Annotated in this window: 47 protein-coding genes and 6 pseudogenes; 32 read left to right on the forward strand and 21 right to left on the reverse strand. The window is 59.9% G+C overall.

From position 1 onward, the window contains the following. Nucleotides 1–268 precede the first annotated feature (268 nt). The 4 genes from J1D76_RS24930 (at nt 269) to J1D76_RS24945 (ending at nt 3,867) form a co-directional block, all read left to right on the forward strand. Nucleotides 269–547 (forward strand): hypothetical protein, encoded by a 279-nt coding sequence (locus J1D76_RS24930; RefSeq protein ID WP_421141020.1) that lies wholly within the window; start codon nt 269–271, stop codon nt 545–547. 192 nt (nt 548–739) lie between these two features. Then, nucleotides 740–1,153: a MarR family winged helix-turn-helix transcriptional regulator gene (locus J1D76_RS24935; RefSeq protein WP_421141021.1), complete on the forward strand. Its 414-nt coding sequence runs from the start codon at nt 740–742 to the stop codon at nt 1,151–1,153. After that, nucleotides 1,146–2,336, forward strand: a complete 1,191-nt coding sequence (locus J1D76_RS24940; RefSeq protein ID WP_421141022.1) for an HlyD family secretion protein — start codon at nt 1,146–1,148, stop codon at nt 2,334–2,336. The genes J1D76_RS24935 and J1D76_RS24940 overlap by 8 nt, the downstream gene beginning before the upstream one ends. Then, nucleotides 2,329–3,867, forward strand: a complete 1,539-nt coding sequence (locus J1D76_RS24945; protein WP_421141023.1) for a DHA2 family efflux MFS transporter permease subunit — start codon at nt 2,329–2,331, stop codon at nt 3,865–3,867. The genes J1D76_RS24940 and J1D76_RS24945 overlap by 8 nt, the downstream gene beginning before the upstream one ends. Before the next feature lie 48 nt (nt 3,868–3,915). Here J1D76_RS24945 and J1D76_RS24950 read toward each other — a convergent pair whose 3' ends face one another. Further along, nucleotides 3,916–6,120: an OsmC domain/YcaO domain-containing protein gene (locus tag J1D76_RS24950; protein ID WP_421141074.1), complete on the reverse strand. Its 2,205-nt coding sequence runs from the start codon at nt 6,118–6,120 to the stop codon at nt 3,916–3,918. Nucleotides 6,121–6,502: 382 nt separating this feature from the next. On the opposite strand from J1D76_RS24950, the gene J1D76_RS24955 reads away from it, so the two are divergent. The 9 genes and pseudogenes from J1D76_RS24955 to J1D76_RS24995 all read left to right on the forward strand — a co-directional run. After that, a complete protein-coding gene (locus J1D76_RS24955) occupies nt 6,503–7,063 on the forward strand; it encodes a YSC84-related protein (RefSeq protein WP_421141024.1) in 561 nt (186 codons plus the stop codon). Nucleotides 7,064–7,293: 230 nt separating this feature from the next. After that, complete coding sequence (gene gltS / locus J1D76_RS24960) at nt 7,294–8,508, forward strand: sodium/glutamate symporter (protein ID WP_421141025.1); 1,215 nt, start codon at nt 7,294–7,296, stop codon at nt 8,506–8,508. A 148-nt stretch (nt 8,509–8,656) separates the two neighbouring features. Further along, on the forward strand, nt 8,657–8,956 hold the full coding sequence (locus J1D76_RS24965; protein WP_421141026.1) for a hypothetical protein: 300 nt from the start codon (nt 8,657–8,659) through the stop codon (nt 8,954–8,956). A 160-nt stretch (nt 8,957–9,116) separates the two neighbouring features. Further along, nucleotides 9,117–10,853, forward strand: a complete 1,737-nt coding sequence (locus J1D76_RS24970) for a dipeptidase (RefSeq protein ID WP_421141027.1) — start codon at nt 9,117–9,119, stop codon at nt 10,851–10,853. Nucleotides 10,854–11,074: 221 nt separating this feature from the next. Further along, complete coding sequence (locus tag J1D76_RS24975) at nt 11,075–11,350, forward strand: metal/formaldehyde-sensitive transcriptional repressor (RefSeq protein ID WP_421141028.1); 276 nt, start codon at nt 11,075–11,077, stop codon at nt 11,348–11,350. A gap of 20 nt (nt 11,351–11,370) precedes the next feature. Next, a complete protein-coding gene (gene dmeF / locus J1D76_RS24980) occupies nt 11,371–12,294 on the forward strand; it encodes a CDF family Co(II)/Ni(II) efflux transporter DmeF (protein WP_421141029.1) in 924 nt (307 codons plus the stop codon). A gap of 39 nt (nt 12,295–12,333) precedes the next feature. Further along, the gene (locus tag J1D76_RS24985) at nt 12,334–12,705 is read left to right on the forward strand and encodes a hypothetical protein (protein WP_421141031.1); all 372 of its coding nucleotides are present in this window, start codon (nt 12,334–12,336) and stop codon (nt 12,703–12,705) included. Nucleotides 12,706–12,707: 2 nt separating this feature from the next. Next, a complete protein-coding gene (locus tag J1D76_RS24990; protein ID WP_421141033.1) occupies nt 12,708–12,890 on the forward strand; it encodes a DUF1289 domain-containing protein in 183 nt (60 codons plus the stop codon). 55 nt (nt 12,891–12,945) lie between these two features. Further along, nucleotides 12,946–13,076, forward strand: a pseudogene (locus J1D76_RS24995) (AAA family ATPase); the annotation flags it as partial. Between the two features lie 16 nt (nt 13,077–13,092). Here the strand turns inward: J1D76_RS24995 and J1D76_RS25000 are convergent. Beyond that, a complete protein-coding gene (locus tag J1D76_RS25000) occupies nt 13,093–13,890 on the reverse strand; it encodes a DUF72 domain-containing protein (protein ID WP_421141034.1) in 798 nt (265 codons plus the stop codon). Between the two features lie 273 nt (nt 13,891–14,163). On the opposite strand from J1D76_RS25000, the gene J1D76_RS25005 reads away from it, so the two are divergent. Further along, nucleotides 14,164–15,081 carry an alkaline phosphatase family protein gene (locus J1D76_RS25005; protein WP_421141035.1) on the forward strand — a complete coding sequence of 306 codons (918 nt, stop codon included), beginning with the start codon at nt 14,164–14,166 and terminating at the stop codon, nt 15,079–15,081. A gap of 20 nt (nt 15,082–15,101) precedes the next feature. Here the strand turns inward: J1D76_RS25005 and J1D76_RS25010 are convergent, their stop codons facing one another. Next, on the reverse strand, nt 15,102–15,800 hold the full coding sequence (locus tag J1D76_RS25010) for a potassium channel family protein (protein ID WP_421141037.1): 699 nt from the start codon (nt 15,798–15,800) through the stop codon (nt 15,102–15,104). A gap of 257 nt (nt 15,801–16,057) precedes the next feature. Here J1D76_RS25010 and msrA point away from each other — a divergent pair, with 257 nt between their 5' ends. Continuing rightward, entirely contained in the window at nt 16,058–16,564 is a 507-nt protein-coding gene (gene msrA / locus J1D76_RS25015; protein WP_421141038.1) for a peptide-methionine (S)-S-oxide reductase MsrA, read from the forward strand. Nucleotides 16,565–16,702: 138 nt separating this feature from the next. On the opposite strand, the gene J1D76_RS25020 is transcribed toward msrA, so the two are convergent. From J1D76_RS25020 to J1D76_RS25040, 5 genes are all read right to left on the reverse strand, one after another. Beyond that, a complete protein-coding gene (locus J1D76_RS25020; RefSeq protein WP_421141039.1) occupies nt 16,703–17,530 on the reverse strand; it encodes a nitrilase-related carbon-nitrogen hydrolase in 828 nt (275 codons plus the stop codon). Nucleotides 17,531–17,609: 79 nt separating this feature from the next. Beyond that, a complete protein-coding gene (locus J1D76_RS25025) occupies nt 17,610–18,812 on the reverse strand; it encodes a M24 family metallopeptidase (protein WP_421141040.1) in 1,203 nt (400 codons plus the stop codon). A gap of 178 nt (nt 18,813–18,990) precedes the next feature. Next, nucleotides 18,991–19,893, reverse strand: a complete 903-nt coding sequence (locus J1D76_RS25030) for a polyprenyl synthetase family protein (RefSeq protein WP_421141041.1) — start codon at nt 19,891–19,893, stop codon at nt 18,991–18,993. 16 nt (nt 19,894–19,909) lie between these two features. After that, the gene (locus J1D76_RS25035; protein ID WP_421141042.1) at nt 19,910–21,370 is read right to left on the reverse strand and encodes an APC family permease; all 1,461 of its coding nucleotides are present in this window, start codon (nt 21,368–21,370) and stop codon (nt 19,910–19,912) included. A 169-nt stretch (nt 21,371–21,539) separates the two neighbouring features. Further along, nucleotides 21,540–22,568, reverse strand: a complete 1,029-nt coding sequence (locus J1D76_RS25040; RefSeq protein ID WP_421141043.1) for a helix-turn-helix transcriptional regulator — start codon at nt 22,566–22,568, stop codon at nt 21,540–21,542. A gap of 617 nt (nt 22,569–23,185) precedes the next feature. Here J1D76_RS25040 and J1D76_RS25045 point away from each other — a divergent pair. From J1D76_RS25045 to J1D76_RS25060, 4 genes and pseudogenes are all read left to right on the forward strand, one after another. After that, nucleotides 23,186–23,425 (forward strand): annotated as a pseudogene (locus J1D76_RS25045) (DJ-1/PfpI family protein); the annotation flags it as partial. Further along, nucleotides 23,344–23,523 (forward strand): DUF1330 domain-containing protein, encoded by a 180-nt coding sequence (locus J1D76_RS25050; protein ID WP_421141044.1) that lies wholly within the window; start codon nt 23,344–23,346, stop codon nt 23,521–23,523. The pseudogene J1D76_RS25045 and the gene J1D76_RS25050, both read left to right, overlap by 82 nt. An 86-nt stretch (nt 23,524–23,609) precedes the next feature. Further along, nucleotides 23,610–24,449 carry a glutathione-dependent disulfide-bond oxidoreductase gene (gene yghU, locus J1D76_RS25055; RefSeq protein ID WP_421141045.1) on the forward strand — a complete coding sequence of 280 codons (840 nt, stop codon included), beginning with the start codon at nt 23,610–23,612 and terminating at the stop codon, nt 24,447–24,449. A gap of 258 nt (nt 24,450–24,707) precedes the next feature. Further along, a complete protein-coding gene (locus J1D76_RS25060; protein WP_421141047.1) occupies nt 24,708–25,517 on the forward strand; it encodes a lytic transglycosylase domain-containing protein in 810 nt (269 codons plus the stop codon). A gap of 42 nt (nt 25,518–25,559) precedes the next feature. On the opposite strand, the pseudogene J1D76_RS25065 reads toward J1D76_RS25060, so the two are convergent. The 5 genes and pseudogenes from J1D76_RS25065 to J1D76_RS25085 form a co-directional block, all read right to left on the reverse strand. Next, nucleotides 25,560–25,655: pseudogene (locus tag J1D76_RS25065) on the reverse strand (VOC family protein); the annotation flags it as partial. A gap of 231 nt (nt 25,656–25,886) precedes the next feature. Further along, nucleotides 25,887–26,258, reverse strand: a complete 372-nt coding sequence (locus J1D76_RS25070) for a RidA family protein (RefSeq protein WP_421141048.1) — start codon at nt 26,256–26,258, stop codon at nt 25,887–25,889. A gap of 29 nt (nt 26,259–26,287) precedes the next feature. Further along, on the reverse strand, nt 26,288–26,941 hold the full coding sequence (locus J1D76_RS25075) for a DUF3726 domain-containing protein (protein ID WP_421141049.1): 654 nt from the start codon (nt 26,939–26,941) through the stop codon (nt 26,288–26,290). Further along, on the reverse strand, nt 26,922–28,616 hold the full coding sequence (locus J1D76_RS25080; protein ID WP_421141051.1) for a hypothetical protein: 1,695 nt from the start codon (nt 28,614–28,616) through the stop codon (nt 26,922–26,924). The genes J1D76_RS25075 and J1D76_RS25080 overlap by 20 nt, the downstream gene beginning before the upstream one ends. Continuing rightward, nucleotides 28,617–28,982, reverse strand: a pseudogene (locus J1D76_RS25085) (BCCT family transporter); the annotation flags it as partial. Nucleotide 28,983: 1 nt separating this feature from the next. Here J1D76_RS25085 and J1D76_RS25090 point away from each other — a divergent pair. From J1D76_RS25090 to J1D76_RS25100, 3 genes and pseudogenes are all read left to right on the forward strand, one after another. Next, nucleotides 28,984–29,616: pseudogene (locus tag J1D76_RS25090) on the forward strand (MFS transporter); the annotation flags it as partial. 146 nt (nt 29,617–29,762) lie between these two features. After that, entirely contained in the window at nt 29,763–30,308 is a 546-nt protein-coding gene (locus J1D76_RS25095) for a DinB family protein (RefSeq protein ID WP_421141052.1), read from the forward strand. A 151-nt stretch (nt 30,309–30,459) separates the two neighbouring features. Beyond that, entirely contained in the window at nt 30,460–32,586 is a 2,127-nt protein-coding gene (locus tag J1D76_RS25100) for a TonB-dependent receptor family protein (RefSeq protein WP_421141054.1), read from the forward strand. Nucleotides 32,587–32,604: 18 nt separating this feature from the next. Here J1D76_RS25100 and J1D76_RS25105 read toward each other — a convergent pair whose 3' ends face one another. From J1D76_RS25105 to J1D76_RS25125, 5 genes are read right to left on the reverse strand one after another with little or no spacing between them, the layout of a single operon-like run. Beyond that, nucleotides 32,605–33,438, reverse strand: coding sequence for a class I SAM-dependent methyltransferase (locus J1D76_RS25105; protein ID WP_421141055.1), 834 nt, complete (start codon nt 33,436–33,438; stop codon nt 32,605–32,607). Continuing rightward, nucleotides 33,432–34,589: an acyltransferase family protein gene (locus J1D76_RS25110; protein WP_421141057.1), complete on the reverse strand. Its 1,158-nt coding sequence runs from the start codon at nt 34,587–34,589 to the stop codon at nt 33,432–33,434. The genes J1D76_RS25105 and J1D76_RS25110 overlap by 7 nt, the downstream gene beginning before the upstream one ends. Next, nucleotides 34,586–35,470: a class I SAM-dependent methyltransferase gene (locus J1D76_RS25115; protein WP_421141058.1), complete on the reverse strand. Its 885-nt coding sequence runs from the start codon at nt 35,468–35,470 to the stop codon at nt 34,586–34,588. Before J1D76_RS25115 ends, J1D76_RS25110 begins: the two co-directional genes overlap by 4 nt. Continuing rightward, nucleotides 35,467–36,762 carry a glycosyltransferase gene (locus J1D76_RS25120; protein ID WP_421141059.1) on the reverse strand — a complete coding sequence of 432 codons (1,296 nt, stop codon included), beginning with the start codon at nt 36,760–36,762 and terminating at the stop codon, nt 35,467–35,469. The genes J1D76_RS25115 and J1D76_RS25120 overlap by 4 nt, the downstream gene beginning before the upstream one ends. Then, complete coding sequence (locus J1D76_RS25125; protein WP_421141060.1) at nt 36,756–38,333, reverse strand: glycosyltransferase; 1,578 nt, start codon at nt 38,331–38,333, stop codon at nt 36,756–36,758. Before J1D76_RS25125 ends, J1D76_RS25120 begins: the two co-directional genes overlap by 7 nt. A 424-nt stretch (nt 38,334–38,757) precedes the next feature. Here J1D76_RS25125 and J1D76_RS25130 point away from each other — a divergent pair, with 424 nt between their 5' ends. From J1D76_RS25130 to J1D76_RS25175, 10 genes and pseudogenes are all read left to right on the forward strand, one after another. Further along, nucleotides 38,758–39,672, forward strand: coding sequence for a GDP-mannose 4,6-dehydratase (locus tag J1D76_RS25130; RefSeq protein ID WP_421141061.1), 915 nt, complete (start codon nt 38,758–38,760; stop codon nt 39,670–39,672). Beyond that, complete coding sequence (gene gmd, locus J1D76_RS25135; protein ID WP_421141062.1) at nt 39,669–40,640, forward strand: GDP-mannose 4,6-dehydratase; 972 nt, start codon at nt 39,669–39,671, stop codon at nt 40,638–40,640. The genes J1D76_RS25130 and gmd overlap by 4 nt, the downstream gene beginning before the upstream one ends. 3 nt (nt 40,641–40,643) lie before the next feature. Further along, complete coding sequence (locus J1D76_RS25140; RefSeq protein WP_421141063.1) at nt 40,644–42,086, forward strand: mannose-1-phosphate guanylyltransferase/mannose-6-phosphate isomerase; 1,443 nt, start codon at nt 40,644–40,646, stop codon at nt 42,084–42,086. Beyond that, complete coding sequence (locus tag J1D76_RS25145) at nt 42,087–42,884, forward strand: ABC transporter permease (RefSeq protein WP_421141064.1); 798 nt, start codon at nt 42,087–42,089, stop codon at nt 42,882–42,884. Next, the gene (locus J1D76_RS25150; RefSeq protein ID WP_421141065.1) at nt 42,884–44,137 is read left to right on the forward strand and encodes an ABC transporter ATP-binding protein; all 1,254 of its coding nucleotides are present in this window, start codon (nt 42,884–42,886) and stop codon (nt 44,135–44,137) included. The genes J1D76_RS25145 and J1D76_RS25150 overlap by 1 nt, the downstream gene beginning before the upstream one ends. Next, entirely contained in the window at nt 44,134–45,501 is a 1,368-nt protein-coding gene (locus tag J1D76_RS25155; protein WP_421141066.1) for a glycosyltransferase family 4 protein, read from the forward strand. The genes J1D76_RS25150 and J1D76_RS25155 overlap by 4 nt, the downstream gene beginning before the upstream one ends. Further along, nucleotides 45,485–46,615 (forward strand): glycosyltransferase family 4 protein, encoded by a 1,131-nt coding sequence (locus tag J1D76_RS25160; RefSeq protein ID WP_421141068.1) that lies wholly within the window; start codon nt 45,485–45,487, stop codon nt 46,613–46,615. The genes J1D76_RS25155 and J1D76_RS25160 overlap by 17 nt, the downstream gene beginning before the upstream one ends. Next, the gene (locus J1D76_RS25165; protein ID WP_421141069.1) at nt 46,616–47,746 is read left to right on the forward strand and encodes a glycosyltransferase family 4 protein; all 1,131 of its coding nucleotides are present in this window, start codon (nt 46,616–46,618) and stop codon (nt 47,744–47,746) included. A 201-nt stretch (nt 47,747–47,947) separates the two neighbouring features. Then, on the forward strand, nt 47,948–48,694 hold the full coding sequence (locus J1D76_RS25170) for a hypothetical protein (RefSeq protein WP_421141070.1): 747 nt from the start codon (nt 47,948–47,950) through the stop codon (nt 48,692–48,694). A 322-nt stretch (nt 48,695–49,016) separates the two neighbouring features. Next, nucleotides 49,017–49,196 (forward strand): annotated as a pseudogene (locus J1D76_RS25175) (PaaI family thioesterase); the annotation flags it as partial. Nucleotides 49,197–49,282: 86 nt separating this feature from the next. Here J1D76_RS25175 and J1D76_RS25180 read toward each other — a convergent pair. The 3 genes from J1D76_RS25180 to J1D76_RS25190 all read right to left on the reverse strand — a co-directional run bounded on the left by J1D76_RS25180 (nt 49,283) and on the right by J1D76_RS25190 (nt 52,208). Next, on the reverse strand, nt 49,283–49,792 hold the full coding sequence (locus tag J1D76_RS25180; protein WP_421141071.1) for a DUF1993 domain-containing protein: 510 nt from the start codon (nt 49,790–49,792) through the stop codon (nt 49,283–49,285). Between the two features lie 248 nt (nt 49,793–50,040). Beyond that, complete coding sequence (locus J1D76_RS25185) at nt 50,041–50,916, reverse strand: SDR family oxidoreductase (RefSeq protein ID WP_421141072.1); 876 nt, start codon at nt 50,914–50,916, stop codon at nt 50,041–50,043. 143 nt (nt 50,917–51,059) lie between these two features. Further along, nucleotides 51,060–52,208: an acetyl-CoA C-acetyltransferase gene (locus tag J1D76_RS25190; protein ID WP_421141073.1), complete on the reverse strand. Its 1,149-nt coding sequence runs from the start codon at nt 52,206–52,208 to the stop codon at nt 51,060–51,062. Nucleotides 52,209–52,286 lie beyond the last annotated feature (78 nt).

A 52,286-nucleotide genomic window follows, 5' to 3' on the forward strand; every position in this document is an offset into this window, starting at 1 on the left:
CAAGGAGTTTTCCGTTTCGACTGCGCCGGAAGTGGGGCGAATTATAGACACCTCAGATCTGCCGTCAAGCACTGATTTTGCTTTGCGATCAATAACTTGCTGAAAGGGGCAAAACACCCCGAAAGCGGCCTATAGAGAAAAGCAAACGCCTTCTTCTATATATAGAAGAGCCATTCAAACGGTCATGTCTACCGCCCGTCCAGACACCCGCACCTTCACAATCGGCGAACTTCCAATAGTCATATCCCTCACACGGAAGACGCTCATCATGCAAAGCAATATTGCCGCGCTCATCTTCATTGGACTCCTGTCGGCCTCTTCTACCTGCTCTCTCGCAGCCGAAAAGACGACCGCCGACTCAACCCTCCCACCGAGCGCCATGCCAGGACTCAACCAGGCAGGCAGCGCTGAATCCAAAGAGCAGAAAGCCGACAAAAAGGGCGAGGAAGCGGCAGGCTCTAATTCGGGCACGGATTCACAGTCGACAGAAAAGGATGCAGCCACTTCGAGCGGCTCGCCGAGCAAAGATAAAAAGCCAGGGCAATAACTCACCGATGACGCCGCGTTCCAACGCCTCGTCACCTCGCGACTGGTCACCCTCCCCCCACTGAAACAATTTGCACAATTAGATAGCCTACTAATTACAAGCTAAACTATGATGAGCTTACTTTTTCCAGCAGGCTTCAGCATGACTCACCCACTGACCCTTGGTTTTGCCTTGCACGATAGCGCCCGGTTGATGCGCAAACGTTTCGAACAACGTGCGCGGCATCTCGGCCTCACCCGCTCGCAATGGCAGGTGCTGGCGATGTTGTCTAAAAATGAAGGCATCCATCAGAAGGGGCTCGCAGATCTCCTGGAGCTTGAGTCAATCACCTTAGTGCGCCTGCTGGACAAAATGGCCGAGCGCGGGCTGGTCGAACGACGCCGGCACCCGACCGATCGCCGCCTGTCCCTGCTGTATTTGACCGAGCAAGCTCACCCGCATTTGGAACTGATGCGCGAAATGGGCCGGGCGACACGCCAGGAGGCAACCCGCGGGTTTTCGGAGGAAGAAGAACGACTGCTCACACAGATGATGGAGCGCATGCGCGCCAACCTGATCGACGCCTGCAGCCTGCCCATCAACAAGGAGGAGCGCCAGCATGGCTGATCATCACTTGAAAGCACCGGTCGAACGGCCCACACGACTGGAAGCCCCCTCCTCGACTGAAGCCCGCAAATCCGAGCCCGCAACAACCGAAGGCGACCAAAGCAGTGCGCCCCCACCCCGCTTGAAGCGGCAACGGGTACGCACGGCACTCTTCGCGCTGTTGCCCGTGGTGCTGCTGGTCAGCGGCTACTTTTATGTCACGGGTGGGCAAATCATTTCAACCGATAATGCCTACATCCAAGCCGATCATGTCGGTGTCTCCACCGATGTCTCGGGCCTGGTTGCCTCGATCGAGGTCAAGGACAACCAGCCGGTGGTCAAAGGCCAGGTCCTGTTCACCCTCAGGCCGGAACCCTTTGAGATTGCGTTGGCCGGCGCCAGGGCGCAACTGAGCAACGTGCGTAATCAGATCCTCAACCTCCAGGCCAACTACAAGCAAGCCCAGGCAGAAATCGACCAGGCGCAAATCGACCTTGCGTACTACCAGGCCAGCTTCCAGCGCCAGCAAACCCTGGTCAGCGTGTCTGCGGTGTCCAGAACCAACTACGACGATGCCAAGCACGCACTGGACAGTACCCGACAAAAAATCAACGTGGCCAAAGCCACAGCACAGATGGTGCTGGCGCAATTGGGCGGGAACATCGAAACACCGGTCGAACAGCAATCCACCTACCTGGTCGCCCAGGCCGCTGTCGACGAAGCCCAGCGCAACCTGAACAACTCGGTGGTCAGGGCTTCCTTTGATGGCGTGGTGACCAATGTTGATTCCCTGCAAGTCGGGGCCTATCTGCAACCTCCGCAATCGGGCATCAGCCTGGTATCGGCCGATCAATTGTGGGTCGCGGCGTCTCCCAAGGAAACCGAACTGACTCACGTCAAACCCGGCCAACCTGTCGACATCAGTGTCGACAGCTATCCCGGCGTGCAATGGCATGGCACCGTCGACAGCCTCAGCCCCGCGTCGGGTTCAAGTTTCTCGTTGCTGCCAGCGCAGAACACCACGGGCAACTGGGTCAAGGTCGTGCAGCGGATTCCCGTGCGCATCCGCATCGATGATGCCGCGGACAAACCGTCGCTGCGCACCGGCATGAGTGTGCAGGCAGAGATCAATACCGGCTCGGCGCGCGGCGTTCCGCATCTGTTCTCGGGATTGTTCGCGAGCCAGGCTCACGCCCATGAGTAACCCGGCGACGACTGGTGTGGTGGCCCATCGCGGGATGATCACTGCTTGCGTCGTGCTGGCGGTGATCATGCAAGCGCTCGATACCACCATTGCCAACGTCGCCCTGCCCTACATGCAAGGCAGCATCTCGGCCAGTTCGGACCAAATCAATTGGGTGCTGACGTCCTACATCGTCGCGGCAGCCATCATGACACCACCTTCTGCTTTTCTGGCCAGGCGCTTCGGGCGTAAACGCGTGCTCCTGTGGGCGATTGTCGGTTTTGTCCTGGCATCAATGCTTTGCGGCCTGGCGCAGTCGCTGGAGGAAATTATCCTCGCACGCCTGCTGCAGGGCCTGGCGGGTGCGGCGCTGGTGCCGCTGTCCCAAGGTATTCTGCTGGATATCTACAGCCTCAAGGAGCGCGGTTCGGCCATGGCGCTGTTCGGTGTGTCGGTCATGGTCGGCCCTGTACTCGGCCCGATGCTCGGCGGCTGGCTGACGGAGAACTTCAGTTGGCGCTGGGTGTTTTTCATCAATTTGCCCATCGGACTGCTGGCGCTGGCCGGGATCGTCTATTACGTGCGCGAAACGCCGAGCGACGCCACATCGCGACTGGACTGGCTTGGCTTTGGCTCGCTGAGCGTGGCAATCATGGCGCTGCAATTGTTCCTCGACCGCGGTGAGCAACTGGGCTGGTTTTCGTCCGGCGAAATCCTGATCGAAGCGATCGTGGCTGCCGTCGCCCTCTATGTGTTTCTGGTGCACACCTTCACTGCGGACGAACCCTTCATCAGCCCTCAGCTATTCAAAGACCGAAACTTCTCCATCAGCATTGTGTTCATCTTCATCGTCGGCATCACTTACCTGGCCTCCCTGGCTCTGATGACGCCCTACCTGCAAACACTGATGGGCTATCCGGTGCTGACCGCCGGCATGGTGATGGGGCCGCGCGGGTTGGGCACGATGCTGACCATGTTCCTGGCCGGTCGACTGCTGGGCAGAGTCGATACCCGCCTGTTGCTGCTTCTAGGCCTGGGATTGTCGGCGCTGTCGATGGGGTTGATGACGGGTTGGACACCCAATGTGTCGATACAAACCATCATCTGGGTCGGGTTCATCCAGGGCACCAGCCTGGGCATGCTGTTTGTGCCGCTGACCACGGTAGCCTTCGCAACCCTGCCCGCTTCCTTGCGCGCGGAAGGGACCGGGCTTTACAGCCTGTCGCGAAATGTCGGCTCCAGCGTCGGGATCTCCATCGTGACGGTGCTGCTGACCCAGAATATCCAGGCCAACCACGCTGAAATCGGTGCCTACGTCACGCCCTTCAACCGCGCCTTCGATGCGTGGCCGATCAGGGCTTTCCTCGATCCGTTGATGGCGTCCGGCCGCGCCACATTGGACGCCATGGTCACCGTGCAAGCCAGTTGGATCGCCTACCTCGATGACTTCAAGCTGCTGATGTTGTTGTCGCTGGCGGTCATGCCGCTGCTGCTGATCATCAAGCCCCCGAAAATCGAGGCCAGCGACGAACCGGCGCCGGTCATGGAGTAGCGCCCCAAAACAAAAAAAGCACCTGAGGTGCTTTTTTTGTCGGATCCCTTAACGGGATGAAGCAGCCACGCGGGCTCGCGCCGCGTGCAGTTTTTTGTAGCTGTCGATCAGGCGCAGGTGCTTGTCGAGCCCTTCCAGTTTCATGCTCGTCGGCGTCAGGCCGTAGAAACGCACACTGCCCTCGACCGAACCGATCACCGCGTCCATCCGCTCGTTGCCAAACATGCGGCGCAAGTTCACTTCGTAATCTTCCAGCTGCAGATCGTCGTCAATCTGCACTTCCAGCACCACGTTCAAGGCCTGATAAAACAAGCCGCGCTCGACCGTGTTGTCGTTGTACTGCAGGAAGGCTTCTACCAAATCCTTGGCCTCGTCGAACTTCTTCAGGGCGACATAGATCAGCAGCTTCAACTCCAGGATCGTCAACTGGCCCCAGGCCGTGTTGTCGTCAAACTCGATGCCGATCAACGTGGTGATGTCGGTGTAATCGTCCAGCTCGCTGTTTTCCAGGCGCTTGACCAGAGCCCGGAGGCTGACATTGCTCAGGCTGTGCAGATTGAGGATGTCGGCACGGAATTGCAGCGCTTTGTTGGTGTTGTCCCAGATCAGGTCTTCCACTGGATAGATTTCCGAGTAGCCCGGCACGAGAATGCGGCAGGCCTTGGCGCCGATGTGCTCATACACCGCCATGTACACTTCTTTGCCGAGGTCTTCGAGAATGCCGAACAGCGTCGCCGCTTCCTCGGTATTGGAGTTTTCGCCCTGGCCGGAAAAATCCCACTCGACGAATTCGAAGTCAGACTTGGCACTGAAAAAGCGCCACGACACCACACCGCTGGAATCGATGAAGTGCTCGACGAAGTTATTCGGCTCAGTGACCGCGTGCCCCTCAAACGTCGGCTGCGGCAAATCGTTCAAGCCTTCAAAGCTGCGGCCCTGCAACAATTCGGTCAGGCTGCGCTCCAGCGCCACTTCCAGACTCGGGTGTGCGCCGAACGAGGCAAATACACCGCCGGTACGCGGGTTCATCAAGGTGACGCACATCACCGGGAATTCGCCGCCCAGCGACGCATCCTTCACCAGCACCGGGAAGCCCTGCTCTTCCAGCCCTTGAATACCGGCCACGATACCGGGGTACTTGGCCAGCACTTCTTGCGGCACATCGGGCAGTGCCAGTTCACCTTCGAGGATTTCGCGTTTGACCGCACGCTCGAAGATCTCTGACAGACACTGCACCTGTGCCTCGGCCAAGGTGTTGCCGGCGCTCATGCCATTGCTCAGGTACAGGTTTTCGATCAGGTTGGACGGGAAGTACACGACCTCGCCATCGCACTGGCGCACAAACGGCAGTGAGCAGATACCGCGCTCTACGTTGCCGGAGTTGGTGTCGTACAGATGCGTGCCTCGCAGCTCGCCATCGGCGTTGTAAATCTTCAGGCAGTATTCGTCGAGGATATCTTCCGGCAACTGGCCTTTGGGGCCAGGCAGGAACCAACGCTCTTCCGGGTAATGCACAAACGCCGCATTGGCAATGTCTTCGCCCCAGAACTGGTCGTTGTAGAAGAAGTTGCAGTTGAGGCGTTCGATAAACTCGCCCAACGCCGATGCCAGCGCGCCTTCCTTGGTCGCGCCCTTGCCGTTGGTGAAGCACATCGGCGAGCTCGCATCGCGGATATGCAACGACCAGACATTGGGCACGATGTTGCGCCACGAAGCGATCTCGATCTTCATGCCCAGGCCGGCCAGAATGCCCGACATGTTGGCGATGGTCTGCTCCAGGGGCAGGTCCTTGCCGGCAATATAGGTGCCCGTCTCGGACTGTGACGCCGGCATCAGCAATGCCTGGGCATCGGCATCCAGGTTCTCGACTTCTTCGATCACGAACTCGGGACCGGCCTGCACCACCTTCTTCACCGTGCAGCGGTCGATGGAACGCAAGATGCCCTGGCGGTCTTTCTCGCAGATATCGGCCGGCAACTCGACCTGAATCTTGAAGATCTGGTTGTAGCGGTTTTCCGGGTCAACAATGTTGTTCTGTGAGAGGCGAATATTGTCGGTCGGAATATTGCGGGTCTGGCAGTACAACTTCACAAAGTAAGCCGCACACAACGCCGACGACGCCAGGAAGTAGTCGAACGGACCCGGCGCCGAACCATCGCCCTTATAGCGAATCGGTTGATCGGCCACCACCGTGAAGTCATCGAACTTGGCTTCAAGTCGAAGGTTGTCGAGAAAGTTGACCTTGATTTCCATGCGGGCGTACCAGAATAACGAGCTAAACGAAATGGCCGCCATTATCCGGTTTTTCCTCGGGAAGTCTTGCGCTTTTGCGCAACGGCCGCTGTCTGGTCACATTGCATCGCTACGCTGACTTCGTGACCCGGGCCGTCAGCAATTACCTTCCCGACGACTCATGTATTGGCAAAAGCAGCACCCGACAGCGAACCCGGCCGATACACAGCTGTCACAACTGGTGATGGCATCGCAACGGACCGGCGGCCCCGGGCTTGTCGGCTTCACGCGCGACGCTTGCAAATCACACTTTAGGGTGCGCCGGAGACGTTCAGTGGGTTCGGTTCCTGTCTGATGCAGACGCCCACTGTTCCATCCCTTGCTCCCTCATCGGAGTACTGACATGACTCGATCAATGCGTTTCGTTTTATCGATCATCCTTGCAACTGTGTCACTGGCATCCACCGGTTTTTTGAACACGGCGAGCGCGGAAACCGCCGAGGACCTGAATGCCGACTCTCGGCAAGCGTTGCAAACCCTCTACAAAACCAATCCTTTTTCCGAAACCATTTCGCACAAAGCCAAAGCCGTGCTGGTGTTCCCGAAAATCATCAAGGCCGGCCTGGTCTTCGGCGGTAGCTACGGTGAGGGCGTATTAATGAAGGGCGACAAGGCACAAGACTATTACAACTCCGTCAGCGGCTCGTGGGGGTTGCAGGCCGGCGCCCAATCGTATGGTTATGTGGTGTTTCTGATGACCGATAAAGCGGTGAAATACGTCGCCGAAACCAAGGGTTGGGAGATCGGTGTAGGGCCTACGGTCGTGGTGGTGGATGAAGGGGCGGCGAAGAACCTCTCCAGCTCGACGCTAAAAGACGATGCGTATGCCTTTATTTTCGACCAGCAGGGTTTGATGGCGGGCGTCAGCATCGAGGGGACGAAGATTTCCCGGATCAAACGCTGATATCAGCGGTTTGATTGACCATCGGCAGTGTGATGCCAGCCTGTGCGCAAATAGGGTGGGAATTTCCCATTTGGGCTAGGCTGTCTTCACGCCGCCGGGTGACCTGTAACGGGTATTGACCTGGACGAGCAAGGCTGGGCATTCGCTGTTTGGACCGTTCATTGACACAGGTCCAGGCATTGGATGGCCGAAACCTGATAATGATTTTTCATCTTTTAGGCAGCCCCTCAATGACTCCACAGCTCTTCCAGGTACACGGCCTCGTGAGTTTTACCCTTGCCATCCTTTTGCTGTTTCTCGGCAAAACCCTGGTCCAGCACAACACCTTCCTGCGCCAATACTGTATTCCCGAGTCGGTCGTCGGCGGCTTCGTCTGTGCGGCGGTGACTTCCCTGCTGTACTTCGGCCTGAAAATTCAGATCGAATTCGACCTGCAGGTTCGCGACACCCTGTTGCTGTATTTCTTTGCCGGCATCGGCCTGAAGTCGGACATGCGCCAACTGCTCAAGGGCGGCCGCCCGCTGCTGATACTGCTGTTGCTCGCCGCGGTGTTCATACTGCTGCAAAACTCGTTGGGCATGGGCGTGGCCGAGGCGTTTGGGCTTGATCCAAAGGCAGGCCTGATGGTCGGCTCGATTTCGCTCACGGGCGGGGTCGGCACCACACTGGCCTGGGCACCGCTGTTCGTCGAGAAACTGGGTATCAGCAACGCACACGAACTGGGCATCGCCAGCAACACCGTCGGCCTGATTGCCGCATGCGTCATCGGCGGCCCGATCGCCAACCGACTGATTCGTCGTTATCACCTGACGCCGTCCCAGGATGCATCGCTGGAGGTCGGCATCCTCGACCAACAACAGAGCAAACCGCTGGACTACTACGACGTACTCTGGGCCTGGATGTGGCTCAACCTGACCTTGATGGCCGGTTACGGGCTCAACCTGCTGCTGGTCGATGCCGGTGTCACCCTGCCCAAGTTCGTCAGTTGCCTGTTTGCGGGTATCGTCATTCACCATCTGGTGCTCGCCTTCGTGGGGGATGAGCGGTTGAAAACCTGGAGCGGCGCCAATCTCGGCCTGTCGCTGATCTCCGACATTTGCCTGGGCATGTTCTTGACCATGGCCCTGATGGGGCTTCAGCTTTGGCAACTGAGCGGCGCGCTGATGTTCATTCTGTGCGCGTTGACCCTTCAAATCCTGCTGACGGTCCTCTACACGTATTTCGTGGTGTTCCGTTTCATGGGGCGCGATTACGAAGCCAGTGTGATCGCTTCCGGTTTCGGCGGGATTGCCCTCGGTTCCACGGCGACGGCCATCGTCAACATGTCGACGGTGACGCAAAAGTATGGTGCGGCGCATCAGGCCTTTTTGATCGTGCCACTGGTGTGTGGCTTCTTCATTGACCTGGTCAATGCCGTGATTATCAGTCTGTTCAGCGGTCTCTAGTACGGCGATTGGTCCTCTCGGATGGCACTAATACCAAATACACATAACTCTGGATGAGCAACTGTCCGACGGCGCTGGTCGATGGCCGAAGAGCAGCCTAATCTGATCGGACGCGGCCTCGATTACGCGGCGGCTAAGGGGAACCGGGATGACAGGACACACGGTGCGCCAATGCTCGTCACGGCTCCTGCTTTCCCTGCTCGCCTTCAACCTGGCGTTGACCGCAGGGTGTTCAAGCAAACCCAGGACGACGCGCTATGCCGCCTCCGGCCTTGGTTCGGCGTGCTACGCCAAAGCACTGCCCACCGTCGGCGAAGGTGGCCTCGCCTGGGGCGACACCTTGAGCATGGCGCGGCAAAAATCCCTGAACAATTGCATTCGCTACGCCAGCCGCTCCGGTGGCACGCCGGGCACCTGCCAGGTGGTACTGGCAGAATGTAAGCACTGAACAACGGTTTTTCGTTTGTGCGCCGCTTTCGCATTGCTGTGCGACAGATCCCACTTCAGGGGCTCCCGTTTCACACGCACGTGGTGTTAGCTTTGAAATGTTTCTGATCAGACGATCAGATATTTCTTACAAACCGCCTGCAAAGGAATGCCCTCCAGAAATGGACTTTTCACTCAAGCACCTGGCCACGAGCACCCTGCTGCTCGCCAGCCTTTCGACCTTCACCACCGCCCACGCCAACATCACGGCGCAACAGAGCGCGAGCATCCTCAAGACCTTCAGCGATGCATCGGTCCAGGATTTCAGGCAGTTCCTCGGCACGTTGTCCAAGAGCGATATCGGCAAGACCGACGACCTCGGCCCGGCCATCAGCGCGTTCCTCGACAACAAGCCCCTTGGCACTGAGCAGCAAAACGAAATCCATCGCCTGCTGGGCCTTTATGCCCGGGTGAAATACGGCAGCGCGGCCACCGAAACCCTGAAGGAACTGGTGGCCATTGCGACAGTGCGCGTGGACGGCGTTGAACAGCACGAGAACCCTGAATTCCTCAAGATTGCCGAGAAGATCAAGGGCCTCGCCCAGAGGTTCAACCTGAACTTTCGCAACGTCGACAACCGCGTTTACGAGATCTCCCTAGAAGGCAGCGGTGAAGAAGTCGTGGGCATTCACGCTCATGCCGATGTGGTGCCGATGACCCCGGAAAACTGGGTATTGCAGGATGGCACCCGCCTCGACCCGTTCAAAGTCACGCAGATCGGCGACCGCATGTACGGGCGCGGCACCGAGGATGACAAAAACGGCATCGTGGTGGCGCTGTACGCCATGAAGATCATCAAGGAAGAGAGGCTGCCACTGGCCCGCAACTTCAAGCTGTTGGTCGACACCACCGAAGAGACCACGGGCGACGCCATTCCCTACTACTTCGAACGTAACCCCACACCCAACTACAACCTGGCGCTGGACGGCAGCTACCCGGTGGTGATCGCCGAGAAAGGCTACGGCACGGTCATGGCCAGCTTCGCCAAGCGCAAAGCCGAAGGCAAAGGCGCGCAAATCATCTCGATGACCGGCGGCCTGGCCACCAATCAGATTCCGTCGAGATCCGTCGCGACCCTGGTCACCGACAAACCCGCCGAACTGGCGGCCAACCTGCAAAAAGCCGGCACCGATTACGCCAAGCGCAATGGTGGCAACTTCGAAGTCACGGCCAAAGTCGACGGCAAAAACGTCCAGCTGACCGTCACCGGCGTATCCGCCCACTCCTCCGAACCCGAATCCGGCGTGAACCCGGTGGCCCGGATGCTCGAATTCATCAACGGCCTCGACGGCAACGTCGCGCTCAAGCACAACGCAATTACCGACGCTGCTCGCTACGCCGCCGACAACTGGGGGCTGGATTACCTGGGTGGCAAATTGGGGGTCGGTTTCGCCGATCCGTTCATGGGCCCGCTGACCACGTCCCTGACCTATGTTGCAATGGATGACAAAGCCTTCAAGCTCGCGGTCAACCTGCGTGTGCCGAAGGGCAAGTCCCCTGAAGTGCTCAAATCTGAAATCGCCGGCAAGCTGGACGCCTGGAGCAACGAGACCCACATCAAACCGGGTTTCGAGTTGTCGGTTGCCGAACCGATGTACCGCAACCCCGAGGGTGAATGGGTCAAGGCGCTGCTCGCCGTCGCCACGGAAAACCTCGGTATGAAACACGAGTTTGGCACCTCCGCCGGCGCTACATCGGTGCATGAACTGCCGAACGGCGTGCAATTCGGCCTGGCCATGCCGGACGTCAAGTACACCGGCCACAACGACAACGAGTTCAAGACCACCGAGCAGTTCCTGATGGACTTGCAGATCGTCACCGAAATGATGGGGCGCATCGGGCAATTGCCGAAACTCTGAGCCTCACCACTACACCTGTTGCGAGGGAGCTTGCTCGCGCTGGAATGTCCAGCAGGCCTGGCTTTTCAGGAAAAGCGCCGGGGCCGCTTCGCGACCAGCGGGAGCAAGCTCCCTCGCCACAAGTAAACCTGTAGATCGTTCCCTTGACGTTCGTCCGCCGACCATTGCATAGGTATAGGGGGTATGCCTATCATCCGCGACGTATAGATAGGGGGTTTCCAGTGGGTCATATCGCAGCGAACAAAGACGATCTTCTCAAACGCGTAAAACGTATCGCCGGACAAATCCAGGCCATTGAACGGGCATTGGCGTCGGACCTCGATTGCGCCAAGACACTGCACCTCGTTGCCGCCACTCGCGGAGCCATCAACGGCCTGATGGAGGAAATCATCGAGGACCATGCGCGCGAGCATGTGGCCAACCCGGCGCTCAGCGAAGCCGAGCGTAACAAGGGTGTCGAAGAGCTGCTTGAAGTTATTCGCCGTTACTCCAAGTGAAGCCATCCAGGTCAATACTCATGAGCAGCACCCACAGCAGCTACACGCACAACCATGTATTCCTGGGCTCGGCGCACGACCAAAATGCCAAGCGCACGCTTTGGGTGGTGGCACTGACCGTTGCGATGATGGTGGGCGAGATCGCCGCCGGGTACATCACCGGTTCAATGGCACTACTGGCCGATGGCTTTCACATGGCAACCCATGCCGGCGCCTTGGGCATCGCCGCGGCCGCTTACGGATACGCAAGGCGCCATGCCACCAGCCAGCGCTACAGTTTCGGCACCGGAAAGGTCGGAGACCTGGGCGGATTCGCCTCGGCGCTGATTCTCGGCATGGTTTCCCTGGGCATTGGCGTTGAATCGGTCATGCGCCTCTTGCAGCCAACGGACGTTCAGTTCGGCACCGCGACGCTCATCGCGATTGCCGGCTTGCTCGTCAATATCGTCAGTGCTTTGCTGCTGGGCCACGGGCACAGCCATGGTCACGATCATGACGATCACGACCATAGCCACGCCCATCACGGTCACGACAACAACCTGAAATCGGCTTACATCCATGTCATCGCAGACGCGCTGACTTCGGTGCTGGCCATTGCTGCACTGCTCGCCGGCCGTTATCTGGGTTGGGTATGGCTGGACCCGGTCATCGGCATCGTCGGCGCCGTCGTTATCGCGCGTTGGGCCTGGACCTTGATGGGGACCACCGCCGGTGTGCTGCTGGATCAGACAGACGCTCACATTGCTGATGAAATCCGTGAACTTGTCGAGAAACCGGGGGACGCCACCATCACCGACTTGCATGTCTGGCGAGTTGGACCGCAAGCCCATGCGGCCATTGTCAGCGTCCTGGGGGAAGCCACCGTAAACGCCGAGAGCATTCGCGAACGCCTCAAGCCCGTTCACGAAGTCAGCCATCTGACGGTCGAGTTCCGACTGGCATGACTCAGCGCCATTGCACCCTAACTTCCAAAGGAACCTCGCATGCCACCCGGGAAACGTGAACTGGCGCGGATCGAACGCCAGTTGATTACGACGCTGACCGAAGCGTGCGAAATCGCAAAAGGCGAAATCAAAGGCTTCGCCTGGCTCACTCACACCGCAGACCTGAGCGCATTGGCGCAAACCCTGAAAGTCATCTGGGTGTTCGAAACCCTGGCTGACAAAACGCTCGCCGAGGTTGACGCGAAGGCCCGCATTTTTGAGTTGACGGCCATTGCCTTGAAGGAAGCCAACATCGACGTGACCCCTTCCGCGCGCAATGTTCGTTTCGACTCTGAGCAAGAATGCCAACGCGCTCACGCCGGCGACTGGCACCGTCGCCTGGCTAGACTGCACACGGCCAAAGGTGACTGACCATGGCTAAAGAAATCGAAAACCCCTGCATCTCGGTTTGCCAACTGAGTGGCGACTTGTGTGTGAGTTGCGGGCGCAGCAAGGAAGACATCCGAAAGTGGAAACGCATGAAGCGCCCTGAAAAAATGGCTGCTGTGCAACGGGCGAATGTGCGCTTGAAAGGGTTGAAGAAAGGACACGGATAGTTGCATGCCCGGATGACCGATTGGGTGACGGGCGGCTCGTGCCGAACGTGTGGGTTTCGACCGAGGTTATCGTCCAGTATTGAGGCCGTACGTCTGGCCATAGGGCCGCAGATTCGGGTGTTGCACTTGCGTCATCGCCGGGAGTTAACCGCGTTTCTAGATGACTTGCCCTTATCGGTTTTTTGATTTTTTAAGATGGCCGCTAGCTCTTACTCGTGCCTGCCCGCAGTGCCATTATTTCCAGCGCATTGCTCAGCGCTGCCCCACTCGCGGTATTGTCGAAGATGCACCACACACTACTGCGCGCGGCGGCTGTTTTCAGACGCGCCGCAAGACTGGCTAGGTATTGCGAATCGTAAGGGCTGTAATAGAGATGCGGGGAGCCATGCAGGCGCCAATATTCCATACCGGGCGCACCTCGCGGTGTGGTGTCCGTGCCGATGCGAGAGGGATCGACTGCCGCCTGAGCAATGCCATAGGCTATCAATACAGGCTCGGCACTGGCCCAGGTGACATGTCGCGGTTCCAATACCACCGCCCCGCGATACTGCTCCCTCAGGGCCGTAAAGAAACGCTCCGTAACTGCTTCATCAAACGCCAGCGACGGCGGCAGTTGCACCAGCAGACAGCCAAGACGCTCGCCCAAGCCTGAGCACTGTGCGAGGAATGTTTCCAGTCGTTGTTCACAGCCCGCCAAGCGCCGCTCGTGGGTAATCTGCTTGGGTACTTTTACGCAAAAGCGAAAGCCTCGAGGTACGGAGTCGGCCCAGCGGGCATACGTTTGCTGACGATGGGGTCGGTAAAACGAGCTGTTGATTTCAACGCCATTGAGCCGCGAAGCGTAACGCTGAAGGTGGGTGCCCTCACCCGGGAACGCCGCCGCATGCTCGCGTGCCACGCTCCAGCCTGCACAGCCAATGTAGATCGATTGGCCGCTTGAAAGATCACCCAGATCGTCGTGGCTGATTCGCAAGTCCTGCGCACTGATATCGTTGTGCATTTGGCAACCCTCGGGCGCGAAGCGACGGCATTTTCGTTTCAAGTGTAGGCGTCTGGACAGCCTGCCCGGCCTTGAAGTTCGAGCTGATCATTCCAACCTTCCTCGCCACGGACACCGAAATTTGTTGTTCGCTGCGGGGCTGTCCCATTCAGTTTGGCAAACCGCGCACTGTTCAGTCACTCGCCGATCAAATGTAAAGGTGAGACAACAGCGAAACCTTCTACGGTTGTAGGAAAGTCGAAGGTCAGCTGTGGGGCTTTCCGTGAGAGGCTAATGCATGACATTGAGAAGACGGTGGGCAGTGTGCGTAATTTGAACCTTTGGTCAGGGCTGCTGCTGGCATTGTGCGCGATTAGCCTGCCTGGCTGTTCACGTAACGGCGAGGAAGGGCAATGCAATGCAGCGCCGCACATGCCCGCGCGACAGGTCGTCATCATGGGTATCGACGGTCTGAGAGACGATGCGGTCAGCCCGACACTGACCCCTTTCCTGTTCCACCTGGCTGAATCTCATGGAGTGGCCTGGAGGAAAATCGATGTCAGCAACGGCCGAACGCAACAGACCCTTTCCGCACCCGGCTGGGTCAGTGTGCTCACCGCAACCTGGGCAAGCGCACATGGCATTGTTGATAACAGCAGCGCAGGCCCCATCAAAGTCCCGACTGTTTTTGAGCGCCTTCACGCTAGCAAGGCTGATAGTCGCAGCGTACTGATGACCTCCTGGAAACCGCTGTATGGCTGGGTCCAGGGACGATTGCGGGCTTTGCCGCAGATACACCATGCGGCGTTTCTGCGTCAGGACGATGCAGCGATCGAGCAAGAAGTACTGACCACTTGGCGAACATGCCAGCCAGAGCTGGCTTTCATTCATCTCGATGCTGTCAATAAAGCAGGCCATGCCGGTGCTTTCGACCCGTCCGACCCGGGATACGCTGCCGCCGTGAGAGAAACCGACTCGCGCATTGGTCGCCTATGGGAGAAGGCATTGGCGCCCTCCTCTGTCCAGGGCGCCGCGCCTCAGCGCTTGGTCATTTTTGCAAGTGATCATGGCGGTGTCGGCAACAGTCACGGTCGCTATTCAGATGCCGAGCGCTGGGCACCGCTACTGGCAATATCACCGCCTGGCTCTGCGCCAGTGAATATCAGCAGCCTGGTTGATATTGGTCAGGTCTCCCTGGACTTCGTCCAATGAGGGTTGGACTAACCCGCCCGTCAGCGCGCCTGACGCGACGGATAAATACCGGCAAGCCGCGCTATCACGACCCCCACATAAAAGACGCCTGAAAACTCTTCGACCATCACCAATGAGCGGGCATGGTTGGTCAACGGGACAACATCACCGTAACCGGTGGTGGTAAGCGTCGTGAAACTGAAATAGATCAGTCTGAAGAAAGTGCCGGGCTGGCTGAAATCGAAGTTGCCTGATCCGAATGAGCCAGCGGCGCAAGTCTCGACCAGGGCATAGATGAACGACCAAACGAAGGCCAGCATGATGTATCCCGCCAGCGCGCCATGCAGCTTGTCGGCGGTAATGGGCCCGCGCTTGAGAAGGTAGCGAAGCACTGCGCTGAACGAAACCGCAAGAGACGCTGCATAGGCTATCCCGGCCAGTTCAAGCATGGCGACACTCTCATGCCACAAGGCCGCCCATTGAAGGCTAATCCCAAGCGATGCCAGGCACAGCTTGAAGATGAACCTTGCCCGGGTCTGCCGTGTGGCGAAAGCGCCCACGAGCAGCACGGCTGAAAACAGAATGCCGAGCACTACGCGAGCAATCAGACCCTCCTCCAGAAAGGGAAACAGCAGGATCAACGCTAGCAACAGCAGCAACAGATAAGTGCAGGGCCCCAGGCCTATCACCACCTGACCTAAATCCGGATCGGATTCGGTTTTATCTTGCGGATTTGTCATAGCGGATTCCCTAATGCCGAAGTAACGCTCGATAGCTGACTTTCAGCAAAACTCTGATCGTGTTTCAGAGAATAGTTGGGAGTGAAACTCCAGTCGCCGATACCTGTAAGCGGATTGAAATTTTTTCTGCCTTTCGCGACAGGCAAAGAACCACCAGACTCGCTCACGCCAGTACGGTTGCCGCAACACCTTGGAATTGACCAATACGCCCTCATAACAATGGCTATACCCAACGTCCCCAACAGGAAGGACAGACCATGACCAGACAAACCGAAACTGCCATTCTCGCCGGCGGCTGCTTCTGGGGCATGCAGGATCTGCTGCGGCGCTACCCCGGCGTGCTAAATACGCGGGTCGGTTACACCGGCGGCGACGTACCCAATGCCACCTACCGCAACCACGGCAGCCACGCCGAAGCCATCGAGATCGAATTCGATCCTGCCGTGATCAGTTACCGGCAGATCCTTGAGTTCTTCTTCCAGATCCACGACCCGAGCACGCCCAACCGCCAGGGTAATGACCTGGGCCCCAGCTATCGTTCGGCGATCTACTACCTCAACGAACAGCAACGCGACATTGCCGAGGACACCGCGGCCGATGTCGATGCTTCACACCTGTGGCCAGGCCGGGTCGTCACCGAAATCGAACCCGCGGGGCCTTTTTGGGAAGCGGAACCAGAACACCAGGATTACCTCGAGCGTATACCGAATGGCTACACCTGCCACTTCATCCGCCCGAACTGGAAGCTGCCCAAGCGCGCCTGAACGTCGAGTGTATGAGATTCAGGGGTGATAGCCTCTGGCCCCTGACTGCCTTTCGTGAAAGGCCGCCTCGGGTCGTTCTCTGCCTCGGGTGGCCGGCAGAAGAAGGCATAAGCTCGATAGCCGCAGGATGCGCAGACATCACCCAGCAATGACGCTGACTGCGTTGGCGACGCCGTCTTCGCTAGAGGCCCGTTCGACGCCCAGTGGAGCGGCACGTCTGTCGCGCAAATAGCGGTAATTTTTTCGGCTGTCTTCGAGCAGCATACGGTCCAGCGTGACACGAACAGGATGTCCGTCGGTGGACTCGACCAACACGTTTCCGAACGGATCGACAGCGACACTCTCGCCAGGAAACGACAGGCCCTTGCCTTCACCAATGCGATTCACCAAAACGGCAAAACATTGGTTTTCCGTGGCGCGAGTGATCACGGCGCGACGGTGTACGGGGCCGTAGGGGTCCATGTTGCCGTCCAGTACGAGGATGAGGTCGGCGTCCAACAGGGCCAGCGAGCGGGCGGTCTCTGGAAACTCGATGTCGTAGCAAATAAGCATGCCCACGCGTAACGAGGCGATTTCACACACGGCGTATTGCGAACCGGCATCGAAAACGCCCCAGTCCGTATCGGGCCAGAGATGAGTCTTGCGGTACTTGAGCGCAATGCGCCCCGAGCCATCGACCAACATCGCGGTGTTATACGCCCGCCCGTCAGCCACCTCGCAAAAACCGAAAGCGATGGCGGTGTTGTTTTTGCGTGCCGCTTCCTGAATCAGTCGGATGGGTTTGCTACGGGTCGTCAGCCCAGCGGTACCGATCTCTTCCTTGGCTGGAAAACCTGAGAGCGTCGTTTCCGGAAACACGATCAGATCCGTATCGAGCGGGGCATTGCGGATCATTGACAGCATGTTGCTCAGGTTGATCTCAACCTGGGCGTCTGCGATGGGCAGTTGTGCCAGCAAAATGTTCATGGGGAACTCCCTAAAAAAGGGCACCGCTCCTGGGTCGATGGGAGCGGCGCCCTGAAATGTCAAACAGTGCGACTGTCGATCAGAACCAGAAGACAGGCGTCGTCGTCAGCAACTCGATTCCGGTGCGGGTGACGATGAAGTTCTGTTCCCACCCAACGCTGCCGACACCTTTTCGCGTCATGAAGGACTCCCCGGAGGCAACCATCCCCTCTTCGAAAATATCGTCTGCCGTGACCGAATCCCGGTTGATGATCGGGTGTTCCCACATGGAGCCGTTGCCGTGGCCAAAGTACGGCCATTGCTTGGCGGCCAGGTCCTCTTCTTCGGCCACCCGTGCCTGCACACGCTCGGCCTCGCCCACCACGTCGAGCACCCGGGCTCCGTGTTTCACGGAGTTCATCACCGCCTCCGTGATGGCATAAGAGTCGATCAGCAGCGAGCGCTGCTCCGGGGTGGGCTTGCCGCCGCAAACCAACGAGCGTCCGGGGTCGAGCCAGTACCCCTGATGGGTCGGCCCATAGATCCAGGTCCGGACCATATCGCCCTTGCTCGGCGCGCCCATGGAATAACCGTACATGGGATCACGTTCGAAGAACTGACTGTCCTCGTCGTTGCCGAAGTTCACCGGAATCCGCAGCCAGCCTCCGCCACGACGTGTCAGTTCATAAGCGCCCTCTGCCGCCGCCTCGGCCGCAGTCTTGCCTGCGTAAAGGCTGTCACATACGCGGTACAAGGCGCTGGAGACCATCTGCCCCGCTTCACGGAACAGGTCCAGTTCTCGCGGGCTCTTGATCCGGCGGCAGCGGCGGATCAGATTATCGTCATATTCGAACTGGATACCGGGCGTCTGTTCCGCGAGTTGCATGGCGTACTTCATCGGCAGATTGTCGGACCCGACGAACACGACGCTGCGACGAGGCTTACGTGCGTTGAGTGCCTTGGCGACGCTGCTGATCGGGTCGTCACTGAAGAAATAATCGCCACAACGCACCATACGACGGCGCACAGTCGCCACGTCGGCATGCAGTTCCGGCTCCTTTCCCAGCTCCAGTATCACGCAACAGAAACCTCGCGCGTTCCAGATTGGGGAATCCGGTTCCTGGCCCGAGTGTTCCGACCAGAAGTTGGTCAGCCAAAGTGTTTCCATGGCTCGCTCGTAATGGCCGGCCGTCTTGCCCCAGACAATGGCCAACTCATAACCCTGGCGGCGCATTTCATCTTCCACTTTTTTCCAGCGACCTTGATATTCATCCACTGGAAAATAACCGTCGGGGTAATTCATTCTCTCGATTGTCATCACGCCACCTCATCTTTGTTTTTATACATAAGCGCGTTGAATACTGATCAGCATTCAAGCGCCATAGCCGTTATATTCAACCCATGCCGGGAGAACTCAAATACTGCAAATCTGCACTATTGCTAACGTTATTAAACCAACGAAGAAACGAAAGTTCGTATCACTAAAGGTCGCGCTCCACGACAATATGGGCAAGTTGTCGAAGTGCATCGGCTTGCGGGCCAAACGCTTCCAAGGCCGTCAACGCCCCCAGCAGAAGTTGCGAGGCATAATGCCGCGCCCCCTCCAGTCCCAATAAAGAAACAGCGGTGGACTTGTCAGCGTGCTGGTCCGCATGAACGGCTTTCCCCAAGGCAACCCGATCTGCGACGACATCCAGAATGTCATCGCGCACTTGAAAGGCCCTGCCGATCTGTTCAGCGTATTTTCTCATCGCCACGAAGCGGCTCGTTTCCACACCCGCCCCACTCGCCATCGCGCCCAGCACGACGCTGGCCTCGATCAACGCGCCGGTTTTCAAACGCTGCATTTCGGCGATTTGTTCCAGGGTCGGTCGGTTACCGGCCAACGCCATGTCGAGAAACTGGCCACCTGCAAGCCCGGCGGGACCCGACGCCCTGGCCATGACCGCCACCATTTGCAACCGAATCCCGGCACTGACCGCCGATGTTTGCGCCAGCGATTCGAACGCCAGTGCCTGTAAGGCATCCCCTGCAATCAAGGCCGTGCTCTCGCCGTAGGCCACATGCAACGCCGCCTTTCCTCGACGAACGAGCGCGTCGTCCAGTGCAGGAAGATCGTCATGTATCAAGGAATAGGCGTGCATCAACTCCACCGCGCAAGCGACATCATCCGCAGCATCGAGCCGCCCCCCCATGGCCTCACACGCACTGTAAGCGAGTAGTGGCCGCAAACATTTACCCGGTTCAAATACGCCGTAAGCCATGGCGTTATACAGTTTTTCCAGTGACGGACTGGAGTGAGTCAGCAGTTTCCTTAATCCATTCTCCAGTCGAGCACGAAGTGTCCGGTATCTTTCGTTACTCATGGCTTCATGTATTCGCATCACCGACTCGCCAGGTTTATTCGTGATCCGCGACGGCGGCGCGTAACGTAGATTGCGTATAAGACGGTGAGGCCCATTTCGAATAAATAGCCCAACCCACCATCGCCAGGAAAACAATCATGATCGGCACCGCCCAGTTTTCGTACCACGAAAGTTCCGGATAACGAGGCCATGAAATATTGACCGCTTCAAACAGTGTCCAACCCGTCGCCGCGAAGATGGCGGGAATACTCAAGATACCCAGAGAGAACGGCCCCTCTCGCCACTCGCCTCTCAATACGCTCACACAAGCGCCCACCAGCGGGAATGCAAATGCGAGATAGAAACCGGCGATGCTGAACGCCAGTAACAGCGGATAAATATTGGTGAAAGACAACATGAACAACAGTGCCGATAGCCCGCCCGTCAACAGAAAGGCGCGCGTTGGCAAGTTGTCGTCCCCACTCAGTTGCCGGAGAAAATCCGAGCAAGGAATGGTTTTGTCCCGAGCGAACGCCCAAATCACCCGGGATACCGAAGCCTGAATGCCCAGCATGCATGCCACAAATCCAATGATGAACAGCACCAGCATGCCCTTGTAAGCGATCTGCCCTAGATGAGTGATCAACGTCACCGTGACAGGATCGCTTCCCGCAGGGAATTCCAGGGTGGGCAGCGCCAAAATCAGGGCAAACGCCGAGAATGCGACCACCGCGCCGACCGACAGCAGGCAAAACAGCATGGCCTTGGGTACCGCTCGTTCAGGATCTTTGACTTCCTCGGCGACGGCACCGGCGCTTTCGAAGCCCACGAATGCCCAACCGCAGTAGGCAATGGCGAGCGCTACTTTCGACGAGAAAAAGCCGGAGATACCGGGTTCCGGCCAGGCAAACACCTGAGCGTCAGGAATCAGGATGGACAACGCGTTGACTTTGAACTCCACCAGCAACAGCACGCCGATGCCGACCGAACCGATCACTTCGGCACCTATGCACAGCCAGACGATGGTCGAGAAAATCTTTCGGCCTTGAGTATTACCCCACGTGGCGAATGCGATCAGAAACAGCGCAATCGGCACACTGATCATCTTGTCGGTTGCATCGATGCCGAACAGTTGCGCCACGAATCCCGCGCCGCCAAGGGCTACGGTTGCGATGGTGATCGGCAGCGTGCAGATGTAAGTCCAGCCTGCAAACCAGCCAAAACGACTGCCGAGCAGGTACTTGGACCACTGATAGATACTGCCCTCATAGGGGAATCTCGACACCAGCATGGCGAAGACCAACGCCACTAGCAGTTGCCCTGCCATGGCCACCACCAACCCCCACCAGAAGGCAGGGCCGACCGTCAGGATGCCGATTCCGAAGATGGAATAAAGCGCCACGATGGGCGATATGAAGGCAAAGGCCAGGGAAAAGGTGGAGGAGAAGTTCAGTTCACGCTGCAGGTGATGACCCTTTTCCTGACTATAGTCCCTGCCAACCGGTGTGCTGTTCATGGGCATACTCCCGCCGCTCGCGTTATTCGCGAGACTTCAAGTTCATATTGTTATGGTTGTAGGCCGGCCGCTGAATGACCGTTGTTGCGGGGATGCGTGCCGAGCCTTGAAGGCGATGTTATCGCTCGTTACCGTCAGCACCAATAGTGCCAATCTGCACTAGCCGCCGTTATGGCTGGCCGAACATGTGCAGCATAAATAAAGAAAATATTTCCCGCTCGCTGGTGATATCGAGCTTGGCGTACAAGCGTTGTTTATAGTTCCTGACCGTTCCCAGACTAAGATTCAACTTTTCTGCGATGACGGGCATCGAATACCCACGCAAGGTTTTTTCCACCAATTGTCGCTCACGCGGACTCAGGTGGTAAGTATCATAGAATTGTTCGAAGAACTCTTTTACATCCGTTTGTATATACCCTTCGCTTTTTTGTTCGAGAAATACGGCTCTGACGCTTGTAGCCGAAGCGGATACATTCCTGGAATATTCCCAGTGGGCAATCAGACCCTCAAGGTTAACCGCGATCAGTTCAGGCTGACTCAATATGTATTCCAGCGTGTCGTTTGCGAAGGCATGACCGGTCAAGGCAAGCCATGCGGGATTTTGGTAAATGATCCTGTTATCACTTCCTAACGTGAGAACGCCGACCTTCCCACTCCCAAACAGGCCACCGAGCCCCTCCAGAAACTCCGTTCGCAGGTGCGCGGCATGCGCAGCGACGATGATCGGGTAGAGGGCGGTGAAAAAGGCGATTTCATCCTCATTGAACAGGGTGTACTCACGATCGAAACAGAAACCCAGATAGCCCCCTCCGAGGACAGGCAGCATCAGCGTCAGCTCGTCCAGAATCTGCCCTGACTTGAATATTTCGTCGTAATAAACATTGGAATCGTCCTCACTTTGCATGAGTGAAAACGTAACGACTGAGGGCACACGATCTTCTGTGACTAACCGAAGCAAAGGATCGATTCTGTACAGGTGACTCATATATTGCTCAACTGCCTCGTGGCTTAAAGAGGTGTTAACAATAAACTCGGGGGCAGAAAACCTGCTGTACTTGATGGCCAGCCAGCGTTCACAGTCAATATATTGTCCCAGCGTCTCCAGCACGATGGCATAAAAGCCCTGTTGCCCCACAGCATCGACAACTGCCGCTATCGCTGTCGCGACACGCTTGTGATCATGAAAGACTTCCTTCATGAGGATCTCCGATTTTGCAAATGCCTTATCGCGTCAAGCATAGTACTTTTGCAGTATTCGCCCTGGTGGTTAAGTCATGCGCCAGCTAACAAACCGAAACACGCATACCAATCGGCAATTACCATGCCACGTTAATTCAAAGAGCGAGATAGGCAATAGTGCAACATGGCACCATTGCCTTAAGACCGAAATAACATAGACGAGTCAGTGTTAGACATTAAATCTGCTCCGCCTGAAATCATCACCGCCAACAAAACTTTTCGTCATGCCTGAATAATGAGCCGTGCACGGGCCGTCGACAGGCCGACTGAGCTTGTGCCGATCACCAGCTCACTGATATGGCCAGTTCGCGCCGCAAACCCTGGCGTTCAAGCGCCTGGAAAAGTCCCACCTTCAGGCGACCCGGCGGCAGTACATTGACGTGCCGCATCTGCTCATATTGTTCTCGTGACAGGCTGCCTGTGACATCGGGGTGGTCGACACGCACGACACACGCCAGCGCATCGTCCATCAAATGCTGGACCACCTCGCCACTGGGCGGTACGCCACCGGAAGACGGCTATGACGAAAGCGATCCGTCGCAACTCGCTTTCCGTAACAGCCTGGCGATCCGCCGCATGGCCAACAGCCGCAAGTTGTCGCAAGTGGATGTGCTCGATTACGACGCGATCTTTTTCCCGGGGGGCCTGGGCCCGATGATTGATATCGCCAACGACCCGGATGTGAAGCGCGCCGTCGAGCGGGCCTGGAACGGCGGCAAGATCGTGGCCGCCGTGTGCCATGGCCCCGCGGCCTTGCTGGGCGCCAGACTGGAGGACGGCACGCCGCTGGTGCGTGGTACGACAGCCCCGCCTACCAAGAGGCGCGTCAACATCGCCGCAGGGGCGCGAAATTCCGGATACTGCTGGTCGAAGGTAGTGATGTGACGGCCGGATCGACGTCCGCCGATGGATGACAGCCAGGCTGCCTTCTGCCATGTTCAACCAAATTGGCCACCCGTGGTCTATGTGATCACAGCAAGCAAACGACAGGGTCCGTCTCATGAGCAAAGCGTCCTACGTTCCTCCGAAGGTCTGGAAAAACACCGCCCCGTCCGGCGGCCAGTTCGCCAACATCAACCGGCCGATCGCCGGCCCGACCCACGACAAAGTGTTGCCGGTTGGCAAACATCCCTTGCAGCTGTATTCACTGGCCACGCCCAACGGCGTGAAGGTGACCATCCTGCTGGAAGAGTTGCTGGCCCTGGGGCATACCGGTGCGGAATACGACGCCTGGCTGATCCGCATCAACGAGGGCGATCAGTTCTCCAGCGGTTTTGTCGAGATCAACCCGAACTCGAAGATCCCGGCGCTGCTGGATCGCAGCACCGAGCCGCCGATTCGCGTGTTCGAGTCCGGCTCGATCCTGCTGTACCTGGCGGAAAAATTCGGCGCGCTCCTGCCCACCGACCCGGCAGGTCGCACCGAAACCCTGAACTGGCTGTTCTGGCAGATGGGCGCGGCGCCCTACCTGGGGGGCGGCTTCGGCCACTTCTATGCCTACGCGCCGGAGAAGCTCGAATACCCGATCAACCGCTTCACGATGGAAGCCAAGCGTCAGCTGGATGTTCTCGATCGTCGACTGGGCGAAAGCCAATACCTGGCCGGTGATCACTACACCATCGCCGACATTGCGGTCTGGCCCTGGTATGGCCAACTGGTGCGGGACAAGGTGTACTCGGCCGCCGAGTTTCTTTGCGCGCACGAATACACCCACGTACAACGCTGGGCAGAGGCGATTGCCAACCGGCCTGCGGTCATCCGTGGGCAGCGCGTCAACCGGACGTGGGGCGATGAGGAGAGCCAGGTGCCTGAACGGCACCAGGCGAGCGATTTGGGCTGAACGCCTGGTTTACCATGGCCTAGGGGGCGATCCTCGGTTTCATTGGGGGGGCCTTGCTGATGGGCTGGGTGCGCGATCGGCAAGCCAGCGGGATAAAAAAGTGCTGACGCCTCGCCTGGAAACGCCAGCAGCCCGTACGTCAACGCAAGTTCCAAGACCGGCTACAAGGGGTATAACTAGCAGAACAAAAAGCGGATCACCCTACCCCCCTTCAAAGGCAGGCGCCCCAGCCCTGATCGGCACCGGCGGAGCGATGTGATGAGTTCCAGAGCATGGCGATGGGCTCGCAAGAGCCTTTCCGGTTGCATCGCGCTGGCCTTGCTGGTCGCGCCACTGTGCGCCAGCGCCATGTTCAAGTGCCAAACCCGGGACGGCGCCATCCGCTACACCCACCAAGCCATCGCCAACGCCCACTGTACTCGCCTCAATGGCACGGCGGGCGCTGGTGTCGGTGCCAAGGCAATGGCCCAGCCACGGTTTGCGCGCAACGACGACCCGGACGTGGTGCGGATTCGGGTATTCACCTTCATCCACAAGGGTAAACGTCAATACGTAAGCCGGCGCCCCGAAGGCATCTCCGCACGGGTCGATGTCCTTGAGCTCTACGTCATCAAGGGCTGTTATTTGTGCATGGCGCCCAAGGATTTCAACGTCGCCTCACTGAGCCTGGACACCCAGTCCTATCGACGGGAGATTGAAGCCGCGTCGGGGCAATATGGTGTCGACAGAGCGCTGGTCCGCGCCGTGATCCATGCCGAATCGGCGTTTCGCCCCAATGCCATTTCCGTAGCCGGCGCCCAGGGGCTGATGCAGTTGATGCCCGCCACCGCCGAGCGCTTCGCCGTGAACAATCCGTTCGACGCAGGACAGAACATTCGTGGTGGCGTGCGTTACCTGGCCTGGCTGCTCAAGCGCTTCAACGGCAACCAGATGCTGGCGTTGGCCGGTTATAACGCTGGCGAAGCGTCCGTGGTTGAGTACAACGGGGTGCCGCCCTACGCCGAGACGCAATCCTACGTCACCCGCGTGCAATCCTTGACCGAACGCTATCGCAACCATCGCCGGTAGCGTAGGCCGACTCATCTCGGACAGGTAAAACGCCGGTGCAGGTCATTGATGCTCGACGGCTTTGAAACCCAGGCTTTGAGAGAACCGCAACAGGTAGCCATCGGGGTCCAGCACCAGAAAATCAAGCTCGCCGTGCAGGCGGACTCCTTGTCATTGGCAACGCACCTTCAAGTCGTGGGACGGGTTGTCCCCCCCGACTCGGCACGGTTTTTTTATCACGATATCTACTTTGGGTCGCCATGCAGCGACAGTCCGGCAGGGTCGAAAGCAGCCGATCATTTCCAACATAAATCAACCCAAATCCGGCATAAACCTGCTCCAAGCCATGGAGCTTGGTCGAAGAAGCCAAGTAACCGATAGTCCCATCACTCAAGTCAGAGTCGGTATACGCTGGCCCGCGATTACCATGATCTCAATACGGTAATGCGGCTTGGCCATCGGCGCCTGCACGCAAGCGCGCACAGGTGCTTCGACGTCGGCCAGCCAGGCATCCCAGAGCTGGTTCATTGATGGGTAATCTGCCATGTCCTTCAGCCATATCTGCGCGCTAAGTAGCTGGCCGTTGTCGCTGCCTGCCCTTTCCAACGCTTCATCGATCTGTTTGAGCACATCAGTGGTCTGGGCGTGAATATCGCCGTCAACAATTTGCGATACCTTGCCCGACAGGTAGACGGTCTGATTGTGAATGGCCGTTTCGCTGAAACGTGGGGTGATGCCGATTTTCTGGATCGATTCCGACATTGCATTGCTCTCGATTAACGTAGGGAAATTCAGGTGTTGTCGCTCAAGCCAGCGCCTGCGCCCGATAAACGCGAAGCGTCAGAGGCTGGCACATAGGTGCGCGCGGCCAGGCTTTCGAGGTACTCATGGACGCTGGTGACGAGTGCGGGGATCGAGCCACAAATCGCATTTGCGCCCTGAGTGGCAAGTGCGATGCGGGTGCAATGAACACCCGCGACATGCGGGCAGATGAAGTTATCGGCCTGGATCAAGACCGCCTCCCCGCCCGGTGAGAACTCAAGGACGCAACCTTGCCATGACACCTGCAGCGCAATGTTCAACTGCCTCGCAGCAGCGCTGGCAAAAGGCATCAACAGCTGTGGATGAGACATTGCCCCAAGCTGGATTTCACCTTTTCTGCGTAGCAGGAAGGCATGGTCACTCAGCGTCACTCCGGCGATCAGCGGGCACAACGCCCTCCCGGCCAGTTCCCAGCGTTCGGCGCCTGGATCCGGTGTGAGCTGCGGATACGCGCAGCCATCATCCAGACGCAACTGCGCAGCCAACAGCGCCGGACCGTCCAGGCCATTGCCGCTCAGCCAGCGGGCGGCCTTGCCCGCTTCCTCAGCGAGCCCCCACGACAGTCCGGCACCGCGAGCGGCTTTCTTGCACAGGCTTTCGATTTCATTCAACGAAGCATTCACGATGCTGCTCCTGGCTGTCGAGACTCGGGCAGGACCAATCGTCCGCCGGCATGTTCATCAATTCATGGGGGAACGGCGCCCCCTGATACAGGGTGATACGCACCCAACGATCGGAGCGCGGGTCAAAGTGCGTGGCGCCGAAAAACGACAGCTTGCAACGCAGAAGATCAATCGGCAGCAGTGCCTGGTCGATCAGGTTGTCCTGGATGTCGGCGTATGGAAACGCCGGAGCCAACTGCACTCTGCGCACACTGTGACGATGCTCCGGATGCTGCAGCAGGAAACCCGCCAGCGGTTGCCCGTCCGGGAATGGGGCCAGTGTTGCCTGCAAGCGGCGGATGTCCCGGGCCACCGCCAGGGGTTGTTCGAGGTCTTGCCCCGGTTCGCTGAAGCGCTGACCGATCCGTGGTTCAAGTTTTTCTTCGGACACGTACCAGAACAGCGCCTGGCTGCTCTCGCTGTAAAAGTCTATATCGGCAACCCAGCTGTAGTGGGCCTGCAGGATTTCCCGTAACCGACCTACGCTTATCCCGCCATCGATGACAAAGCTTTGCTGTTCGTCTGCGTGCATGCCCTCGCCCAGTTCATCCACCAGATGCGCATAAGGCTCCAGCAACAGCGAGACCAGGCACTCCTGGGCCTCCAGCGACAGCGCGCTTTCAGCCCAGCGGTAGAGGACGTCCCAGGGAGTGACCTGGTTCAGAACGCCGTTGTCCAGTTGTCGTTTGACCCGGGACAGGTCGCGCTGCAATTGCAGTACGCGTGAATGTTGCAGTTCATGTTCAGAGTGCCAGTGGCCGGCACTGGCACGGGCCCGCTCAAGGTAATCGGCAAACACCCGACGCTCCTCGGCGGACGGTTCCTGCACAGCACGAACCCTTTGTAATGCCGTCTCACGGGCGCTGACCCAGTTGTTCAATAGCACCGGGTGGTTGAGCAGAAACGGAGCCATGCCCAACCCAGTGGAATTACCGATACCGAAACGGCGGCGCAGCTCCGGCGCCAGGGTCACTGCACGTTGCGGGGCGCGGACGCTGGCCAGGTGCTCGACCAGGTCCAGGGTGAATGCCCGAATCAGATATACAGTAAGCATTTCCGCCTGAAACGGCGCAGCCAGCTCAGGCCGCTGGGCGACGCTTTCACGGTCCGCAGCACCAAACTTGCCACTGCCGTAAACCGCAGTGGTGCGCATCAGATACCCGACCTCATCGATCTGCTCGCGCGCTGGTTGACGCCCTTCGGACAGGCTCTGCACGACATGATCGAACAGTCGCACCGAACGATTGGCCCGAGCCATGCACAACTCGCCGGAGGAAATACGCCCGGCTTCCTGTTTCGGCACATTGGCCTCAAGGCGATCCAGATCATCGGCATCGGGGATGCCGTCGAACAATGCGAAGGTGGCGTCCCAGGCGGTGGCGATGACCCGGTCCGAGCGCATGGCCGGATCCAGGTCATGGGCGAATGCCACCAGGCTGTAGCTGCGCTGTGGCCCGGTCGCGGTGTACACGGCGCGGCCCACGCCCTGTTGGTCCACCGTCCATACCGAACGCTGGAACTGCCAATGCTCATCCTTGAGGCGGCGCAGCAACTGGCGCATGAATGACAGGCGCGATTGGTGAAACGCTCCAAGTCGCGACGCCTTCATGACGGTCGCGGGCGATCGCATGTTCATTCAGTTCACTCCCTGGTCGCGGGCCATCTGCCGGGCGATACGGATCGCGTCCCAAACCGACGGCAGAATCAGCAGGGAAACCGGGACCGCAGTGATCACGATGAAGGATTGCAAGGCGCTGACGCCCCCTTGGCCAAGCGTGATCAACGTGGCGCCGACCAGCCCCATCCCCGCGCCCCAGAACACCCGCAGCCAGGCCGGTGACTCACCTTCGCCGCGGCTGACAGCCATGGCCACTGTGTAGGACATAGAGCCCGCGCTGGTCACTACCGAAAAGAAGCTAAGGAACAGGAACAGCGCAGAAATCAGGTTCGGCATGGGCATGGACTGGGCAACTCCGAGCAGCAGCGCTTCAGGCTGCACGCCGTCTACCGCCCAGGCGCTGTTCGGCGAAGGACGCGCACGTTGCACGCTGGCCTTGTGGTTGAGCTACTTCTTCACCCTGGCCGTGATGTACATGCTGCTCAACTGGCTGCCCTCGCTATTGCTGGAACAGGGCTTCACCAAGCCCCAGGCCGGCATGGTGCAGATGCTGTTCAACATCGGCGGCGCCATTGGCTCACTGCTCGGCGGCGTGATGCTGGACCGCTGCAACGGCATCAAAGTGGTCCTGTTCGTGTACGCCGGGGTGTTGGCCGCGCTGGCCGGGGTCGGCCTGTCAGTGGGTATCGTGCCAATGGCCATCGCCGGGTTTGCCGTCGGGCTGTTCGTCATGGCGGCGCAACTGGTGCTGTATGCCCTGGCGCCTCCTTCCTACCCGACTTCGGTGCGCGCCACCGGTGTTGGCGCGGCCGTGGCCATTGGCCGACTCGGCTCGGTGGCAGGTCCCCTGGCCGCCGGCCAGATCCTCGCCGCCGGTGCCGGCACCACTGGCGTGCTGCTGGCAACTTCACCGGGGTTGGTTATCGCCGCGCTGTCGATCCTGACCGTGATCGCCCGCACTGGCGCGATCGCCGAGCCTCAACCGGAAGCGGCAAATCGAGCCCCGCTACCCAGGTAAGAAAATGAAAATGCCCGGCCATGAGCCCAATGCACAGCTTGCAAGCCAGACAAAACATCGCCGATTACCTCAAGGCAGGACAAGCCTGCAGTTATCCTGATATGAATATCGAAAGTAATATCGGCTGATCACCAAGGAGCAACGCCATGCACCGCCCTCACCACGTCTGCCTGATGGCGACCTACAACGAGTGGATGAATGCAAAGCTTTATCAGGTCGCCAGCAGCCTCTCGGATGAAGCACTCGCCGTGGACAGGAACGCGTTCTTTGGCTCCATTCTCGGGACGCTGAACCACCTGGTGGCCGGCGACACGGTCTGGCTCAAGCGATTCGCCACGCACCCGGCGAACTACCCTGCCCTGGAGCCGATTCGGCTACGGCCGGCCCCGACCAACCTGCGGGCGCTGCTGTTTTCGAATATCCGCGAGCTGTCGGCCCATCGGGCATGGCTCGACCGGTTGATCATCGAGTGGGCTGGCTCCATTACCGAGCCGGACCTGGATCTGTCCCTCAAATATTCAAACACCCAGGGCGTGCCCGCCGACCGAAATTTTTATGCCCTGGTCATGCACTTCTTCAACCACCAGACCCATCACCGCGGACAAGTGACGACCCTGCTGACACAAGCGGGGGTCGACGTCGGCGATACCGACCTGCTTTTCCTCATTCCGTCCCAGCCTTTGGTTCCGTAGCACCACGCCATCGAAACGCAGGGGATGTTGTTCCCCTGATTTCCACGCCGGTGCCACCGGCGTGGAAAATTTCAAAATCGCCATGTGTTTCCTTGGTCTCTCATGGCGTCGCACTGTTCATTGCCCGTTCCTGTCTGTCTGGAGTTTCCCCATGCCTTCGCCCCATTCCTTGCCCGCTGCATTGCTGGGCCTGGCCCTTGTTTGTCCGGCGCTGGCCGAGGCCGAGGGCCTGGAGTTGGGGCAGGTATTGATCGGCGCGCAAGACCAGAGCGATGAAGACCAGGTGATCGAAAGTGCCAAGGCTCGACTGGACGAGGTGCCCGGTGGCACCAACGTGGTCGACATGCGCCGCCCCTTACAGGGCCGCGTGGCCAGCAATCAGGATGTATTGGCTTACCAACCAGGGGTCTACGCGCAATCGGCGGGCAACGAAGGGGTGAAGATCTCGATCCGAGGCTCGGGGATCAACCGTGCACCGGGGGCCCATGCCTCGGGCTTGTACACCTTGCTCGACGGCCTGCCGCTGACCGGCCCGGGCGGCACGCCTTATGAACTGCTCGATCCGCTGTGGCTGGACCATGTCGAGGTGCTGCGTGGCGCCAACGGTTTCGACCGTGGCGCGCTGGCCCTCGGCGGCGCCATCGACTACATCAGCCATACCGGCTATGACGCCCCACGCTTGCAAGTGCGCTACGCGATGGGCAGCCATGGCTATGTGCAGCGCCAGGTCAGCTCCGGCCAGGTGCTGGGCGACCTCGACACCTACGTGGCCTTGACCGATGCCAGCTCCGACGGCTACCAGGACCACACGGCCAGTGACAGCCAGGGGATGATCGCAAACGTCGGCTATCGCTTCAATCCGAACCTGGAAACGCGCTTCTACCTGCGCTATCGCCAGACCGACAACGATCTCGCCGGACGGGTGACCAAACACTCCATCGAGCACGACCCGCGCGCGGCCAACCTCGCGTACGTGGCACGGGACGACCGGCGCGAGCAACCGGGCAGCACCTTCATCGGCAACAAGACCACGTATTACATCGATGACGATTCCAGTATCCAGACCGGCCTGGTCTACCACGATTACCCCATGGACCTGCGCGAAGGCCCCAACCGCCTGAAGGTGGCCTACACCGATGTCAGCGGCACGTTCGACTACAAGCGTCGCGACACGCTCTGGGGCCTGGAAAGTGTCAGCACCGTGGGCCTGCGCACCACCAAACACCTGCCCAACGATGGCGCCAGCGAATCCGTGCGCATCCCGACCGGCAACACGGCCGGCTACGCGCCGGGCACGCCGATGCGCAACTTCACCTACCAGGGCTCGGACAATGTCCTGCATGTGGGCAATGACCTGGAGATCGCCGACGACCTGTGGCTGACCACCGGCCTGGCGGCCATCTACACCCGCCGTGAAAGTGCGGTGACCTACCCGCAAACCGGCGGCAAGACCAGCCTGCACGACTGGGACTACGCCCCGCGCCTGGGCCTGCGCTACCAGGTGACGCCGGACTTGCAGTTGTTCGGCAACCTCAGCCGCTCGGTCGAAGCACCGCACCCGTGGTCGCTGATCTACAGCTCCAACGTGCGCTTCCCGGCGGGCAGCGGCCCGGCCACCGGCACCCAGAGCACACCGATCGAACTGCAAAACCAGACTGCGACCACTCTGGAAATCGGCGGCCGCGGCGACAGTGGTATCGGTCAATGGAGCCTGGCCTGGTATTACGCGCAAGTGCGCCACGAATTGCTGTCGGTATTACCCGATGCCAACGCCACCACGCCGTACGAACTCAATGCCAGCCCGACGGTGCACCAGGGCGTGGAGGCCAGCCTGCTGAGCCCACTGTGGTCGGGGGAGGATGGCGCCCGGTTGAGCCTGCGCCAGAGCTATACCTTCAGTGACTTCCATTACCGTGACGACGAGCGCTTTGGCGACAACCGCCTGCCGGGCTTGCCGATGCACTATTACCAGGGCGAGTTGCGCTACGACTGGCCGCAAGGTTTCTTCGCGGCGGTCAATACGCAGCTGGTGTCGAAGGTCGCTGTCGACTACGCCAACAGCTACTACGCCGACCCTTATGCGATCTTTGGTGCGACCGTCGGCTACAACGCGCCCAAGGGCGACTGGCAGACCTGGCTGGACCTGCGCAACCTGACCGACCAGCATTACGCCGCCACCGTCACGCCAGGTTACGACGACAAAGGCCTGGACGCGGCCCGCTCCACACCCGGCGAGGGCATGGGGATGTTCGTCGGGGTGTCGTGGAGCCTGCTCTGAAACCCGCGTGGCAGGTGATCAGGGTTTGCGCGCGATGATCACCTGACTTTTCGCCACCACGGCATCCAGCGCCTGCTTGATCTGCTCGCCCCTTGGCGAGGCCAGGATCGCCTGCCAGGTGTCCGCCCAGTGATTGAGCAGAGGATGGTCCGGGTTGCTGAAATCGACCTTGGCCTCCCAGAACAACAGCATCCACATCGACCAGTAGAACCCGTACTGGCTGTGGCTGATCACTTCCAGGCCGGCTTCGCTGACCATGGCTTTGAATTGCGACTCGCTGATAATGCGAATGTGATTGGGCTTCTGGAAATACTCGGGCGCCGCGATATCTTTTTGCAGGTCCTCGGAGCTCGGGTGCGGCACGCTCAGCAGGTAAAGCGCGCCGGGTTTGCCAACGCGCACCAGTTCGGCGAGGAACTGCGCCGGATCGTCCACGTGCTCGATGACCTCGGTCGACACCACCCGCGTGGCCGTGGCGTCGCCAATCGGCAGCGGGTTGCAGTCGGTGACGTGGCATTCGACGTCGCGCGCCGGGGTATCGCTCAGGCGCTGGCGCGTCGCTTCGACCTTGGCCGCGTCGATGTCGGCAATGATGATCTTCGCCCCGCGCATGCCGCAGAAATGCACGTTGCCGCCGTCGCCACAACCGACATCCAGCAGCGTGTCCTCGGGGGTCACCGGGAACCCGGTGAACAGCTCGCCGGTTTGCTGGTTGAACCAACCGCTGAGCATCGCATCGTGCAGGCCGAGCATGTACGGGTCGACCCTGTCTGCCACGGGCGGCGTTGGCGGTGTCTCTGGCTGCACAGGCACGGGCGTGCCCGCCGTGAGTTTTTTCAAAAGGCTCAGCATGAAGTGGCTCCAGAGGATGGGACGGCAATACGGGACGGGCTCAGGCGCTGGATCAGCGAGGCACCGCGCTGACGCATGGGCATTTCGATGAAGCGGTAGTTGAGTTCACTCAACAGGGCGATCAGGCCGCCCGCCATCAGCAACATCAGAATCGGATGACCTGCGGGGCTGGGTAGCCCGGCAACCTGCAAGCGGAAAATGATTTCACGAACCAGCAAATAGGCCGGAATGTGGATCAGGTAGATCCCATAGGAGCGACTGCCGACCCAGGTCATCACGCGCTTGAACAGGCCATTGGGCATCAGGCAATCGCGGTTGTAGGATGCGATCCACACCAGCAGCGCACACAACAGCGCAATCACGCCGATCCGGTAAGACGTGAAGGTGAACCGGTCCGTCGCCATGAAACCAAGCAACAGCGAGACCGCGACCAGTGCCGACAACCCGGCCCACGGACGACGCAGGTACGTCGGCTCCCAGCGCTGGTACGAAGGCTGTGCGCTCCACATGGCCAACAGTACGCCAAGGGCCAACGCATCGGTGCGCACCACCATCAGGATTGGCGTGCGCAAGGTGAACAACTGTATCGCCACCAACGCGAGCAACGCCCACACCAGATGCTTGCGACACAGCACGATCAACAATGGAAACAGCAGGTAGAACTGCTCCTCCAGCGACAGGCTCCAGTACACGAAACTGGTGCCGTACTCGTAATGATAAAAACTGTCGGCAAAACGGAAGTTGGCGTATTGCGCCACACCCGCCAGGGTCGCCTGGATGTTCGCCTGCAATGTACCGAATGCGCCGGAGCGATTGAGAAAAACGCACGCCAGCAACATCAATGCCAGCCATAACCAGGCCGACGGCAGCAAACGGAAAGCGCGGCGCAGCCAGAAGTTGCGCGTCTGTTGCCAGTATTCCTGGCGCGTTGTGCAACGGCGCAACGCCGGGATCAGACTGCGGGCGATGACGAAGCCCGAGATCGCAAAAAACAGGTCCACGCCCCACCACGGCTGGCTATACAGCGTGATGGCCTGCAGCAATGGTACTGCCGCGGCGAACAGACTGTCCTGCAGGTGATGAAACAGCACGCCGAGCACGGCGATGCCGCGCAACAACTCGATGTCCATGATCCGTTTTTCTTGGCTCATGCGCCCTCCTTTGCCCAAGGCTTGCGAGCGATGATCACCTGGCTCTTGGGCATGAACTGATCGAGCATCTGCTTGATCGCCAGCCCGTCGGGCTGGGCCAGCAAGTCTTGCCAGGTTTTCGCCCAGCTCTCCATCAGTGGCGGATACGGCGCCTGGATCCGGTCGCGAACCGCACCGCCCAGATCACGCCCGGCAGCCCGCTCGCTTGCCCAGAAAAAGATCATGCCCATGACCCAGAAAAATCCATTGGCCTGGCGATGCTCAATCACAAGCCCAGCGTCTTCCACCAGCGCGGCGAAGCGCTCGGGGCTGAAAATCTGTACGTGATTGGGCGCTTGGAAATAACTGGCCGGGGCGATGCCTTTCTGCAAATGCTCGCCCACCGGTGACGGCACGCTCAGCAGGTACAGCGCGCCGGGGCGGCCCATGCGCACCAACTCAGCCATGAACGGTTCTGGCTGATCGATGTGTTCGAGCACTTCCATGCACACCACTTTACTGGCGCAAGCGTCGGCCAGGGGCAGCGGCAGGCTGTTGCTGACCAGGCCGAGATTCGCCTTGGCCGATTGCGCTTCCACTTGCCGCGCCAGGTCGCGGACCTTGTCGTGTTCACTGTCGGTGAAGATCACCGACGCGCCTTGACGCACCGCGAACAAGGTCGCGACACCTTCGCCGCAACCGACATCGAGCAAGGTGTCGTCAGCGCTGATGGCAAAGCCTTTGAGCAATTCGCCGCTGTCGCCACAAAACCAGCCGTCGTGCATGGCATCGTGCAAGCCCACATCCCTGGGCGAGGCACGGGGTGGCTCGACTGGCACGGGTGCGGGCTGCGGCTCGGGTTTCGTCTCGGCAAAGAAACGTCTGACCAGTGCGCGAATCATGCCTCGGGGGTTTCCACGGCTCGCGGTTCGAACCGGTGCTCAAGAAAAGCGCCAAGCCGCTGCTCGGCCGTGGCCTGGCTGCAGAAGGTCTTGAGGCTAGCCACGGCGTGCCCGGACATCCGTGCATAACGCCCAGGATCTGCCTTGGCCACCTCATAACTCGAACGGTAAGCCCGGCACAACGAGGCCCAATCGGTGACGTAGCGCAACGTGCGAAACGCCCGGCGCGGGTCATGGGGCCAGGCCGTCAGCTCATCGGTGCAGTCGATCAGGAAGGCATTATCGGCATCCAGGTAATCGATCATCGCTGTGGTCCGGGGCGCCACCGCCGGTTTGCCGCAGGACATGAACTCCATCAACGGCAGGCACTGGCCCTCGCCATAAGAGGTATTGACCACGTAGCTCGTGGCCTGCACCAGCCGCTCATAGTCCGCGTCCGCCAGGTAGCCGTAGATCAGCACGATGCGGCAGCGGTAGGACTGGTTCTTGTAGAGGTGGTGAAGGATGTCGGTCAGCGCCGCTTCGGCATCGTGGTGCGTCAGTTTGAGCACCAGCGTTGCGTCCTCGACGTCGCGGAAGGTCACGCAAAAGGCACTGAGCATGTCTTCCCAGTTCTTGCGCCCGTCGCCGGGATTGAACACCGAGGTGTAGATAACACCGTCGAGGACCAGTTCGTGTTCCCTTGGCGGCGCGTCGAAATCAATGCCCACCCCTTCGCGGGTTGCCTCAGGGCCGAAGGCGCGCAAGTCGAGTTCGCGGCTGTCGGCCAGCAAGCCCTTGAGCGTCAACCGCACATCGCTGGCCAGGGGCTGGCATTGCAAGTGGGCGCCGCGCTCGCAAAACCGGTCCCAGACCGGGGCCGGTACCGCGATGATCGGATAGTCGGCACCCATTGCCTCGCGCACTGCATTGACGGTGTAGCTGGAATGGGTAATCGCCGCTCCCGCTGCCCGCAGCACGGTGCGCCAGTCATTGAGCGGGTCACCGGCAAAGGGCTCGTTGGGGATGGTGCTGAATTCCCAGGCGAACACCGGCAGCGTCGGGCAAGCGAAATTAATCGGCGTGCGATGAGGCGGTGAAAACGACAGGAACACGCACGCCTCCCCCCGGGACAAACAGTCCAGGTACAAGGCATCGACTTCGGTCTGCGGGTCGCTGACTTCGACCACTCGCCCGAGCCGTTCGAGCACAGGCCGGTATTCCTTGAGCACGAAGTAGTAGCTGTACTCCGAGCGGCCCAGGTTCTGGGCAATGGTGTGCTGGTTGGTTTCCGAATGGATGATGATCAGCATGAAGCGTTATCCGTCACGGTGGCCGTCGACACAGCCTGTGGCGCCAGCCCGAAAAAATCCGCCAGGCGCTTCTGCACCGGGGCGAACGCGCAGTAGTCGTGCATGCGCTCGACGGCGGTGCGGGACATGCGCTGATACTCCAGCGGTTGTTCCTTGGCCAGGCGGTAGCTGTTTTCGTAAGCGGTTTTCAGCGAACCCCAATCCGGCCGGTAACGCAGCGTGCGGTAGATGATGCGCGTGTCCTGCGGCCAGATGGTCAGTTCTTCGCTGGACCTGACCACAAACGCCACACCCTCATCGATATAGTCCTCCATGGCGGTGTGATCCGGGGCGATCACCGGTTTGCCACTGGCCATGAACTCCATCAACGGCAGGCACAGCCCTTCGCAGCGCGAAGCATTGACGTAGTAACTGGCAGCGGCGTAAAGCCGGGCGTATTGCGGATCGTCCAGGTAGCCGTGCATCACCACCACGCGACAGGCGAACGGTGACAACTGCGCGAGCAACGTCATCAGTTCGTCGTAGTAGGACGACAAGTCGCTTTGGGTAATCTTCAGCACCAGCGTCGCGTCGGACTTTTCGCGCAGCGCCCAGCAGAATGCGGTAATCAGTTGATGCCAGTTCTTGCGACCGTCCCGCGGGTTGAACACAGTGACGTAAACCACACCGTCAACCTGGGTTTCGACCTGAGTGGTGGTGTCCGGCCACTGTCGCGGTTCGGGCTCGGGCGCCGCAGGCGCCGCGGAATCGGCGATGACCGGCCACCAGCGGGCGAGGCGCTCATGGGCGGTGTCCGACAGCAGGTCGCGAATGCCTTCGCGATACCACTGGCCCAGGAAATGAGCGCGAGGCACCGGGATCGGCAGCGACTGGCCCTTGTCCAGGCGCCACATGTGCAAGTAATGGCAAGCAATCACCAGGCGACGCTTGAACGTCAACGGCGGTGGTTTCAAGGCTTCCAGCTCAGCCTCGATGGCCGCCAGTTCCTCGACGGTGGGCACGACCGGAAGCAGCGCATCGGCGCTCAGCCCGAGGGTGCGCGTGTCGAAGATGCAACCCTTGATCTGCAGCGTCGAGGCGGCGCAAACCGCCGCGCTGGAATGGCGACTACGAATGTCGGCGAAGTGTTCCCACAACGGTGTCGGCAACACCAACACCGGAAAGTCTTCGCCCATGGCCCGGCGAATCGCCCGGGCGGTATGGCTGGAGAGCGTGATCACCCGGCCCTGGCGCGCCAGCATTTGCGTCCAGTCCTGGCGCGGGTCGTTGTCCCATTGTTCGTCGGGAATCGAATCGAATTCCCAGGCCACCACGCAGATCGTCGGGCATTCAAGGTCGTTCGGGGTTTTCTGGGGCGGGGTAAACGACAGAAACAGGCACTCTTCGCCGGCGGCCAGTAACTGTTTGTAGAGCGGGTCGACCTCGGCGGTGGCGGACACCACATGCACGCGCCCAAGGCTTTCGAGCACAGGGCGATAGGCCTTGAGCACGAAGTAGTAACTGTACTCGGGACGGCCGAGACTCTGGCTGATGGAGCTGTCGTTGACGTCGGAGTAAAGGATGAAATTCATGGTATCCCACAGTGTTGCCGCCATCCCGGCAGCTTCACGGCATGACGGAGAAGCCACGGATCGAGCCAGCGTGTGCTGCCTTCGTCCATCGTCTTCCTGCCCGTCTTCGTTCTTGTTTTAGTCGCCAGTTTCTCGCAGTTTCGAAGCGACGCTGCCGAACCCCGGTCAATCGTGACGAAAGGCATTCTAAACACATCCGTCGAGGATTCGTGAACCGCCCGGCGAGAATAAATCAGGCTACGCTGACGAGAACCGATCAGTCACGATGGGACTTGTTGAAATTGCCGCGCAAATGGCACAGATTGGCGACCAAACAACTACAACAAAACATTTCATCTGTCTTTACGAGCGTTCCTGTTGGTTTGTGAGAACCTTCCATAAAACCTGTAGGAACTGATGAGATGAATGACCAAGGGGCCGCTGTTTGAAAAAGCGTCTGTTTGTCACGGGTCTTGGTGGATTCGTTGGACAACACCTCCAATCGCGCTTGCAGGCCGACGCTTCGCAATGGGAATTGCTGCCGGTTGCGCATCGCTACGACCTCAGTGCGCCGGACAGTCTGGAAGACCTGTGGCCGGACCTGCCCGATGCAGTGATTCACCTCGCCGGGCAGACCTTCGTTCCGCAAGCGTTCCGTGACCCGGCGCGCACCCTGAATATCAACCTGCTCGGCACCCTCAACCTGCTGCAAGCCCTCAAGGCACGTGGGTTCAGCGGTACGTTCCTGTATGTCAGCTCCGGCGATGTCTATGGCCAGGTCACCGAAGCCGACCTGCCAATCAGCGAATTGCAACCACCCTGCCCGCGCAACCCGTACGCGGTGAGCAAACTGTCGGCCGAGTTCCTGAGCCTGCAATGGGGCCTGAGCGAAGGCTGGCCGGTGATGGTCGCCCGTCCGTTCAACCACATCGGCAGCGGGCAGAAAGACAGCTTCGTCATCGCCAGCGCCGCGCGCCAGATCTGCCGCATCCAGCAAGGCCTGCAACCACCACTACTGGAAGTCGGGGACATCGATGTCACCCGCGATTTCCTCGACGTCGGCGACGTCATCTCGGCGTATCTGGCGCTGCTGGAAAAAGGCACGCCCGGCCAGCTCTACAACATCTGCTCGGGACGCGAGCAAAGCATTCGCAGCCTGATCGAACAAATGGCAGATATTGCCCAGGTCGACCTGCAACTGGTCCAGGACCCTGCGCGCCTTCGCCGCGCGGATCAGCGTCGGGTGTGCGGCAGCCCTGCCAGGCTGGCCCAGGCCACCGGATGGACGTCTGAAATCACAACACAACAATCCCTGCGGGCGATCCTGTCCGACTGGGAGCAGCGAGTACGACAAGAATGACTAAAAGTGCACTGATCACAGGGATCACCGGCCAGGACGGGGCGTATCTGGCCAAACTGTTGCTCGACAAGGGTTACAAGGTCCACGGTCTGGTGGCGCGGCGTAGCAGCGATTCGCGCTGGCGCCTGCGCGAGATGGGCGTCGAGTCGGACATCGTCTACTTGGACGGCGACATGGCCGATGCCTGTTCGGTACAGCGCGCGGTCATCAAATCGGCGCCGGACGAAATCTATAACCTCGCCGCGCAAAGCTTTGTCGCGGCCTCCTGGGATCAACCGGTGACCACCGGGATCGTCGACGGCCTGGGCGTGACCCACCTGCTCGAAGCCATCCGCCAATTCAGCCCGCACACGCGTTTCTATCAGGCGTCCACCAGCGAAATGTTCGGCCTGATCCAGGCCGAACAGCAGGACGAAAACACTCCGTTTTATCCGCGCAGCCCTTATGGCGTGGCCAAGCTGTACGGCCACTGGATCACCGTGAACTACCGCGAAAGCTTCAACCTGCACGCCAGCAGCGGGATCCTGTTCAACCACGAATCGCCACTGCGCGGCATCGAATTCGTCACCCGCAAAGTCACCGACGCCGCCGCCCGCATCAAGCAGGGCAAGCAGCAGGAGCTGCGTCTGGGCAACATCGACGCCAAACGCGACTGGGGCTTTGCCGGCGACTACGTCGAAGCCATGTGGCTGATGCTGCAACAGGACAAGCCCGACGACTTCGTGGTCGCCACGGGCGTGACCACCACCGTGCGCGAAATGTGCCGGATCGCCTTCGATCATGTCGGCCTGAACTATCGCGATTTCGTCAAGATCGACCCGGCGTTTTTCCGCCCGGCCGAAGTCGAAGTGCTGCTCGGCAACCCGGCCAAGGCTCAGCGCGTGCTGGGCTGGAAGCCAAAAACCGACCTGGATACCCTGATCCGCATGATGATGGATGCGGACATGAAACGCGTCGCCAAGGAGTAGGCCATGCTGATTCCCGTGATTCTCTCCGGCGGTGCCGGGACAAGGTTGTGGCCGGTGTCGCGTGAAGGCCATCCGAAACCGTTCATGACCCTGCCCGACGGCCAGTCGCTGCTGGGCAAGACCTATCGGCGAGCCGCCGGTTTGCTCGACGGCCGGGGCGATATCGTCACGGTGACCAACCGCGAGTATTACTTCCAGAGCAAGGATCACTATCAGGACGCACAGCTGAGCCGCCATCGCGGGCACTTCCTGCTGGAGCCGAGCGGTCGCAACACCGCGCCGGCCATCGCCGCTGCGGCATTGTCATTACAAGCCTTGCACGGCGATGAAGCGATCATGGTGGTGATGCCCGCCGACCATCTGATCCACAACGAAGATGCCTTGAAGCAGGCCGTGGACCACGCCGTGGCGCTGGCCAAAGATGGTTTTCTGGTGACGTTCGGCGTCGTGCCCACCGCACCGGAAACCGGCTTCGGCTACATCGAGACTGGCACGGCCCTGGATGACCGCGGCGCGGCCAACGTCAAGCGCTTTGTGGAAAAGCCCGACCTGCAAACCGCCACCCATTACCTGGAGAGCGGTAACTTCCTGTGGAACTCCGGGATGTTCTGCTTCTCGATTGCCACCCTGCTGACCGAATTGCAAAAACACGCCCCCGAGTTGCTCGAACAGACCAGAACCTGTATGGCGGCCAGCCAGCCGGTAGAAACCGTCGGCTGCCTGCAACAGGAATTGTCCCCGACATTGTTCGCCGAAATCACTGACATCTCCATCGACTATGCATTGATGGAGCGCTCTGACAAAGTCGTGGTCGTGCCCGCCGCGTTCGACTGGAGCGACATTGGTTCCTGGGGCGCAGTCGCGGCCCTGGTGCCGGCCGATGCGCAAAACAATCGCGCCAGCGGCGACGCCGTGTTCATCGACAGCCACAACAACTTCGTGCAGAGCGAAGACCGGCTGGTGGCGGCCGTGGGCGTGGATAACCTGATCATCGTCGACACCGCCGACGCGGTGCTGGTGGCCCACGCCGATCGTGCGCAGGATGTGCGCCGGGTGGCCAAGCAACTCAAGGACAAAAAGCACGAAGCCTACCGTTTGCACCGTACCGTCAGCCGCCCTTGGGGCAGCTACACCGTGCTTGAGGAAGGCCCACGCTTCAAGATCAAACGCATCGTGGTCAAGCCCGGTGGCAAGTTGTCACTGCAAATGCACCACCATCGCAATGAACACTGGGTGGTGGTCGAAGGCATGGCCAAGGTCACGAACAACGGCACCGGTACGCACCTGGTGGCCAAGAACGAATCGACATTTATCGCCGCCGGTCACAAGCATCGCCTGGAGAACCCCGGCGTGATCGACCTGGTGATCATCGAAGTGCAAAGCGGTGAGTACCTGGGGGAGGACGACATCGTCCGCTTCGAAGATCAATACGGCAGGACGGTTTGAATGCTGCTTTCTCTATGCCGCACGCTGGGCAGCTATCGAGGGTTCATCCTCGGCAGCGTCCAGCGCGAGTTCCAGGCGCGCTATCGCAACTCGCTGTTCGGTGCCTTGTGGACCGTGCTCAACCCGCTGTCAATGATCATTGTCTACACGGTGATTTTTTCCCACATCATGCGCGCCCGCTTGCCCGGGGTAGATGATGGACTGGCCTACAGCGTCTACCTGTGCGCCGGGTTGCTCACCTGGGGCCTGTTCGCGGAAATCACCGTACGCAGCCAGAACATGTTCCTGGACAACGCCAACCTGCTGAAGAAAATCAGCTTCCCGAAAATCTGCCTGCCGGTGATCGTGCTGTTGAACGCCGGCGTCAACTTCGCAATCATTATTGGCTTGTTCCTCGGCTTCCTGTTGGTCACCGGCCGGTTGCCGGGCATGGCGCTGTTGGCGTTGATTCCACTGCTGGCACTGCAAGTGATGTTTTGTGCCGGGTTGGGAATCATCCTTGGCGTGTTGAATGTGTTTTTCCGCGATGTCGGGCAATTTTTTGCCATCTGCCTGCAGTTCTGGTTCTGGCTGACGCCGATCGTGTACCCGATGAGCATCCTGCCCGAGTGGGTGCAGCGTCTGCTGCAACTCAACCCCCTGACCAACCTGATCACCAGCTACCAGAACATCTTCCTTTATGGCACATGGCCGGTCTGGAGCTCGCTGCTGCCGATCATGGTCGCCAGCGTGGTGTTCCTCGTCATCGGGCTGCGCCTGTTTCGTCAGCGGGTCGGTGAAATGGTGGATGAACTCTGATGGGGCAACTACGCGTTACCGGCCTGGGCAAGGCCTACAAACAATACCCGACGCGTTGGAGTCGGCTGGTCGAATGGCTGGTGCCGTTCTCGCCGATCCGCCATCGCCAGCACTGGGTGCTGCAAGACGTGACGTTCCAGATTGCGCCCGGCGAATCGGTGGGCATCGTCGGGGTCAATGGCGCGGGCAAAAGCACTCTGCTGAAAATGATCACCGGCACCACCCAGCCGACCTGCGGCAGCATTCAAATGGAAGGCCGCGTTGCCGCCCTGCTGGAACTGGGCATGGGCTTTCACGCTGACTTTACCGGCCGCCAGAACGCGATCATGTCTGGGCAACTGCTCGGCATGCAGATTGAAGAAATCCAGGCCCTGATGCCGGAAATCGAACGTTTCGCGGAAATTGGCGAGGCCATCGACCACCCGGTGCGCACCTACTCCAGCGGCATGCAAATGCGCCTGGCATTCAGCGTGGCCACGGCGCGCCGCCCGGACATCCTGATCGTCGACGAAGCGCTGTCCGTGGGCGACGCCTACTTCCAGCACAAAAGTTTCGACCGCATCCGCAGCTTTCGCAAAGCCGGTACCACGCTGTTGATCGTGTCCCATGACCGTTCGGCGATCCAGTCGATCTGCGATTCGGCGATCCTCCTGGAAAATGGCCGCATGGCCATGCACGGCACACCGGAAGCCGTGATGGATTACTACAACGCCCTGCTCGCTGAACGTGAAGGCCAGACCGTGCGCCAGGAAATACTCTCGGGCGGTCAGGTCAGCACCATTTCCGGCACGGGTGAAGCGCGGATTATCAATGTGCGCCTGCTCGACCAGCACGAACGCTCCATCGACGCCGCCGAAGTCGGCCAGCCGGTGGTGCTGGAGGTGAATGTCGAAGTTCGCCAGGACATCGAACGGCTGGTGCTGGGCTTCATGATCAAAGATCGACTGGGCCAGGCCATGTACGGCATCAACACGCACCGCCAGGACCAGGCGCTGACCGACTTGCAGGCGGGCGAGTGCGTCACCTATCGCTTTGCGTTCGTCATGGGGCTGGGCAAGGGTAACTACTCGGTGGCGTTGAGCCTGTCTCGCCTGGACTCGCACCTGGACCGCAACTTCGAGTGGCGCGATTACGGGTTGGTGTTCCACGTCATCAACAACCGCCAGGAAGATTTTGTCGGCTGCTCGTGGCTGGCCGCGAAAACCACCATCACTCGCACCAACGCGTCGGTCACCTCGGGGATCACGCCATGACGCGTCTGTTGGTGGAATGCACCCACGTGTTCCAGCACCCCAAGGTCAACTCGGGCATTCAGCGGGTGGTGCGCAACGTCATCAACCAGTTGCCCGAATCGGTCGACGGGGTTGAATGCATCCCGGTGGTGATGCTCGATGGCAAGCTCTACCGGGTGGTGCAACTGGGTGCGCTGAACGTTCCGTTTTTCGATCAACTGATCACCTTCGGCGGGCGACTCGGTCGCCTGGCCCATCGTTTCTGGCAGCGCTACCAGCAGCTCGACCAACGCTTGCCGTCGCGCTTTGTCCGGCGCGTGGCGTACGTGGCGTATCGACTGACCGCACTGGCTTGTTTCAGTGTGCCGCTGCGCCTGATTGACAGAATCAGTCAACATCAGCTGCCCAAACGTCGCGTGCCCTTGCAGCATCAGCCGGGGGATCAACTGGTGTTGCTGGACTCCTCCTGGCACACCGATTTCTTCCCGTTCGCCGAACAGCTCAAGCGTGAAGGCGTGGGCATCGTTTCGGTGATCTACGACCTGATCCCGCTGACCCACCCGCAGTTCTACGACGCACGGCTGGTGCAGGTTTTCAACGAGTGGTTCGACTGGATTACCCAGACCGCCGATGGCTACGTGGCCATTTCCGCCACGGTGCGCGATCAGGTGCGTGACGAGATTCAGCGTCGCCTCGGCCCTGCCAAGGCCAATGGGTTGTGGTTCGACTATTTCCACCTCGGCTCGGAACTCGATCTGCGCGAAGTCACCGCCGCCGTGGAACCGCGTCTCGCCCGTGTGTTCGAGACGCCGCAGCCGGTGTTCCTGATGGTCAGCACCATCGAGCCGCGCAAGAACCATGACTACCTGCTCGACGCGTTCGAACGCGCCTGGGCGGCGGGCTCCGATGCCCGTCTGTGCATCGCCGGACGCATCGGCTGGAAATGCGATGCCCTGCTCGCTCGGGTGCGCAATCACCCGCAATTGAACCAGCGCCTGTTCATGTTCAACGACCTGAGCGACACCAGCCTGGAACATGCCTACACCCACGCCAGCTCCCTGGTGTTTCCTTCGTTCGTGGAAGGCTTCGGCTTGCCGCTGGTAGAAGCCATGCAGCGCGGGTTGCCGGCCATGGGCAGCGACATCGAGGTGTTTCGCGAAATCGGCGGCGAGTACATGGCGTACTTCGACCTGGCCGAAGCGCAGAGCCTGGCCGACCTGGTCGTGGGCTTCGAGCGCAGCGGCCAGTTCCCTGCCACCCGCGATGTCGCGAATTGGCAGTGGATCGGCTGGCGTGAAGCCAGCGCGCAATTGGCTGAACGCACCCTGCGCAACCTTGCTGACGTGCCGCTCGCAGAAGTGAGGCAGCATGCGCATTGCCCTTAACGCCCGCATCCTCCAGGCCCCGCGCACCGGCATCGGTCACTACGTCGCCGAACTGGCGAACGCCTTGGCGGGCGAGGCGGATATCGAACTGGCGTTGTTTCATGGGTGGGGCTGGAGCACTGAGCTGCCCGAGGCGGCCATGCCCGGTTATTCCCGGCTGACACCCCTGCTGCGGCAGATTCCGGGGGCCTACCAGGCCCGACGCTGGCTGGAACAGAAGCGTTTCGATCAGGGCCGCGCGCAATCGATCGACCTCTACCACGAACCGAGCCTGTGGCCGCTGGCGTTCGACGGCCCGACCGTCATCACCCTGCACGACCTCACTCACCTGCACTACCCCGAAACGCAGCCGCCGGCGCGCTTGCGCGAAATCGAACGGCGCGTGGCCGACGGTGTGCAACGGGCGAGCCTGATTCTCACCGATTCGCAATACATCGCGGACGAAGCCCAGGCGCATTTCGGGCTCGCGGCCGAGCGGTTTGTCGTCGCACCGTTGGGTGTCGCCGCGCGTTTTCACCCGCGTACGCCCGAGGCCATCGACGCCGTGCTCAAGGCCCATGGTGTCGAGGCGCGGGAGTACTTCCTCTGCGTCGGCACCCTGGAGCCGCGCAAGAACCTGTCCCTGGCCCTGCGCGCCCATGCCCGCTTGCCGGCGTCCGACCGACAGCGTTTTCCCCTGCTGATCGTCGGCATGGCCGGCTGGCAACGCGAGCAGTTCAGTGCAGAACTGCACCAGGCCCTGGCCGACGGCCACGTCTGTTTGCTGGGTTATCTACCGGACGATCACGTGGCGCAGTTGTTGGCCGGCGCCCGGGCGCTGATTTTTCCGTCGCTTTACGAAGGTTTCGGCCTGCCGGTCCTCGAGGCCATGGCGTCCGGTACGCCGGTCATCCTCACGCGACGCTCGGCCATGCCCGAAGTCGCAGGCGCGGCGGGCAACTATATTGAAGCCAATGAGCCCGACGGCTTGTGCGAGGCGATGGGCCGTCTAGTCGACGATCCCGCCCATTGGCAGGCATGCCGGGAAGCCGGATTGCTTCAGGCTGGGCTTTTTTCCTGGCAGCGCTGTGCACACATCACCGCCAGCGCTTACCGCCAGGCTATGGGAGATTGAATGCGCGTTCTTCATTTTTTCAAGACGTACTTGCCTGACTCGATGGGCGGGATCGAACAAGTGATTTTCCAGTTGTGCGAAAGCGGAATGCCGCACGGCGTCGAAGGCAAGGTGCTGACCCTCAGCGCCAATCCGACACCGCCGGTGGTACAGGTCGCGCACCATGAAGTCCACCGGGCCAGGCTCGACATCCAGTTCGCCTCCACCGGGTTTTCCTGGAGTGTCTTCAAACAGTTTCGCGAAATGGCGGCCGAGGCCGACGTCGTCAATTACCACTTCCCGTGGCCGTTCATGGACCTGGTGCATTTCGCCAGTGGCATGAACAAACCCAGCGTGGTGACCTACCACTCGGACATCATTCGGCAAAAGCATCTGCTCAAGCTGTACCGGCCGCTGATGAACCGTTTTTTGCACAGCGCCGACCGGATCGTCGCGGCGTCGCCAAATTACCTGCACACCAGCGATGTGCTGCAGCAGTTCCAGCACAAGACCCGGGTGATCCCCTACGGCTTGAACAAGGCCGGTTACCCTCAGCCCGACAGCGACCGAAAGGCTCACTGGCAGCAAAAGCTGGGCGACAAATTTTTCCTGTTTGTCGGTGTGATGCGCTACTACAAGGGTTTGCACATCCTGCTTGACGCGCTGAAAGGCCTGGACTATCCGACGGTGATCGTCGGTGCCGGGCCGCTGGAGGCTGAGCTGCATGCCCAGGCCGCCGCCCTGGGGTTGCGCAACATTCATTTCCTCGGGCGTCTGGGGGATGAAGACAAAGTCGCGCTGCTGGAACTGAGCTACGCCATTGTGTTTCCCTCGCACCTGCGCTCCGAAGCCTTCGGCATTTCGCTGCTCGAAGGCGCGATGTACGGCAAGCCGATGATCTCCAGTGAGATCGGCACCGGCACCAGTTACATCAACATTCATGACGAGACGGGGTTGGTGGTGCCGCCGAGCAGTCCCTTGGCGTTTCGTGAGGCCATGCGCACGCTTTGGGAAAACCCGGCGCTGGCGGCGCACATGGGCGACAAGGCGCAGGCCCGTTATCAAAAGCTTTTTACCTCCGACGAAATGGGTCTCAAGTGGGCGGCCTTGTACGAAGAACTGCTGGAGGAAAAATCCCTCGTCTATGCTTGATGCCTGTCTTCTGCACGCGCCGCGCCTGTCAGCGAAAGTGCCAGCCCCCTGGGGCTGGCCTGGCTCGTCTTTACCCTGGTCAACCCATCAAGGCCAATGATCACAGCCCACCCCATCGATATTTCTTGCAGTGCAAAAAGACCAGCTATCGTTGTAAGTGATCGGTCTGATTCGGACCAGTAGTGTAGTGATGGAGTTCTTATGAACAGGACCAGTCTTGCTGCTGTCGTCACCTCTCTGCTCTCATTAACCGTTCCCGCCACCTCCAGCGCTTCACTGCCAACCGATCCGATTCTTAGCGTTGGCTTACTGGGCAGTTACAGCGAACTCGAGTTCACCGGCCATCGAAGCAACACCACCGAGCATATGCCCGAAGGCGGTTTGTTTCTCAATTACGGCAATAAAATGACCGCTCAATCGGGCCTGGTTTATCTGGCAGAAATCACCGGTCAGTATTCCGAGAAGCAAAACCAGAAAGTCAAAGACAGCGAGCTGGACCTGGATGTGGGCTGGCGCACGGCGCTGGATAACACCAATTCCATCGATGTGTTGCTGGGCGGCGGCTACAAATGGAATCGATTCGAGCCCGATACCAAAAAGCACGACGTCGATCTCACCAGCCGCACGCCTTTCGCCAAAGCGGCCGCCGGCTATAACCATCGGTTCGGCGATACCACCTTGCGTCTCGAAGCGGGCGTTCGGCGCATGCTCAACGGTGATTCGCAACTCAACGTGCACGGGGTCAGCAGCGACACCGAGAACCTGAACGACACGAACAACCCATTTGTCGAATTCAGCGCACTGTTCAATCAGCAAGGCTCGATGCCGCTCATCGCAACCCTTTACTACAACCGCTTCAAATATGACCTGGACGGCCAGTTCACCCACACCGATCTCAACAAACAGACCCGGGACGAGTACGGGGCAAAAATAGGCCTGGTCTTCTAGCCAGTCGAACGCCCTTTGTAGCACCCGCCGTCGGGCTGAAACCATGGGATACGTCCTACATTTTTCTGGGAACGATCCTATAAAACCATCACATTCGGGAGCATACACTCGCTCCCTCCAACCACTGCCGAGATACCGTGCCTGATGCTGTACCTGATCCTCACCATCGTGGTGCTGGCCGTTGTCATCTTGGGCCTGGCCTTATATGGCTGGTATCGCCACCTGCGTGATGACGAGGACGATTTTTACTAGCGGGCCGCTTCACGCTACCGCCTAACGCCTGACGCTGGGAAAAGCCGCGCAAACGCTTACAATCGCGCTTTTCAGGCCGACGCCAATGGGCGTGCCGCCGACGCTGCGGGCGAAAGTCGAGGGTGAGGTCGGGCGCAAGCGCCGGGTGATTTGCCAGGTGTATGCCGGCGATGTGCTGACCGCCGTCGGCGACTCGGTGTTTGTCCGTGTCGATACCGAGAAACTGCGCAACGCCGCCCACGACCGCTAGCCGGGCCGCGTGATCATTGAAGATTTAATAGAAATCTGTGGCGAGGGAGCTTGCTCCCTCGCCACATGTACAGTGTTGCAGGCGGTTTAGAACGCGCCCATGTAGTCGCGCTTGCCCACTTCAACGCCGTTGTGGCGCAGCAGTGCGTAGGCGGTGGTGACGTGGAAGAAGAACTGCGGCAGGCCGTAGGTCAGCAGGTACGACTGGCCACTGAAGCGTTTTTCTTTCGGCGTGCCCGGACGGGTCACGATCTCGATGCCTTCCTTGCCGTTGATCTGCTCAGGCGTGATGCTGCCGACGAAGGCCAAGGCCTTGGCGATCAGCGCTTGCAGGTCAGCGAAGGTGGTTTCGGTGTCGTCGTATTTCGGCAGTTCGACTTCGGCCAGGCGACCGGTGACACCCTTGCTGAAATCAACGGCGATCTGCACCTGACGCACCAGCGGGAACATGTCCGGGAACAGGCGTGCTTGCAGGAACGCATTAGGGTCGATGTTTTTGTCGGTGGCGTGGGCTTCGGCCTTTTTCAGCACATCGCTCAAGGCGTTGAGCATTTGCTGGAAAACAGGCACAGAGGCGTCGTACAGGGAAATGGTCATGGCAGGTCTCGTGTGGTGACTGAAGGGATCGCGGGCAATGCCGGTCAACTGCAACCGCCCTTGTAGGAGCGAGCCTGCTCGCGATGGACGTAAACGATAACGCGCCCAGTCTGAATTGGCGCGTTACATTCGAATCCATCGCGAGCAGGCTCGCTCCTACAAGGGTTGGCGTTGAAGTTAACCCATCGGCATCAATGAAACGTGGGCCGATTATAGCCGTGCACCGCCCTCCCGGGACCGGACTTTTTTCAGCTTCCGTACACTTTGGCCGCCGGCACCGCTTGCGTCAGCAGTTGCGCCACCGCATCACCCATCTCGCCAACCGCCCAACGGCCCTGGCGATCCACCTGCGGACCACGGCGCCAGCCGTCGGCGATCGACAACTTGCCGCCCTCGACTTCGAACATCTGCCCGGTGACGTCAGCGGACGCCTCGGAACCGAGCCACACCACCAGCGGCGCGACGTTTTCCGGGGCGAAGTAATCGAAGCCCTCGTCCGGCTTTTTCATGGTGTCGGCGAATACCTGCTCGGTCATCCCGGTGCGCGCCGCCGGTGCCAGGGCGTTGGCGGTGATCCCGTAGCGGCGCAGTTCAGCGGCCTGCACCAGCGTCAGCGAAGCAATGCCGCCCTTGGCCGCCGCGTAGTTGGATTGGCCAATCGATCCCTGCAAACCGGCGCCGGAACTGGTGTTGATGATCCGCGCATCGACCTTCGCCCCGCCCTTGGCCTGCTCGCGCCAGTGCTTCACGGCGTGGCTGGAAATGCAGAAATGGCCTTTCAGGTGCACCGCCACCACAGCGTCCCAGTCGGATTCACTGAGGCTGGCGAACATGCGGTCGCGGCAGATCCCGGCGTTGTTGACCACCACATGCAGGTCGCCAAACGTTTCGATGGCCTGGCGCACAATCAGCCCGGCCGACTCATAACCGGTGATGTCGTCGCTGTTGGCCACGGCGCTGCCGCCCTGCCCGAGGATTTCCCCGACCACGGCCAGCGCCGCTTCGCGATTGATGTCATTGACCACGACTTTGGCGCCTTCGGCAGCGAAGGCCAGCGCGTAGGCGCGGCCCAGACCACCGCCGGCACCGGTGATGATCACGACGCGGTTTTCACAGATGTTCATGCTTCAAATTCCTCACTAATCACCCCATCTCCCTGTAGGCGCTGGCTTGCCAGCGAAGGCGGAGTGTCAGCGACTTTAATGTTGGCTGACCCACCGCTTTCGCTGGCAAGCCAGCTCCTACAGGGGGCGGTGTGCGGCATGGGTTACAGGCGTTCGATGATGGTTACGTTGGCCTGGCCGCCGCCTTCGCACATGGTCTGCATGCCATACCGACCACCGCTGCGTTCCAGTTCATGCAGCAAGGTGCACATCAAGCGGGTGCCGGTGGCGCCCAATGGATGGCCGAGGGCAATCGCGCCGCCGTTGACGTTGGTTTGCTCGTGCGGATAGCCGGTTTCTTTCAACCAGGCCATGGCCACCGAAGCAAAGGCTTCGTTGATTTCCACACGGTCGATGTCTTCCAGCTTCATGCCGGCACGCTTGAGCGCGTACGCGGTGGCCGGGATCGGTGCGGTGAGCATCCAGATCGGGTCTTCGGCGCGCACGCTCAGGTGATGGATGCGTGCCCGTGGCGTCAGGCCGTAGCGTTTGAGCGCCGCCTGCGAGACGATCAGCATCGCGCTGGCCGCGTCGCAGGTCTGGCTCGACACCGCGGCGGTGACCCGGTCGCAGCCGAACAGGTATTCCAGTTCAGCCATCTTTTCCAGGCTGGTCTGGCGCGGGGTTTCGTCATGCAGCACACCGGCCAGCGGTACGATCTCGCGGTTGAAGCGACCCTGCTCGATGGCCTGCAAGGCACGGCGATGAGACTCCAGCGAATAGGCTTCAAGCTGCGCCCGGGACAGGTCCCACTTTTGCGCGATCATCTGCGCCGAACGGAACTGCGTCGGCGGTTGCGCACCGTAGCGTCGCACCCAGCCTTCGGAACCGCTGAACGGATCGGTGAAGCCCAGGGGTTCGGCGGCGATCATCGCCGAGGAAATCGGGATCTGGGTCATGGTCTGCACGCCACCAGCAATGACCACGTCCTGGGTGCCGCTCATCACGGCTTGGGCGGCGAAGTGCACCGCTTGCTGGGACGAACCGCACTGGCGGTCGATGGTGGTGCCCGGCACCGATTGCGACAGGCCGGCCGCCAGCCAACTGGTGCGGGCGATGTCGCCGGCCAGCGGGCCGATGGTATCGACGCAGCCGAAGATCACGTCGTCGTAATCCTCGTCGGGAATGTCATTGCGCTCGACCAGTGCCCGTAATACATGGGCGCCCAGGTCAGCGGCGTGAATCTGGCTCAGACCACCCTTGCGCCGCCCGGTGGGCGTGCGCAGGGCGTCGACGATATAGGCTTCAGGCATGGTCTACCTCGGTGTAGAAATTGAAATCAGCACGGTCGGTTTTTTGTAGGAGCCGGCTTGCCGGCGATGGCGTATTTG

The organism is Pseudomonas sp. NFX15, from assembly GCF_049132105.1.
Lineage (GTDB): Bacteria > Pseudomonadota > Gammaproteobacteria > Pseudomonadales > Pseudomonadaceae > Aquipseudomonas.

Excerpts from the sequence above, each read along its gene's own strand:
- J1D76_RS25160 (WP_421141068.1), top strand. The coding sequence starts at position 45,485 with ATGCGCATTGCCCTTAACGCCCGCATCCTCCAGGCCCCGCGCACCGGC.
- J1D76_RS25025 (WP_421141040.1), bottom strand. The coding sequence starts at position 18,812 with ATGAATTACCCCGACGGTTATTTTCCAGTGGATGAATATCAAGGTCGC.
- dmeF (WP_421141029.1), top strand. The coding sequence starts at position 11,371 with ATGAGCAGCACCCACAGCAGCTACACGCACAACCATGTATTCCTGGGC.
- J1D76_RS24950 (WP_421141074.1), bottom strand. The coding sequence starts at position 6,120 with ATGGAAATCAAGGTCAACTTTCTCGACAACCTTCGACTTGAAGCCAAG.
- J1D76_RS25005 (WP_421141035.1), top strand. The coding sequence starts at position 14,164 with ATGCATGACATTGAGAAGACGGTGGGCAGTGTGCGTAATTTGAACCTT.
- J1D76_RS24930 (WP_421141020.1), top strand. The coding sequence starts at position 269 with ATGCAAAGCAATATTGCCGCGCTCATCTTCATTGGACTCCTGTCGGCC.
- J1D76_RS24990 (WP_421141033.1), top strand. The coding sequence starts at position 12,708 with ATGGCTAAAGAAATCGAAAACCCCTGCATCTCGGTTTGCCAACTGAGT.
- J1D76_RS25145 (WP_421141064.1), top strand. The coding sequence starts at position 42,087 with ATGCTGCTTTCTCTATGCCGCACGCTGGGCAGCTATCGAGGGTTCATC.
- J1D76_RS25070 (WP_421141048.1), bottom strand. The coding sequence starts at position 26,258 with ATGTCGGAATCGATCCAGAAAATCGGCATCACCCCACGTTTCAGCGAA.
- J1D76_RS25150 (WP_421141065.1), top strand. The coding sequence starts at position 42,884 with ATGGGGCAACTACGCGTTACCGGCCTGGGCAAGGCCTACAAACAATAC.
- J1D76_RS24985 (WP_421141031.1), top strand. The coding sequence starts at position 12,334 with ATGCCACCCGGGAAACGTGAACTGGCGCGGATCGAACGCCAGTTGATT.
- J1D76_RS24935 (WP_421141021.1), top strand. The coding sequence starts at position 740 with ATGCGCAAACGTTTCGAACAACGTGCGCGGCATCTCGGCCTCACCCGC.
- J1D76_RS25165 (WP_421141069.1), top strand. The coding sequence starts at position 46,616 with ATGCGCGTTCTTCATTTTTTCAAGACGTACTTGCCTGACTCGATGGGC.
- J1D76_RS25000 (WP_421141034.1), bottom strand. The coding sequence starts at position 13,890 with ATGCACAACGATATCAGTGCGCAGGACTTGCGAATCAGCCACGACGAT.
- J1D76_RS25035 (WP_421141042.1), bottom strand. The coding sequence starts at position 21,370 with ATGAACAGCACACCGGTTGGCAGGGACTATAGTCAGGAAAAGGGTCAT.
- J1D76_RS25120 (WP_421141059.1), bottom strand. The coding sequence starts at position 36,762 with ATGCTGATCATCATCCATTCGGAAACCAACCAGCACACCATTGCCCAG.
- J1D76_RS25010 (WP_421141037.1), bottom strand. The coding sequence starts at position 15,800 with ATGACAAATCCGCAAGATAAAACCGAATCCGATCCGGATTTAGGTCAG.
- J1D76_RS25020 (WP_421141039.1), bottom strand. The coding sequence starts at position 17,530 with ATGAACATTTTGCTGGCACAACTGCCCATCGCAGACGCCCAGGTTGAG.
- J1D76_RS25110 (WP_421141057.1), bottom strand. The coding sequence starts at position 34,589 with ATGAGCCAAGAAAAACGGATCATGGACATCGAGTTGTTGCGCGGCATC.
- J1D76_RS25080 (WP_421141051.1), bottom strand. The coding sequence starts at position 28,616 with ATGAACATGCGATCGCCCGCGACCGTCATGAAGGCGTCGCGACTTGGA.
- J1D76_RS25190 (WP_421141073.1), bottom strand. The coding sequence starts at position 52,208 with ATGCCTGAAGCCTATATCGTCGACGCCCTGCGCACGCCCACCGGGCGG.
- J1D76_RS25040 (WP_421141043.1), bottom strand. The coding sequence starts at position 22,568 with ATGAAGGAAGTCTTTCATGATCACAAGCGTGTCGCGACAGCGATAGCG.
- msrA (WP_421141038.1), top strand. The coding sequence starts at position 16,058 with ATGACCAGACAAACCGAAACTGCCATTCTCGCCGGCGGCTGCTTCTGG.
- gmd (WP_421141062.1), top strand. The coding sequence starts at position 39,669 with ATGACTAAAAGTGCACTGATCACAGGGATCACCGGCCAGGACGGGGCG.
- J1D76_RS24965 (WP_421141026.1), top strand. The coding sequence starts at position 8,657 with ATGACAGGACACACGGTGCGCCAATGCTCGTCACGGCTCCTGCTTTCC.
- J1D76_RS24955 (WP_421141024.1), top strand. The coding sequence starts at position 6,503 with ATGACTCGATCAATGCGTTTCGTTTTATCGATCATCCTTGCAACTGTG.
- J1D76_RS25140 (WP_421141063.1), top strand. The coding sequence starts at position 40,644 with ATGCTGATTCCCGTGATTCTCTCCGGCGGTGCCGGGACAAGGTTGTGG.
- J1D76_RS25095 (WP_421141052.1), top strand. The coding sequence starts at position 29,763 with ATGCACCGCCCTCACCACGTCTGCCTGATGGCGACCTACAACGAGTGG.
- J1D76_RS25105 (WP_421141055.1), bottom strand. The coding sequence starts at position 33,438 with ATGCTGAGCCTTTTGAAAAAACTCACGGCGGGCACGCCCGTGCCTGTG.
- J1D76_RS24945 (WP_421141023.1), top strand. The coding sequence starts at position 2,329 with ATGAGTAACCCGGCGACGACTGGTGTGGTGGCCCATCGCGGGATGATC.
- J1D76_RS24940 (WP_421141022.1), top strand. The coding sequence starts at position 1,146 with ATGGCTGATCATCACTTGAAAGCACCGGTCGAACGGCCCACACGACTG.
- J1D76_RS25185 (WP_421141072.1), bottom strand. The coding sequence starts at position 50,916 with ATGAACATCTGTGAAAACCGCGTCGTGATCATCACCGGTGCCGGCGGT.
- J1D76_RS24970 (WP_421141027.1), top strand. The coding sequence starts at position 9,117 with ATGGACTTTTCACTCAAGCACCTGGCCACGAGCACCCTGCTGCTCGCC.
- J1D76_RS25030 (WP_421141041.1), bottom strand. The coding sequence starts at position 19,893 with ATGCGAATACATGAAGCCATGAGTAACGAAAGATACCGGACACTTCGT.
- gltS (WP_421141025.1), top strand. The coding sequence starts at position 7,294 with ATGACTCCACAGCTCTTCCAGGTACACGGCCTCGTGAGTTTTACCCTT.
- yghU (WP_421141045.1), top strand. The coding sequence starts at position 23,610 with ATGAGCAAAGCGTCCTACGTTCCTCCGAAGGTCTGGAAAAACACCGCC.
- J1D76_RS25180 (WP_421141071.1), bottom strand. The coding sequence starts at position 49,792 with ATGACCATTTCCCTGTACGACGCCTCTGTGCCTGTTTTCCAGCAAATG.
- J1D76_RS25060 (WP_421141047.1), top strand. The coding sequence starts at position 24,708 with ATGAGTTCCAGAGCATGGCGATGGGCTCGCAAGAGCCTTTCCGGTTGC.
- J1D76_RS25170 (WP_421141070.1), top strand. The coding sequence starts at position 47,948 with ATGAACAGGACCAGTCTTGCTGCTGTCGTCACCTCTCTGCTCTCATTA.
- J1D76_RS25100 (WP_421141054.1), top strand. The coding sequence starts at position 30,460 with ATGCCTTCGCCCCATTCCTTGCCCGCTGCATTGCTGGGCCTGGCCCTT.
- J1D76_RS25115 (WP_421141058.1), bottom strand. The coding sequence starts at position 35,470 with ATGATTCGCGCACTGGTCAGACGTTTCTTTGCCGAGACGAAACCCGAG.
- J1D76_RS25125 (WP_421141060.1), bottom strand. The coding sequence starts at position 38,333 with ATGAATTTCATCCTTTACTCCGACGTCAACGACAGCTCCATCAGCCAG.
- J1D76_RS25155 (WP_421141066.1), top strand. The coding sequence starts at position 44,134 with ATGACGCGTCTGTTGGTGGAATGCACCCACGTGTTCCAGCACCCCAAG.